The sequence below is a fragment of the Aeromonas sp. s7(2024) genome, from assembly GCF_040907825.1.
Lineage (GTDB): Bacteria > Pseudomonadota > Gammaproteobacteria > Enterobacterales > Aeromonadaceae > Aeromonas > Aeromonas veronii.
Genome location: NZ_JBFOCM010000012.1, coordinates 1 through 57,534, shown reverse-complemented (window position 1 = coordinate 57,534; position 57,534 = coordinate 1). Strand labels below are relative to the sequence as shown.

The window sequence follows — 57,534 nt, the reverse complement described above, 5'->3', positions numbered from 1 at the left end:
ATCTGGTGCTGCTCGACATCAAACAGATCAATGACGAGAAACACATTCCGCTGACCCACGTCAGCAACAGATACACCCTGGAGTTTGCCCGCTATCTGGCAGCCAAAGGCAAGACCATGTGGATCCGCTACGTGGTGGTGCCGACCTGGAGCGATGACGACAAGAGCGCCGAAGGGCTGGGCCAGTTCATCGCCGAGCTGGGCGAGAGCGTGGAGAAGGTGGAGCTGCTCCCCTACCATGAGCTGGGCAAACACAAGTGGGACGTGCTGGGCGACCCGTACGAGCTGAGCGGGATCAAGCCCCCCAGCAAGGAGACCATGGAGCGGGTCAAGGGCATCCTCGGCAAGTACCACAACAACGTCAAATATTGATGGTAAAAGCAGGCTGACTCGTCAGCCTGCTCTGCTATGGGCGGTCGGGAAGGCCACCCGGACTCTACTGCATGAATGGACGACAAGATGAGTGAAGGACAACTCGCCGCCCTCCTGATCTGGCTGGTACTGCTGGCCTTCAGCCTGCGCCGCTCTATGTGGCAAACCCTCCATGACAACCCCCTCTATCAGCACCTGTTGCTGGGCAGTGCCATCGCGCTGGTGCCGCTCTGGTATCTAAGGGCCGGTCTGCATGAGGGGCTGGAGGTCCATTTTCTCGGGCTCACCACCCTCACCCTGCTGCTTGGCTGGCGGCTGGCACTGCTCGCCCCTTGCCTGACCCTGCTGGTGCTCGGTTACTTCGGTGTCACCAATCTGGCCGATTTTGGCTGGCAGGCACTGGTTGGCATCGCCCTGCCGGTAGCCACCAGCTGGCTGCTGTTTCTGGCCAGCTGGGCCTGGCTGCCGCGCCATCTCTTTGTCTATATCTTCGTTGCCGCCTTTCTCGGCGGCGCCATCACCATCTCGGTCAAGGTGGCCGCCAGTGCGTTGCTGATGGGGCTAAGTCACAGCTACCCCTGGCATACCATCACGGCGGATTACCTCTCCATCTGGCCACTGCTGCTGTTTCCCGAAGCTCTGCTCAACGGCATGGCGATGACGGTGCTGGCTATCTACCGCCCTCACTGGGTCAATACCTTCTTCGACCGCACTTATCTGGGCAAGTAGCTCTCTCTTTCCTGATCTGCGCCCATAAAAAAGGAGAGGCCATCGCCTCTCCTTTTGGTATTCAACATGTTGCCAAATCCCGGCTTAGTGCAGCTTCAGGGTCGGGCGAAGTACCCGGTTGATGCGACCCACCAGCATGATGAGGCCGGTCTTGACGTAACCGTGCAGGGCGATCTGGTGCATCCGGTAGAGGGAGATGTAGACCAGACGGGCAATGTAGCCCTCGACCATCATGGAGCCGCGCATCAGGTTGCCCATCAGGCTGCCCACGGTGGAGAAGCGGCTCAGGGACACCAGCGAACCGTGGTCGTGGTAGAGGTAGGGCTTCATCTCGCCGCCGTTCATCTTGGCCAGAATGTTCTTGAACGCCTGGCTGGCCATCTGGTGGGCAGACTGGGCGCGCGGCGGCACAAACTTGCCATCCGGCTGCGGGCAGGCGGCGCAGTCACCGATGACGAAGATGTTCTCGTCACGGGTAGTCTGCAGGGTCTCTTTCACCACCAGCTGGTTGATGCGGTTGGTCTCAAGGCCGGCGATATCCTTCATAAAGTCAGGTGCCTTGATACCGGCCGCCCACACCATCAGGTCAGCTTCAATCAGCTCGCCATCCTTGGTATGCAGACCTTCGGCAGTCGCTTCGGTGATCATGGTGGCGGTACGCACATCCACACCCAGCTTGACCAGCTCCTGATGGGCGGCGCCGCTGATGCGCTCCGGCAGAGCCGGTAGAATGCGCGGGCCCGCTTCCACCAGGGTCACCTTCAGGCTGTCGGTGGTGAGGTTCTTGAAGCCGTAGGCGTAGAGCTGCTCGACCGCATTGTAGAGCTCGGCAGAGAGCTCGACGCCGGTTGCGCCGCCGCCGACGATGGCAATCTTCACCTTGTCGCCCGGCTTATATTCGGTGGCGAACTGCAGGAAGCGGTTCATCATGCTGTTGTGGAAGCGGTGCGCCTGGGAGGGGCTATCGAGGAAAATACAGTGATCCTTGATGCCCTTGGTGTTGAAGTCGTTGGAGACAGAACCGATGGCCATCACCAGATAGTCGTAGGGCAGTTCGCGCTCGTTGACCACGATGTCACCATTGTCGTCGTGGATCGGGGCAAGCACGATGCGTTTATCGTCACGCTTGATGTCGGTCAGGGTGCCGAGCTGGAAGTCGAAACCGTGGTTCTTGGCGTGAGACTGGTAGCTCAGGGCATCGATGCCCGCGTCCATGGAGCCGGTGGCCACTTCGTGCAGCAGGGGTTTCCACAGGTGGGTGCGGTTGCGATCGACCAGAGTGATCTTGGCCTTGTTCTTCTTGCCAAGCTTGCGACCCAGACTGGTGGCCAGCTCCAGGCCACCGGCGCCGCCGCCTACAACGACAATATTCATCATGATGATTTTCCTCGGTTCCTCAAAACGAAAGGGAGCCATTGGCTCCCTAAAACGAAATCGGTCGACGTGATGGATCAGGCTTCTTTGAAGGCCTTCATCCGCTGCAGATGATGCGAGATATTTTTGAACTTATGAGTCTCGCGCTCATCCCACACGATGTCGTAATAGTTCTTCAATTCACGTTCAGTGTCCCGATTATCGCGCACTTCATCCTGAACGGAAAGGATACACAGGCAGTTTCCTGAATTTTTCTTACGAAATTCAGTTACACACTTGGTACCGATATCGTCATATTCTTCCGGACGGTCGATCTTGCCCTGCATGTTCTCTTCCGGATGGAGGTTGGGGTTGAAGATCACCTGGCGAATGCCGCACAGAAAGCCGATCCGCTCGCTCCAGTAGCCACCAAGACCCACGCCGCAGATCAGCGGTTTGGGATCGGTACTCATATCTAGCTGTTTTTTCACTTCCTTGAGCAGATGGCTCATATCATGACGGGGGTGAACCGTGCTGTAGTGCACGAAACGCACATCATCATCAATAAACTGCAACTGCAGCACTTTCTCGTGATTGCCTGGGCTGGTGGCATCAAAGCCATGCAGATAGATGATCATGGATAAGACCTCAGGATCTGTGTCGGTTTTATCGAAACTACCCCAGCGGCGGCCCCGTGCGCCACCAAAACATCCAACTTTCTTGCTTTGGATCACGCCCCCGCCCCCGATTGCGCCCTGCGGCCCGCGAGCGCCGTCACATGCAGAGGGGCGCATTACGAGCAACGCTCTAGTGTCCGGCTATCAAAGTGAGATCGCCAGACCGATAATGATAAACCCCTTACCAATCTGAGATGCCCCCACCTCCTTCCCCTGCCAGCAGCCGGGCACTTATCTGGCCGGTATGTGACTCATCCCGCAAAAACAAGGCGTTATCGCCAAACGTTTTCGCTCGTGAGCGGCGTTGTGCATGTTTTGTGCACTGACCCGTGCTGCACCGGCTCCCTCTCACTACTGCCGAGGGGTCTGGCTCCTCTGTCAATACACGAGATCAATGACCGGGAAAGCTGCGGCTTTCACTATCTTGCCTGTAGCAGTTGCGCGGGCTTCAAGGAGTGATCTGTTCATGAACGAGACCAATCCCCCCTCCCCCCGACCGGGTACGCGCAAGCGCCCGGTGGATGAAGTGGAGCGCATGCTCCCCATGGGCCAACTCTTTACCCTGGGCCTGCAACATGTGCTGGTGATGTACGCCGGCGCCGTGGCGGTGCCACTGGTGATTGGCGGCAGTCTGGGGCTGCCCAAGGATCAAATCTCCTACCTTATCAGTTCGGATCTCTTCTGCTGCGGCATCGTCACCCTGCTGCAATGTGTCGGGATTGGCCGCTTTGCCGGGATCCGGCTGCCGGTCATCATGTCGGTCACCTTTGCCGCCGTGATGCCCATGCTGGCCATCGGAGCCAACCCGGATCTGGGGCTGACGGGCATCTTCGGCGCCACCATCGCCGCCGGTATCATCTCGACCCTGCTGGTGCCGCTGATAGGTCGGCTGATGCCGCTCTTCCCCACCGTCGTCACCGGGGTGGTTATCACCTCCATCGGGATCAGCATCATGCAGGTGGGGATCGACTGGATGGCGGGGGGCAAGGGTAATCCGGAATATGGCAGCCTGCGCTATATCGGCACCAGCTTTCTGGTGCTCGTCTTTATCCTGCTGGTGACCCGCTTCACCAAGGGCTTTTTAAGCAATATCTCGGTGCTGCTCGGGATCATCTTCGGTTTCGTGGTGGCCATCGCCATGGGCGAAGTGAGCCTCGATGGCCTCGGCGAGGCAGCCTGGTTTGCCCCCATAGTGCCCTTCGCCTTCGGCTGGCCCACCTTCGATCCCATCTCCATCGCCACCCTGACGGTGATCATGCTCATCACCTTTATCGAGTCGATGGGGATGTTTCTGGCCCTTGGCGACATCGTCGGCCATCCGGCCAGGCGCGGTGATATCGTTCGCGGGCTGCGTGTGGATGGCATCGGCACCATTATTGGTGGGATATTCAACAGCTTCCCCCACACCTCCTTCTCCCAGAATATCGGTCTGGTGAGCGTGACCGGAGTATCTAGTCGCTGGGTCTGCGTGATGTCGGGGGGGATCCTGCTCGCCTTTGGCCTCATCCCCAAGATGTCGGTGCTGGTCGCCTCCATACCGCCCTTCGTGCTGGGGGGCGCCGGTATCGTCATGTTCGGTATGGTGCTGGCCACCGGTATTCGTATCCTGGCGCGCACCGATTACAACAGCAACCGCCACAACCTCTATATCGTCGCCATCAGTCTCGGAATTGGCATGATCCCGACGGTCTCCGGGAATTTTTTCCAGCAGCTTCCGGCGCAGCTACAACCGCTTTTTCATAGCGGTATCCTGCTGGCAACCATCAGTTCGGTGCTGCTCAACCTCTTCTTCAACGGCTATCAGCCGGATCTGAGTCACCAGACCCGTCCTCTGTTCGTTGGTCCCATCAAACCGCAGCAAGAGCAGGCATAACAAACAAGCCCCCGGACAGAGAGACTGTCCGGGGGCCTGTTGTTCATATCACCGCTGACCCAATCAGGCAGGCAACTGTGCGAAGCGTTCTATCGCCTGCGCTACTTGTGCCAGACTCCCCTGCCAGAAGGCGGCCTCACGGATATCCTGCCCCAGATGCTTGGCTACCAGATCTTCGGCGCTCATCCGGCCGGTATCGCGCAACAAGGCGCGATACGCCTCGGCAATGCCCTCTTCCCCCGCCGCCTTGCGGCTCATCAACTGCTGATAGACCCCGAGGCTGAACAGATAACCGAACAGATAGGGGTAGTTGTAAAAGCCCAGCCCCGCGATGGAGAAGTGCGCCTTGGCCGCCCAGAACATGGGGTGATAGCGGGTCAGGCTCCCCTCATACCAGCGTCCCCACGCCTCGTCGGTCAACGCCTTGAGGCGGGCCGGCGCAACATAACCCTGCGCCCGCTCAGCCACCAAGGCCCGCTCGAAATCGAAGCGAGCCGGGATATTGACCAGGAAGGTGGCCGCGCCGTCGGCCTCGGCCCAAGTGATGGCCAGCTGCTCTTCCGGGCTTTGCGCCAGCTCGAACAGGGCGCTGCGCACCAGGGTTTCGGCGAAGATGGAGGCGGTCTCCGCCAGCGTCATGGGGTAGCTGCGCTGACTCATCGGCAGATCCCGGATCACCCAGTTGTGCCAGGCATGACCCAGTTCATGGGCCAGGGTGATGACGTTATCCATGGTGCCGGCATAGGTAACAAAGACCCGCGGTTCGACCGGTTCGGCAAACTTGGTGCAGTAGGCGCCGGTGCGGCGATTTGGCGTGGGCGCAGCATCAATCCACCCCTTCTCGGCCATCATGCGGGTAAATGCCCCCATCTCGGGATCGAATCGGCTAAAGGCATCGGCAATCAGCGCGATCGCCTCATCAAAAGGAATGTCACGGCTGCTGGAAGCTGGCGGCGGTGCAAAGAGATCCTCCGGCCCCAGATCGTCGAGACCAAGGCGCTCGGCCATCAGCTCCAGCGCCCGCTGACCAAGGGTTCGGGCCTGCCAGGTCTCGCTCATCAGGGCATCGAGGGTGGCGCGCTCGATATGGCTCTGGTGGCAGGAGAGATCCAGCGCATCGAGCAACCGGGTGTTTCCACGCTGACGGGCCAGCTCCAGCCGCCAGCCGTTGAGGGCATTGAGGATAGCGGCAACCGTCTCCTGCTCCCCTTCCCAACCGGCGCTGATGGCATCAAAGGCTTCTAAACGCAGCGCACGCACCGGACTGGAGAGCAGATTGCTCGCCTCGGCCAGCCCCATCTCGCGGCCATCAATGGTCAAGCGGATCTTGCCCACCAGATCGTTGTAGAGGTTGCCCCAGGCGTGCAGGCCATCGGTACCCAGACCGATCACCAGTTGCTCCGCCTCCACCGGCAAGCGCTGATCCTGCAAGCGACGCTCATGGCGCAGGCGGTACGCCTCTTCACCGAGCAGCGGATCACTCATCAGCGCGGCGAATTTCTCTTCCGGCAACGCCAGCATCAGATCTTCCACCGGCGCCAGGGTCTTGAACAGATCGGCGTTAAGGGCGCGGGCACGGGACGCCAGTTGTTTGGCCTGCGGATCCCGCGCATCCTGACTGCCGCAGCACGCGGCCAGAATGGCGACGTTCCAGCCGATATGGCGAATATCGCGGGCGCGCAGCCGCACTTCCCGCAAGAAATCCTGTAGCGCAGCGTCATCGGCGCGCACCCCATCCAGGCCTGCCATATAGCTGGCCAGCTCTTCCAGCGCGTGGCGGGCGGCGCGCATGTCCGCTTCCAGCTCGGTGCTGTCGAGGCCCGGGTAGATATGGTCGTTATTCCACTGTTGTTGATACATAGCTTCTCGCAAAGGCCTTTATCGGGAGGCGCAGCAGACCTGCGGGCAGCAAGTCAGAGACCGAGCGTCCCGCTGGCCAAAAAATGAAGAGATGAAAAAAGAGACAATGGCCCGCAAGCTCGCTTATACCTTGGCCGGGGCAAGACGGCTCACCAGCGTCATCACGGCAACCAGCAGCAGACCCGCCACCACACCGGCCACGGCGTTGAGCAGCGTCGGCGTCACCGCCGCCAGTACGGCCCCTACTGTGGGCAGGGTGGCGACAACAGCGGCTGCGCCTTCAATCAGGTGATGGGCAAAGGGCCAGCCATGCACCAGAATGCCGCCGCCCACCATGAACATGGCGATGGTGCCGACCAGTGCCAGCAGGTGCATCAGACGAGGAGCCGTCACCAACAGTCCCTGCCCCACCGCGCGGCGCAGGGCGCTGCCATCGGGCTTTTGCAGCAGATGCAGACCGATGTCATCGAGCTTGACGATCAGCCCCACCAACCCGTAGACCCCGATGGTCATCAGCAGGGCGATGCCCGCCACTACCGAGAGCTGCAGCGCGAGGCTTGCTCCCTGTACCGTGCCAAGGGCGATGACGATGATCTCGGCCGACAGAATAAAATCGGTGCGGATCGCTCCCTTCACCTTCTGCTGCTCAAACGCCACCAGATCATCAGGAATAGGAGCTGTGTGTGCCTCATCCTCGCTCACTTCATGAGGCAGGAACTTGTGGGCCAGCTTCTCGGCCCCCTCAAAGCAGAGGTAGGCGCCCCCCAGCATCAAGAGCGGGGTGATGAGCCAGGGCACCAGGGCACTGATGGCGATGGCGGCGGGCACCAGAATCAACTTGTTGCGAAATGAGCCCTTGGCCACCGCCCACACCACCGGCAGCTCCCGCTCGGCACGCACTCCGGAGACCTGCTCCGCATTGAGGGCAAGATCGTCCCCCAACACCCCGGCGGTCTTCTTCGCCGCCATCTTGGTCATCAGCGCCACGTCATCGAGCACGCTGGCGATATCGTCGAGCAGGGCCAACAAACTGGTTCCGGCCATATCAGAGATTCCTTATATCAGTGAGAACAACCCCGGGAGAGAGGTGTACGTCCCGATAACCACCAGGGTCAACAGGACCACCTCATGGCGATCGCAGGCCATCATCGGCCGAGCCAAGAATCCGGCGCTCACCATCGGGGGTTACTTCTTTCGGGCAAAAGATGGCACAGTGTAACGAGAAGCTACCATTTCGGCAGCACCCCGGAGCCATTTGTTATTGGCCCTCCTCAACACACCAGCAAGGAGTCCCCATGCAGCCCTGGCAACCTCTGCTCGATTTCTGGTTTGGCGACCCGGCCGACGACGCCCTGCGTGCCAAACGACAAGCCCCGCTCTGGTGGGGCAAAAGTCGCGAGACCGATGCCCTCCTGGCCCGGCGCTTTGGCATGCAGGCAGAGGCGGCCGCCAACGGGGAGCTGGCCGACTGGGCGGATCTGCCCCACGGCAGACTGGCGCTGATCCTGCTACTCGACCAGTTGCCGCGCAATATCCATCGCGGTACCCCCACCGCCTTTGTCCGGGATCCGCTGGCCCGGGATCTCTGCCTGAAAGGGCTATCCATCGGGGCGGACAAATCCCTCTCGCCACTGGAGCGGGTCTTCTTCTATCTGCCGCTGGAGCATGCCGAATCCCGCGAACAACAAGCCCGAAGTGTGGCCCTGTTCGAGGCACTGGCTGCCGAGCAGGCTTGCACACCGGCGCAAGCAACCTTCGCGGGCTTTGCCGACTTTGCCCGTCGTCATCAGGTGATCATCGAACGCTTTGGCCGCTTCCCCCACCGCAACGACATTCTGGGTCGCACCAGCACACCGGAAGAGGCGGCATTTTTGCTGCAACCCGGTTCGGGCTTCTAAGCAAGCCATATAAAAAATCCCCGCCAGCTGGCGGGGATAGCAGATGGATAACAACCGTCGGCGTTACTGAATGCGGTAGCGGGATATCTGCTGGTGGATGCTCTCGGTGGTGACATTGAGCTCCTCGGCGGCGGCTGAGGTCTCTTCCGCTGTGCTGCTGGTTTGCTGCACGACCTGAGCAATCTGCTCCACCTGATGAGCGATCGACTCGGCGGCCGAACTCTGCTCGCGGATGGCATTGGTGATCTCGCCCACCTGCTCCATCACCCGGTGCGACGCACTGCGGATCTCGGCAATAATGGCGCCACTTTCTGTCGCCATGGTGACCCCTTGACTCACCTTCTCCTCCACCAGATGCATGCGGGAGACCGTATTGTTCGACTCCTGCTGGATCGCCTCTACGGTGGCGGAGATCTCCTGGGTGGATTGGGCTGTGCGCTCGGCTAGTTTGCGCACCTCATCCGCCACCACCGCAAAGCCACGGCCGGACTCCCCGGCCCTCGCCGCTTCAATGGCCGCGTTCAAGGCCAGCAAGTTGGTCTGCCCCGCCACATCACGGATCACGTTGACCACACCGCCAATGCGCGAAATGCCCTCACCCAGCGCAATGACCTCGGCCGAGGCCTGCCGGATCGAGTCGGCGATCTCGTTGATGGCATGAACGGTGCGCTCGATGGTCCGGCCCCCTTCGGTCGCCAGTTGCCCCGACTCGTTGGTGATGCGGCTCGTCTCCTGAGTGCGCTGGGAGATATCGGTGATGCTGACCGTCATCTCTTCCACACCGGCGGCAATCAGACTGGTAGCATCATTGGCCTGACTGGCCGAGCTGGCCAGGTGTTGCGCTGCCTGAGAGAGAGATTCGGCAGTGCTCTTGATCTGCAAGCTGCCGACGGAAAATTCGGTAAATGTCTGCTGCAGCGTATCGAGCAGCCGGTTGACCGCATTGAGGGTCAGGCCAATCTCATCCTGCTGTTTCACATCCGCTCTCAGGGTAAAGTTGAGGTCATGCTGGATCCGGGTCAGGGTATCCATGGCGGTGCGAAGGGGATTGGCCACCTGATTGAACAACCAGACAAACAGCCCCATCGTCAGTACGGTGGCACCACCGGCGATAAACAACAGGGTTTGCAGGCTGTTGTCGTAGTTCTCCTGGCCCTGCTTCTTGATCGCCAGTCCCAAATCCATATTGAAGTTGACGTGAAGCTCGATTGCCTTGGCAAACTGCTCAAACAGTCTAGAGGCCTCCGTCGCCAGCTCGTCTCTTGCTTCATCGTTCTTGTTTTGGCTGGAGAGCTGCAGCACCTTGTCTATCTCCTGATAATATTGCGCGATAATGCGTTGATCATCATCGGTCAGGCGCCGATCTTCATCATTGGAGAGCATCTCGGCTTTATATTTTTCCAGCAGCGAACTGATCTGTTTACGCTTATCGGCGATGTCCGTTTCGATCTGCTGCATCTTGCTATTGTCAGTGTTGAGGATATGAGTCTGTACATGCGAATGCAGCTCATAGAAATCGGCCTGTACTTCCTTAATCAGCGAAATACTGGGCACCGTATTATCCGTCACATAGCTCAAATCACGGTTGCCTGCCCCAAGGCGATTGATACTGAACCAACTGAGAAAGATGAGCGTCAGCATCACCAACAGGGCAATCAGTTGAAGTCGACGAGCAATATTCATAACCGTACACTCCAGATGGAAACTATCTAGCAGTGTAGACGAGCCATAAACAACAACGGCCCGCATTGGCGGGCCATTGTTGTTTATTTTTCATGGCGTTGTGATCAGGCCTTGGCTGGCTCACTCTCGCCCAGCGCGACGGTTTCACCCAGACTGTCTTCGGTCTTGGCGACCACACTGGCGGCGATGGCGTTGCCCAGCACGTTGGTGGCAGAGCGGCCCATGTCGAGGAAGTGGTCGATCCCCAGCAGCAGCAGGATGCCCGCTTCCGGAATATGGAACTGGTTCAGGGTGGCGGCAATCACCACCAGAGAGGCGCGCGGTACCCCGGCCATCCCCTTGGAGGTGACCATCAGCAGCAGCAGCATGGTGATCTGCTGGGCCATAGAGAGCTCGATGCCATACGCCTGAGCGATGAACATCACCGCGAAGGTGCAGTACATCATGGAGCCATCGAGGTTGAAGGAGTAACCCATCGGCAGCACGAAGCTGGCGATGCGCTTGTCACAACCGAACTTCTCCAGACGATCCAGGGTCTTCGGATAGGCCGCTTCAGAACTGGCAGTCGAGAAGGCGAGCAGGATAGGCTCGCGGATCATCGCCAACAGCTTGATGACGCGACCACGCAGGAAGACGCTGCCCATGGCGATCAGCAGCAGCCAGAGGCAGGCCAGCGCGATGTAGAACTGGGCCATAAAGCTGCCGTAGGTGACCAGAATACCCAGCCCCTCTTTGGCCACCATGGCGGCGATGGCACCAAACACCGCGAACGGCGCAAAGTTCATCACATAACCGGTCACTTTCAGCATGATCTCGGCAGCGCTGGCCATCAGCACCACTACCGGCTTGGCCAGATCGCCGAGCGCGGCGGCAGCCAGACCGAAGAAGAGGGAGAAGACCACGATCTGCAGGATCTCGTTGGTGGCCATCGCCTCGACCACGCTCTTGGGGATGGCGTGGGTCACAAAATCTTTCAGGGTAATGGCACCGGCAGCAATACCCGAGCTGGCGGTGTCATTGGGCAGGGATAGTGAAAGACCCACACCCGGCTGCATCAGAGTCACCATCACCAGACCCAGGCTCAGGGACATCAGGGAGGCCAGCATGAACCAGCCGAGGGTCTTGGCACCGATACGACCCACGGTGCGGGTGTCGCCCATCTTGGCGATACCGACCACCAGGGTGGTGAAGACCAGGGGAGCGATGATCATCTTGATCAGGCGCAGGAAGATATCGGTCAGGATCGTGATGTTATTGGCGAAATCCGCAGCCTGATCTGCGGCAAACATCCGATAGCCCTGGCCGGTGAGGATGCCAAACATCATGGAGATGAGGATGGCGACCGTCAGTTTATTCATTTTCATGGGGGAGTCCCGGTTTTGATTGGTGCAAGCCGTAAACAGTGGCGTGGGAGCCACTACAGTCCGTTTTTGTGATCCGAGCCGTTGATTCCTGGCGGCTGGTATGCTGGGAGAATGCCTAAAAGCAGGGGGTAAATCTAGAGGCTTTATCCAGAATTTTATCCTGCCATTAGGTGTATGTGATATGGATCTTGCAAACCATCAATATTAATCACTGTTTATTTTGATTTCGGCGAGATATTTCGCATTTAGAGTTCGCTCATCGAGTGCCCGTGGCAACAGGCGAAAAGTGAGCAGCGCCGAGATGGTATGCTGCACCTGCATCTGGGCCATAAAGAGATCCGGTTCATCCTCGTCAAAGCCGAACATCGGCCGTGATGGGGTCACCCTGACGGCATCGCGGTTAATGGTCAGCTCATCGACCTTGAGCCAGGAGTAACCCTCTGCCAGTGCCAGCTCCCCTGCCCGCTTGAGCACATATTTGCGGGCGGTCTCCCTGTCCACCAGATCGTTGCCGACAAACTCCAGCTGCCATTTGTCCGGGCCAAGCCGGGTCTGGGAGAAACCGGTCTGGCCGTTCCAGAATGACTTTTCACTCTCGTAAGGGGTGGCGCAGCCCACCAGCAGCAGGGTGAGCATCAGCAGACTACAGGGTTTAGATACGGATGCAGACACGAGACGCCTCGCCAGGCAAATGAGCAACAGAGTCGTTACTACACCATAAAGCGCGGTGGCAGCACAATCTGCTCACACCAGCAGCGACCAGCGTGCATCACCACTGGCTTCACGCCTGTGCGGCAAATCGCAGGCAAAAGAAAAGGCCTTGTCGTTTGACAAGGCCTTTACCGGGGAATTTGGTCGGTGTGAGAGGATTCGAACCTCCGACCCTCTACACCCCATGCAGATGCGCTACCTGGCTGCGCTACACACCGACGGAGTCAGCTCGGCTGACGGGGGCAGAGTTTATGGAGATGACCCTGCCCTGTCAACAGGGAAACGCCGCCAATTCCTCGGCCACGGTGCGTTCGCCTGCTTTGCGAACAATCAGCGGTTAAAGGTCAGCCGCTTGCCCAGGATCTGGTCAGTCACCTGCCCGTTTTGCCAGGCGATCTGGCCGTTCACCAGCGTCATCTCCACCGTGCTGTGGAAGCGGTAGCCGTTGAAGGGCGACCAGCCACAGTGGTAGAGGATATTGTCATCGTTGACCACATAGGGCTTGCCCAGATCCAGCAGCACCAGATCGGCGAAGTAGCCCTCGCGGATATAACCGCGATCCTGCACCTGGAAGCGCTCGGCCACCGCATGGGAGGTCTTCTTGACGATAGTCTCCAGGGTAAACACGCCGTTGTGGTAGAGCTCCAGCAGCGCCTGCAAAGAATGCTGCACCAGCGGCACGCCAGACGGCGCCTTGAAGTAGCTGTTCTGCTTCTCTTCCCAGGTGTGGGGCGCGTGGTCGGTGGCGATGATGTCGAGCACATCGTTGCGTACCGCATCCAGCAGTGCCTGCTGGTCGGCGGCACTCTTCACCGCAGGGTTGCACTTGATCAGGCTGCCCTGGGTCTCGTAATCGGCATCATTGAAGAAGAGGTGGTGCACACACACCTCGGCGGTGATGTTCTTGTCCTTCAGCTCGCTCAGGTCATGGCTGGCGGTAAAGAGCGACAGCTCCTTGGCCGAGGTCAAATGCAGCACGTGCAGCTTGGCACCGTATTTTTTCGCCAGCGCCACCGCCATGCTGGAGGATTTGTAGCACGCCTCGTCACTGCGAATGCGGCCATGCTCGCCCATCGGCACATTCTCGCCCCACTTGGCCCGTGCCGCCTCTTCCGCCTTGGCAATGGTCGGGGTGTCTTCGCAGTGGGTCACGATCATCACCGGACTTTCGCGGAAGATGGCCGCCAGGGTCTCCTGATTGTCCACCAGCATGTTGCCGGTCGAGGAGCCCATAAACACCTTGACCCCGCAGGACTGCTTGGGGTCGAGACGCTTGATCTCTTCAAGGTTGTCGTTGGTGGCACCGAGATAGAAGCTGTAGTTGGCGACGGAGGAGTTGGCGGCGATCTGGTATTTGGCTTCGAGGGCGTCGAGGGTGGTAGTCTGGGGATTGACGTTGGGCATTTCCATGAAACTGGTGGTGCCACCGGCGACGGCGGCGCGGGATTCGCTGGCGATAGTCCCCTTGTGGGTCAATCCCGGTTCCCGGAAGTGGACCTGATCATCGATCATTCCGGGGATGAGATGGCGACCTGCGGCATCGATAACCAGCGCATCGGGCGCCTCGATATCCGGGGCGATGCGGGCAATCCGTTCCCCCTCGATCAACACATCGGAGGCATAGATGCGGCCTTCGTTGACCAGGGTGGCATTCTTGATAAGCAGTTTGTTCATGGGGGGTTCCAGTTCCTTTGCCGATAATCGCGGGTCATAATAGCGCAAAACTGCCCTTTCTCTGTAGCAAGGCCTGACTGATGAAGTTATTTGTAAGAGATTTGACCGTGATCGACTCCAGCTACCTGTGCGAACGCCGCGGCATGGTGGGCGAGAGCTGGCTGGTAGATATCGAAATGAGCGGTGAGCTCAACGAAATGAGCATGCTGCTGGACTTTGGCCGGGTAAAGAAGCTGATCAAGTCGATCATCGATGAAGAGGTGGACCACAAGCTGCTGGTGCCGACCGAGTGCCCGCTGATCCACGTCGAGACACTGGATGGTGACGAAAGCACAGTGGATCTGCTGCGCCCGGGTCGCTCCATCCATCTGCGCTGCCCATCCCAGGGCTTTGCCTTTATCCCGGCTCCGCAAGTTGATAAAGAGTCGGTGACCCGCTACCTGCTGGCGGTACTGGCCAAACGGCTGCCGGGCAATATCAAGGATCTCTCCCTGACCCTGCGTCAGGAGGCGATCACCGGTGCCTTCTACCACTACAGCCATGGCCTGAAAAAGCACGATGGCAACTGCCAGCGCATCGCCCATGGCCACCGCTCTCCCATCGAGATCCATGTCGATGGTGAGCGCGACCAGGAGCTTGAGCTCAACTGGGCCGAACGCTGGGGCGATATCTACCTTGGCACAGAGGAGGACAAGGTGGCGCTGACCGAGCTCGCTTTGAGCCCCCGCGCCAATGCCCAGCTTGGCGAGCATCACACCGGCTTCAAATATGTGGCGCCGCAAGGGCTGTTCCAGCTGGCCATCCCCAGCGCCGAAGTGGAGATGATCGACACCGACACCACGGTCGAGCTGCTGGCCTGCTACATCGCCCGCGAAGTGAAGAAGATGGTGGGCGACAAGTTCGTCAAGATTGTCGCCTATGAAGGGGTCGGCAAGGGCGCGATTGCCTACGCCTGATCCCCTTGTCGCTGCCGTAATAAAGAGAAGGCCCCGCATCTGCGGGGCCTTGTTGTTTCAACTCTCGACCATCAGGCGCTGAGGCGGAAGCGCTTGACCAGGCTCTCCTGCTGCTCGGCGAGGGAGTCCAGCTGCTGGCTGGTCTCGGCCACCCGCTCGATCCCCTGGTAGTTGAGATCCGAGATATCGGAGATGCGGTTGAGGTTGGTGGCGATATCGGCGCTGGTCGCCTGCTGCTGCTCGGCGGCAGAGGCGATCTGGCTCGACATGTCGCTGATCAGCACCACAATCCCCTGCACCTCCTCCATGGCGTTGTTGGCGTGAGAACTCTGATCCACGCAGCTGTCCATCTCGCGGGAGCACTCCTGCATCACGGTCACCGCCTTGGCAACTCCCTGCTGCAGGTTTTCGATCATGGTCTGGATCTCGCTGGTGGACTGGGCGGTACGGCCCGCCAGACTGCGCACCTCATCCGCCACCACCGCAAATCCGCGCCCCTGCTCGCCGGCCCGTGCCGCTTCGATGGCGGCGTTGAGGGCCAGCAGGTTGGTCTGCTCGGCGATGCCTCGAATGACATCGAGGATATTGCCGATCTGGCTGCTCATGGCGCTCACATCGCCAATCACCTTGCCGGTCTGTTGCAGTTTGCCCGCCAGTTGATGAGTGGTGGTGATATTGCCTGCCATCACCTTGCGCCCCATCTCGGAGGCCTTCTCCACATCCTGCACCCGCTCCAGGGTCTGGTTGGCAGCCTGCGCCACCTCCCGCACCGAGGCCTCCATCTGGGTCATGGCGGCGGCGACCGAGGCGGTCTCCTGCCGCTGTTTTTCCAGATCCGCCCGCACCGATTCGGTGGTGTGGCGGTTGCCGTGGGCGGCATCGTTAAGCTGGGCAGACGCTTGTGAAAGCTGTGCCAGCACCTCCCCCATCTGGGCAATCAGCAGGTTGATCTGGCTGCCCAGCTGGCCGAATTCGTTCTTACTCTGAAAACCGATTCGCTGGGTCATGTCGCCCTGGGTCACTTCGGTCAGCACCCGCAGCAACTCCCTGAGCGGACGGCGAATGGCCTTGCCCAGGGTATAAGCCACCAGCATGGCGATCAGGATGGCGACTACGATGCTGGTTCCCTGGGTCAGGGTGCTCTGGCTCTGTGTGGCTTTGGCGTGCTGAATGCTTTGACTCATCAGCTGCTGACTCTGGCCGGTGATCCGCTCAAGCTGGTTCTGGATCTCGACGATGAGAGCGCTCGCCTGCTTGCTCTTCTCCCGCATCTGTTCCTGCTGCTTCATCAGCGCCAGATACTGGGAGAGCACGCCTTCGGTTGCGGTGGTGTCGCGCACAAAGCCGTGAACATAGTGGCCCATGTCGTTCTCGAAGTTCTTCAGCTCCCCCTGCAGATCCTTGATGGTGCTGTTGAACCCCTCGATCTGCATCTTGTTGCGCTTGAGCGCCCCTTCGATGGGAGCCGGAATAGTCTGGTTGAGGGCATCCATGGTGGAGAGTTCGATGGCGGATAGCTTGGTGGTCAGGGTCTCGGAGAGCATCTTGATGAAGCTGTCGTCGATGGTGACCATCATGTCACCCAGACTCTTCTTGAACTGGGGCAGACTGACCTGAAACTGCCCCTTGGCCAGATTGACCTTGTGCAGCCGGGTGAGCAGCGCCTCGTGTTCACCGGGCAGGGTATCGGTCAGTTGCAGGTAGCTGTCGACCTGCTGGCTGAGGCTGCTCATCTCCCCTTGCAGTTCGGGGTGGTGGGCGACCTGCTGGCGCAAGACATCAAGGCTCTTGCCCACCGCGGCCTTGGCCTGTTTCAGTTCGGCCACTTCGGCCGGCAGCTGTTTGGGATCCTGCTCGGTGAGCACATCCCCCAGCCACTTGTTGGCGCTGAGCAGGGTGATCTGGGTCTGACTGCTGGCAATCACCAGCGGCATAGACTGCTGGGTAACCTGCTCCAGTGCGTTCCCCAGGGTCTCCTGACTACGAAATGTGAGCAGTGAACTGGCCACCATCACGGCCACCAGGATCGCGAAGCCAAGGTAGACTCGCTGCAAGATGGAGAGATCCGACATTGTTTGTTTCATTATTGTCCCGCTGTATATGCAAAAGTCCCTTGCCTGAGTACCCCGTCCTTTTGATACCCTGCAGACCACCCTGAACAGGCGCTGCAGATGACGTCCCTCTGGCTATCGGTATTTTTAACAATAACTGAAGGGAATGGGACATCAGCTGTGTCAAATGTCGGCTTGTGTCACACTTGGCGTGCTGCTCGCCCCCCTTTCGGGAGCCGCTTGGGGTTCTAGTTCAATTTTCTGTTTCATATAAGGGAGTTAGCCATGGCGCAAGAAACCATTTTCAGCAAAATCATCCGTAAAGAGATCCCCGCCGACATCCTTTATCAAGACGATCTGGTCACCGCATTCCGGGATATCCAGCCCAAGGCCAAAACCCATATTCTAATCATCCCCAATGTGCTGATCCCCACCGTCAATGACGTGGAAGCCGAACATGAACTGGCCCTTGGCCGGATGTTCACCGTGGCCCGCAAACTGGCCACCGAGGCGGGCATCGCCGAAGATGGCTACCGCCTCATCATGAACTGCAACCGCCACGGCGGGCAGGAGGTCTACCACATCCACATGCATCTGGTCGGTGGCCAGCCGCTGGGACCGCTGCTCAGCCTCTAATGAATCGCAACGCCTCAACCTGCCGCAGCGCCCTGTTGCTCTGCGGCGCCCTGCTGTTGCTGGGAGGCTGCGCCTCCCGCTGGCAGGATATGTTCGTCTCCTACTCCGATCAGATGGTGCCACTGCGCAACCAGCTGCTGCTGGGCCATGCCGCCGAGGCGCTGCCCGAGGTGCGCGACTCCACCCTGGGGGATGACACCTTTGTGCTGGATCGGCTCGAACAGGGGCGCATTGCCTGGCTCGCCGGTCAGGATGCGGGTAGCAAGCAGGCGTTCACCGCCGCCGACAGCCGCCTTCAGTGGGAAGACAATCAGGCCGAATACCGGCTGAGCCACGGTCTGGATCAGGTGGGCAGTCTGCTCACCAACGATCAGTCGATGGCCTATCTCACCCCCGATTACGAACGCACCATGCTGCATCACTATCTGGCCCTCAACTACCTGCAACGGGGTGATGCCGATGGCGCCCTGGTGGAGGTGCGCCGGGCCAATCAGGTGCAGGAGCAGGCCCTGAAACGGCGAGCCGATGAGGTACGCAAGGCAAAGGATGAGAGCGAAGAGGCCGAAGCAGAAGGCGAGATGCGCCAGCTGATGTCGCGCGGCGCACCGGATCTCGACCGGTTGATCGGCAAGGTCAAGAACGGTTTTCAGAACGCCTACACCTTCTACTTTTCTGCCGTGCTCTATGAGGCGGCCGGGGATCTCAACGACGCCTGGGTCGACTATCAACGCGGCTACCAGATAGCGCCGGACAACCGCAGCCTGCAAGATGCCTTGCTGCGTCTGGCGCGGCTGCGTGGCTCACCGGACGAGATCCGCGAGACAGAGAAAAAGATAGGCCGCAAAGCGCCATTGCCAGCTAAAAATCAGGGCCAATTGGTGGTGCTGTTTGAAGATGGTTTGATCCCGGCACGGCGCGAACTGTTCCTGCCTCTGCCCATCTCCACCTCCCGCGGCGATTTTCGCACCTTTACCGTCGCCATCCCCTATTACGATAATCGGGCCAGCGACACCGGCCCGCTGACGGTGGCAGTCGGCAAACAGGTCGAGCAGACCAGCGAGCTGGTCAGGCTGGAAGCGCTGGCCGCCAAAGATCTGCAGGAGCGGCTGCCCGGCATGCTGACCCGCCAGGCGCTGCGACTGGTGGCCAAGGAGCAGATGCGCCGCACCGCCGCCAAAGAGGGAGGGGATGTGGGCAATATTCTGGTGGGGATCTTCAACACCCTCTCGGAGCGGGCCGATACCCGCAGCTGGCTGACGCTGCCAGCTCAGGCATCGAGCTGGCAAGGAATAGTGCCGGCTGGTGACATCAATCTCACCCTGGGCGCAGGGGCAGCGCAGCGGCAATTGCCGCTCACCATCCACAAGGGACGCACCACCCTGGTCTGGGTACAGCGCCTCGGCGCCGGTCTGACCACCCGGGTGATGCCGCTCTGAGCAGATGGCGAAGAGAGATGAGCAAGACAATTAACCGGGCAGGCTCACACGCGGCCCCACTCACCCCGATTAAGGAGAGCAAGATGAAAGCATACGGGTTGGCCCTCGGGCTCGCGCTGCTGCTGACCGGCTGTGCCACCAACACCTCCGGCGTGGCGCTCTATGGCCCGGCGGGCGGTGCACCCACGCTGGAGCAGCATCAAAACGTCAACGTCACCCTGACCGAGCTGAGCCGCCGCCAGCAAAATGGCCTGCTGCAGGTCAATGTGGCCGCCGCCAGCACCCAGCGCGGCGATAACAAGCTGCAATATATCTTCTATTGGTATGATGAGGCCGGTCAGGAGGTCGCCAGCGATGGCCGCGGCTGGACCCCCATCAAGCTGCATGGCTATCAGACCCGCACCCTCTCGGCCCTGGCGCCCAGCCCGGCGGCGCAGGGTTACCGGATTTACGTACGCGAAGTGATTGAGGAATCCTACTGATGAAAATGAATCATGCCCTGCTGATATTGACCGGCGCCTTGCTCTTGGGCGGCTGCTCCAGCACCACCGTCAGCTATGGCGATCCCACTGAAACCGAAACCGTCACCGTCGATTACGGCTCAAGCGACCTGCAGGCCATCGCCGACAAGATGGCGGACTCCATGCTAGCCACCCCTGCCACCAGCGAGATCACCGCAGGCGGTCGTCCGGTGATGTTTATGGACTCCATCCGCAACAAGACCTCCGAGCACATCGATACCGAAGCCATCACCGATAGCATCCGCACCAAGTTGCTGCGGGCCGGCAAGTTCCGCTTCGTCGACATGAGCAAGGTGGCCGCCGTCAAGCAGCAGCTCGAATACCAGCAGGGCAGCGGCATGGTGGATACTGCCTCCATGGTGCGTCTGGGCAAGCAGACTGGTGCCCGCTACATGGTCTATGGCAACCTCGCTAGCATCGTCAAAGACAATGGGAAGGTGAAGGATGTCTACTACCAGATGACCATGAACCTGATGGATCTGCAAAACGGCGAACTGCTGTGGGCTGACCAGAAAGAGATCCGCAAACAGGCGAAGAAATCCACCTTTGGCTGGTAACAGGCTCCTGGTGACAGGCAACTGTGATCCGCTACTGGCCAGCCTACCCGCCCCCTGGCGGGAGGGGCTGCTGGAACCACTCGGGTTAGGTCTGACCAACTGCAACTATCGACTGCGCCTCCCCTCGGGGCGCAGTTACTTTTTGCGTCAGGGCCACTCCGACCCGGTGCGCCTTGGCATCGACCGTCCCACCGAGTGGCAGCTTTATCAGGGAGCGATGGCAGAAGGGTTGGCGCTACCCTGCCACTATGGCGATCCCGCCAGCGGTCTGATGCTGCTCGAATGGTGCGATGAGCCAAACTGGGTACACGCGGCGCCACCAGCAGTCGATCAGCCCCGTCTGCTGGCTGAGGTGCTGCGCAAGCTCCATCGCCTGCCGCTACCTGCGGTGGTGATGGCGGTGCGAGCCCACGCCGCGGGCTATCGCGCCAGACTGGCCCACATCCCCTCCTGGCTGCCCGCCCTGGAGCGGAGCTTGCTCGTCAGCAGTGAGCCAAATGATTGCTGGCGCCCTTGCCACCATGATCTCAATCCGGCTAACTTGTTGGGAAGCAAACCCTGGGTCATCGACTGGGAGTATGGCGCGGCAGGTCACCCCGGCTTTGAGCTCGCCAGCATCCAGCGCACCCATGAGTGGCCCGCCGAGCGGCGCGACGAGCTGGAAGTGCACTATCTGCAGGCCGTGCCGCGCCACCAGTGGCCCAATTTTCAGAGCGAGGCTTTTTTACCCTGGGTCGACTATATCGGCCTGCTCTGGGCCCTGCTGATGGCAGAGCAACAGCCCTCACTCGACTATGACACCCTGATCGCCATCAACCGGCAACGACTGGAGTAACAGATGATAAACAAGGTGCGCTGGCACAAGCCGAAAACCTGGGGTCTGCTGCTGATCGGCCTGCTGCTGACCGGCTGCTCCACTCGGGTGATCTACTACTGGCTCGATACCGCCATCATCTGGCAGCTGGATGACTACTTTGCCCTCTCCTATTCGCAGAAGGATCTGCTCAGCCGCGAAGTGAAGGGGCTGATGGCCTGGCATCGCCAACACGAGCTGCCGCGCTACGCCAAGGATCTCGACGCGCTGGCTAAGGCAGTGGCCAGCCCCATGACGCCGGAGCAGATCTCGACCAATCTCGATGCGGTGCAGCAGAGCCTGACCCGCACACTGGAAAACACCATCCCCCGTGCGGTCAGGCTGGCGCGCACCCTGACCGACGAGCAGGTGGCCCGCTTTATGACCGATCGGGTCAAGCGGCAACAGGAGCGGCAAAAGGACTTTGCCACTGAGCCCAAAGAGCAGATGCTGGCGGAGTTTCGCGACAAGATGAACAAGCGACTCGAGTTCTGGATTGGCGAGGTGAAACCGGCACAGGCGCCACTGGTGGCCCAGTGGGCCGAATGGCAATACGAGCTGATGCCCCCCTGGCTCGAGTTTCAGGAGTCCTGGACCCAGGAGCTGGACAGGCTGATGAAGCAGCGCCAGAGTCCCGACTTTACCCGCGAGCTGACCGACCTGCTGGCCGAGGGGGATGGGCTGATGGATGGCCGCTTTACCGGCTATACCGAACAGTCGTGCCAGCGTACCGTCAACTGGCTGAGCGCCATGAGCCAGTCACTGGATATCTCCCAGCGGGCCCATCTCTACTCCCTGCTCAAGGGCTATTCCCGCGACTTCAAGCAGATGAGCGGCAGCTGACGAGCGGCATCGAATGGTGCCATGAGCCCGGGGCAACCTTGTTCAAACCGGGCGCTTATGGTAGTTTGCCCTTTCTATTTATCGGGAATTAACTTTTTGCGCCTTATCGACAAAGTAAAACTGGTGCTGGTAACTCTGGTTATCGCCCTCACCCTGCTTTGTTCCATCGCCCGAATGGAAGGCCCGTTGCTACCCGCATCTCCCCAGAGTGAACAGCAGCAGACTCAGGTGTTCAATCAGCTTAGCGACAGCGATGATGGCATCATCAAGTTTGTCGGCAGCCATCAGAATCACCTGCTGCGTCTCGAACAATCCCTGCGCAGTGACAACCAGCCCAAGAGTGTGGTCTACGAGCTGATCCAGAGCTGGTCGGCCCAGGCCATCCTGCTGTTGCTGCTCGGCTGGCTGATGCTGGCCCCCGAGCTCTATCACAAACAGAGTTTTCGCGATCGCTTCGGTGCGATCCACCGGCGCCATCTACAGCGCCAACATCTGCAATATCGCTTCACCCAGAGCTATCTGAGCGCCTGACCCCGGAGGGGCTGGCACATCCACTGTTTGCTCATCTCCTCTTCCTGACGGATCCGGCGGCTGCCTGATCCGCATCTGATGCATCCCATTTTTTGCGCCTTGCCGAGCCTTGTTGCTATCGGCCTAGGCACCATTCTCCTGACAGAGGCTTGTTTGCCATGAGAAAGAGCAATCGCACCGTTCTCAACCGCATGAGCAAGTGGCAGTACGCACTGCTGCTGTTGATGCTGTTGACCTTTACCTTTTACTCCCTGCCCACCTTTTTTGGTGAGCAGCCCTCCCTCGGCCTGCACGGACAGCCGCGCCTGACCACCCAGCAACAGATGCTGCTGAGCGACAAACACCTGACCCCGCTCAAGGTGATCGAGCAACCTGAGCGAGTCGAGCTGGTCTTTGCCAGCCAGGGTGAACAGCAGCGCGCCAAGCAGTTGCTGGAGCTGCAAGGGGTCGACAGTGCCGCCCTGACCCTGGAGTTTCACTCCAACGCGCCGGCCTGGATCACTCGCCTCGGCGCCGACCCCATCAAGCTGGGGCTGGACCTGCGTGGCGGCTCCCAGCTGCTGATCGGGGTGGACGTGGATTTTGTCATCGACAACCAGACCAAGAATCTGGTGGACACCCTGCGCACCCGCTTCCGTGAAGCCAATCTGCGCGGCGCCAGCGTCACGCGCAGCGCACAGGGCGCCGTAGCCGTCACCCTGCCGGAGGTCGCCGAACAGGAGAGCTGGCTCTCTATCATCAAAGAGAGTGCCGGTACCCGTCAGGATCAGTGGAAGCTGACCCGCTCCGGCAATGACCTGAAACTGGTGCTGAGCGAGGCGGAGCGTACCCTGCTGGTCAACAACGCCGTGACCCAGAACCTGTCGATCCTGAAAAAACGGATCAATGAGCTCGGCATCGTCGAGGCCTCGGTGGTTCGTCAGGGGCAGGATGGTATCCGTATCGAACTGCCCGGGGTGCACAACCCCAAGCAGGCGAAAGAGGTGATCGGGGCCACCGCCTCGCTGGCCTTCTACGAGGCCAAAGCCGACAGCCACTTCTATATCGCCGATCGCAACGGTCAGGCCGTCGGCATGGCGCGCAAGCCGGTACTCACCGGCGAGCACATCGTCGATGCCCGCGCCAATATGGGCGAAATGGGTCAACCCCAGGTCAATATCGTGCTCGATACCCTGGGTGGCAGCAAGATGAACCAGTTCAGCCGCCAGCATGTGGGCAAGCCGATGGCGACCGTCTTCACCGAGTACAAAACCAACGCTCAGGGTAAATTGCGTGCCCAGAGCGAGGTGATCAACGTCGCCACCATCCAGACCGCCCTTGGCAACCAGTTCCGCATCACCGGCATTGGCAGTCTGCCGGAAGCGCAAGAGCTGGCCATGCTGCTGCGTGCCGGCGCCCTCACCGCCCCGCTCAAGATCCTGGAAGAACGCAGTATTGGCCCGACGCTGGGGATGCAGAATATCGAGGCGGGCTTCACCGCGCTGGCCTTCGGCATGGCGGGCATGATGCTGTTCATGATGGCCTGGTACCGCAAATTCGGCTGGGTTGCCATCACGGCGCTGGTCGCCAACCTGTTGATGCAGGTCGGCATGCTGGCAGTGCTGCCGGGTGCCGTGCTGACCCTGCCGGGGATCGCCGGTCTGGTGCTGACGGTGGGCATGGCGGTAGATACCCATGTGCTGATCTTCGAGCGGATCAGGGATCGGCTGCGAGAGGGTGGCTCACTGGCCAACGCCATCGACTTTGGCTATCGCTCGGCCTTCCACACCATATTCGATGCCAACATCACTACGCTCATCTGCGCCGTGGTGCTCTACTCCATCGGCTCCGGGCCGCTGCAGGGCTTCTCCATCACCCTCATTCTGGGTCTGCTCTCCAGCATGATCACCGGGATCTGGGGGACGCGCGCCATCATCAACCCCCTGTGGGGACGCAGCAGCGAGCGCACGCTGAAGGTGTAACGGGACAGCAGTCCCTCTGATGAGCGGCTTTGGCTGCGCCATCGGCCATGGATATGACCGGAGCGGCCAAAGCAGAACACTATTTCCCGGCGTGTCGCGACACGTCGTGATGGGCCAACAGCCTGATGCTGGCTGGCCAAGGAGAGAATTATGTTGAGAATGATCGTTGCCATGGGGCTGACCCGTTGGCGTTATATCGGCCTGTGGGCTTCCATCCTGCTGACCGTGGCCAGCGTCGCCATCTTGCTGGTGAACGGCCTGACACTGGGGCTCGATTTTACCGGCGGGATCCTGCTGGAGTTTCATATCCAGACCCTGAAAGAGGCCCATGAGCTCAATGCCATGCTGGTCTCCCCGCTGGCGGGAGCCGTTGAGCTGAGCTCGGCCGGTATTCCCGGCGAGTGGCTGATCAAGCTGCCCCCCCACGAACTGCCCTGGCCCGCGGCAGATCTCGCCACCATGCTGACCCAACAGCTGGGGATGCCGGTCGAGTTGCTGCGCACCACCATCGTCGGCCCTCAGGTGGGTGCCGAACTGTTCCAGCAGGGGATGCTGGCCGTGCTGGTCGCTTCGCTGGCGATGTCGGCCTATCTGGCGTTTCGCTTCGAGTGGCGTCAGGCCATCGGCATTCTGCTCTCGGTAGTGCATGACGCCATCGTAGCGCTGGGGCTGCTGTCACTCTTTCAGATCGAATTCGATCTGAACATCATCGCCGGTTTGATGGCGGTGATCGGCTACTCCCTCAACGACAGCATCGTCATCTCGGACAGGCTGCGGGATCTGCTGAGCTCGCGTACCCAGATGGGCATCCACGAATGCTCCGATGTGGCCATCAAGGCGACCTTCAGTCGCACCATGATCACCTCGGGCACCACCCTGTTTACCGTGGGCGCTCTGTTGCTGTTTGGCGGTGACGCCCTCTACGGCTTCTCCTTCACCCTGTTTGCCGGGATCCTGGTGGGCACCGTCTCCTCCATTACCGTCGCCTCGACCGTGCAGGAGCTGCTTGGGCTCACCCCGCAGGCCTACCAGAAGAAGAGCGAGGAGCCACTGGCCAACGCAGCCTGAACCTTGTTAACCAGGCCCGGCTTACCGGGTCTCAACAAACCGGGCCCCTGCCAACCATTGGCTGGGGCTTTTTCATCCCTCCTCTCGGTCTCTCGCCGTCCCTTTTATTGCTCGACTCGCTTCAATTGACAACTGACCATATTGAAAGCAATGACGGATCAACCCGTCATTTTTAATAACAAAAAGGTCATTTTATTACGTCAGAAACCATAAAATGTGACTGAAAGCACTTTCTTGAGGGCTCAAAGGAGGCAACATTGTAGTGATTTATCTACAAAGGGATATGAGATGTTGTTACAGCCTGCCAATACAGCAAAATCCAGACAGTTGCTGAACGAGACCATGGCTTTGGTACTCGCAGGAGGGCGGGGTAGTCGCCTCAAACAGTTAACCGACAACCGTGCAAAACCTGCCGTTCATTTCGGCGGCAAATTCCGCATCATCGATTTCGTGCTCTCCAACTGCATCAACTCCGGCATTCGTCGGGTCGGTGTCGTGACCCAGTACAAATCCCACAGCCTGTTGCGCCATCTCCAATCGGGCTGGTCTTTCCTGCGCTACCAGATGAACGAGTTTATCGATCTGCTCCCTGCCCAGCAGCGGGTGGATGAGGTGAACTGGTATCGGGGTACCGCCGATGCGGTCTACCAGAATCTGGATATCATCCGCGATCACGCCCCCAAATATGTGGTGGTGCTGGCAGGCGACCACATCTACAAGATGGATTACGCCGCCATGCTGCTCGACCACGTCAATATGGGCGCCAAGGTGACCGTTGCCTGCATCGAGGTGCCACGCAGTGAAGCAAGCGCCTTCGGGGTAATGGCGGTGGATGATGATCGCAAGATCAATGCCTTCGTCGAAAAGCCTGCTAACCCGCCCGCCATGCCGGGCAAGGACGACACCGCGCTGGCCTCCATGGGCGTCTATATCTTCGATGCGGAGTATCTCTATCAGCTGCTGGAAGAGGACATTGCCAACGAGCAGTCCCATCACGATTTCGGCATGGACGTGATCCCCCGCGTGGTGAAAGAGGGCACCGCATTCGCTCACCCGTTTGGCATGTCCTGTGTCGGCTGCTGTCCGGATCGCCGCCCCTACTGGCGCGATGTGGGCACTGTGGACTCCTTCTGGGAGGCCAATATGGATCTCGCTTCCGTCACGCCTGAGCTGGATATCTACGATCAGGACTGGCCCATCTGGACCAGTCAGAACATGACTCCTCCCGCCAAGTTCGTGCAGGACCGAAACGGCCAGCACGGCATGACCATCAACTCCATGTTTGCCGGGGGCACCATCGTCAGTGGCTCTTTCATCCTGAGTTCGGTGCTCTTTACCAATGTGCGGGTCGACTCCTTCTGCACCCTGGATCAGGCCGTTATCTTCCCGGGTGTGGAGATTGGTGCCGGTTGCCGACTGCGCCGGGTGGTGATCGACAAGGGGTGCAAACTGCCGGAAGGCACGGTGATAGGTGAAAACGCCGATGAAGATGCACGTCGCTTCCACCGCTCCGAGCAGGGCATTGTGCTGGTCACCCAGGGGATGCTCACTCGCCTGAACAAAGAGCTGCAGGGAAAACAAAAGCGCTGATCCGCAGCCAGACGGGATCCCCCTTCCTACCGCAAAGGGAGCCATGATGGCTCCCTCTTTCTATGGCTGACCAGATAGCCACCTCACACCATCATTGCCATCGCGTGCAGTCTCCCAGAGATACCATTTACTGTGGGTAAACAGCTGGGCAACGCAGCCTTCACGCCCTCAAACCGTAAACATCAAATTACAACAAACCCCTTAACCCTCCGAAAAACCCTCTGTATTATTCCTGTTCGCGCTATATAGTAGCTCCTTTATCTGACTTTTTAGCGGTAAACCCACTAGTTTCACTTGATTGTTTGTTTTTCCTTGGTAAGGTGATGGCGGTTGCGTAACAAAGTAGGTACCAGTGTAAATATATAGGTACAACCGCTTTTGGCTTAATACAGTAGAGAGAATGAAATCATGCAAAGAGACCCCCTGAACAACATCCATATCCAGTCCGAACAAGTGATGATCACGCCTGCCCAGCTCAAGGAGAAGTTACCCATCTCCGACAAGGCGCTGGCATTCGTGCAAGGGGCCCGCAATACCATCGCCGATATCATTCACCGCCGCGATCACCGGCTGCTGGTGATCTGTGGTCCCTGCTCCATCCACGACATGGACGCTGCCAAAGAGTACGCAACCAGACTCAAAGCGCTGCATGATGCCTATCAGGACTCTCTCTACATTGTCATGCGGGTCTACTTTGAGAAACCGCGCACCACGGTCGGCTGGAAAGGCTTTATCAACGACCCCAATCTGGATGGCACCTTCGATGTAGAGCTGGGGCTGCACCGTGCCCGCGAGCTGCTCTGCTGGCTGGCGGAGCTGGAGTTGCCGCTGGCCACCGAAGCGCTCGACCCCATCAGCCCGCAATACCTGGCCGAGCTCTTCTCCTGGTCAGCCATCGGCGCCCGCACCACCGAATCCCAGACCCACAGGGAGATGGCGTCCGGTCTCTCCATGCCGGTCGGCTTCAAGAACGGCACCGACGGCAACCTGGGGACTGCCATCAATGCGCTGCAGGCGGCCTCCTCCCCTCACGCCTTTATGGGGATCAACCAGCAGGGCCAGGTTGCGCTGCTGCAGACCCAGGGCAACCCGGATGGCCACGTGATCCTGCGCGGCGGCAAACATCCCAACTATGACTCGGTCAACGTGTCGCTGGCGGAAGAGGCGCTGGAGAAAGCGCACCTGCTGCCGAGCCTTGTGGTGGATTGCAGCCACGGCAACTCCAGCAAAGATCACCGTTTGCAACCCAAGGTGGCCGATAACGTCATCCACCAGATCCAGGAGGGCAACCGCTCCATCATCGGGGTTATGCTCGAATCCAACCTGTTTGAGGGCAACCAGTCCAGCGAGCAGCCCAAGCAGCAGATGCGCTACGGGGTCTCCATCACCGATGCCTGCATCGACTGGGACACCACCGCCACCCTGCTGGCCCGCTGCCACAACCAGCTGGCTGACCCCCTCAAAGGCAGAACTGCACGATAAGCCGTGGTATCTTGTCGTAACCTATTGAACAATCTGGGTATCACCGCTGGTGGCATCAAACCGCTCATGCCGTGATACCTTGTTGCATCTTGATTTTCAGGGCGCCGCCGCTCGCGGCGCCAGCAGGGACTGGATATGGCTGAAGAGTTGAATGTACTCAGGGACAAGATAGATGCGGTGGACAAGCAGCTGATCGATCTGCTGGCCGCCCGTCTGGCCCTGGTGGGAGAAGTGGGTGAGGTAAAGAGCCGCCACGGCCTGCCCATCTATGCACCGGATCGGGAAGCGAGCATGCTGGCCCGCCGCCGCGCCGAGGCCGAGCAGTTGGGGGTACCCGGCGATCTCATCGAAGACGTGCTGCGCCGGGTGATGCGCGAATCTTACGCCAGTGAAAAAGATACTGGCTTCAAGTGTATGAAGCCGGACCTTGGCAAGGTGGTCATCATCGGCGGTCAGGGCCAGCTTGGCCGGCTGTTCGGTCATATGTTCAGCCTCTCCGGCTACCGGGTCGAGACGCTGGAACAAGCAGACTGGCCGCGCGCTGACGAGATCCTCGCCGGAGCCGGTCTGGTGATGGTGGCGGTGCCCATCGATATCACCTGCCAAATCATCGACCGCCTCGGCAACCTGCCCGCCCACTGCCTGCTGGTTGATGTCACCAGCGTGAAAGCGGCGCCGATCGAGCACATGCAGGCTGTGCACCGGGGTCCTGTGCTGGGGCTGCACCCCATGTTCGGGCCGGATGTGGCGAGCCTTGCCAAGCAGGTGATCGTCTGCTGTCAGGGGCGCGACGGCGCCGCCAGCCAGTGGCTGCTGGATCAGATGACTATCTGGGGCGCCCGCTTGCAACAGGTAGAAGCCAAGGCCCACGATGAGGCGATGACCCTCATTCAGGCACTGCGTCACTTCGCCACCTTTGCCTATGGCTGGCACCTCTCCCGGGAGCAGGCCAATCTGGATCGCCTGCTGAGTTTGAGCTCCCCCATCTACCGGCTGGAGCTCGCCATGGTGGGGCGGCTGTTCGCTCAGGATCCCCACCTCTATGCCGACATCATTTTGTCGTCACCGCAGAATCTGGCGATGATCCGTCGCTACTACCAAAACTTCGGCGACGCGCTGGGGCTCTTGGAGCGAGGGGACAGGGACGGTTTCATCGAGGCCTTCTCGCAAGTCTCCGGTTTCTTCGGCGAGCATGCCGACCAGTTCCTGCGTGAAAGCCGCATGCTGCTGGCCCAGGCCAACGACCGCCGCCAACACGGCTAATCCTGCAAAAGCCGCTAACTCATATCGCCAGAATGGGAAGATGCCTGGGCATCTTCCCATTTTATTTGTTACCGATTTAAACACTGACGTCAGTCACGCTCGGCCTTACGTCGCCCCCCCCTGACTGGCTTCAATATCCTACTCTAGCGCGGCCTCACATCCAGCAAGTATGCCTCCTCAATATCCACGCAATCCGCGCAAATAGCACCGCCCCTTGCAAGGGCAGCCAGATACTCACGGTCAAACCAAGCTGCTACGAGCAATTGCTGTATGACGCAAAGGAGAGCAGTGCCTCCCATCAAAGAGATAAGCAGGAAGCAGGAAGCAGGAAGCAGGAAGCAGGAAGCAGGAAGCAGGAAGCAGGAAGCAGGAAGCAGGAAGCAGGAAGCAGGAAGCAGGAAGCAGGAGAGATTAATCGAGACAGATGGTTTGCCAAACATCACGTAACACAGCAATCCGGCGATTTATCATGGCGCCAATCCGCTGTCGCCAAAAAAGAAAATGGCCGAGAAATTATCTCGGCCATTCGTAGCTTGGTCAAAGACTCAAGCCTGGATATTACTCATGTGCAACTTATTAGAAGTTGTACTGCAGAGCAACAGTCCACTCGTCGTCTTGCTTGTCGATGCCCTGGATCTTGTACTCGGTGTAAGCTTTCAGCTTCGGAGTGAAGGCATACTGAACACCCAGCAGGGTCTCGTCAACCAAGTCCTTGTAAGTAGAACCGGCAGCTTGAGCGTTAGCCTTGCCTTCTTTGAAGTTGTAGCCAGCCAGGAAGGTCCAAGCGTCTACGTTGTAAGAAGCAGCCAGCTCGTAACCACGGCCGTCATCTTTCATGCCCAGGCTCTTGTTCTTCACTTCGCCTTCAGTGTAAACACCAGCGAAGTAGAAACCATTGATAGCGTAGTGCGCGCCGACAGCCCACTCGTCTTTCTTACCAGTGTGGCCATTAACTTTGTTTTGCAGGTCAGAGTAGGCATAACCGGCATTGAAGCCCAGACCGAAGTCAAAGTCATAACCAGCAGCTACGCCGTAAGCTTTCTTACGCTTAACGTCTTTACCCCAAATAGCGTCTTCTTTGATCTTCTGACCAACGTCAGTGATTTTGACCGCTACGTCATCGTTGGTTTGGTAGGAAACTTTACCTTTGAAACCACCGAAGGTGTTGGAGTAGATGATTTGACCTTCTTGACGACCGTCATAGAAGTTACCGGCATCGCCCCACTCGTTGAAAATATCGGTCGGCTCGAGTACGTCGTAGAAAGCAGTATCGGTCTGACCGAAGATGATTTTACCGTACTGGGAACCATCAAAACCGGCATAGATGTGACGCGGATCGATGTCGCTGGTATTGCTACCAGAGTTTTCAGCAGCTACTTGCCACTCGGTTTTAGCAATGGCAGACCAAGTGTTGTTCAGAGCTACTTTACCAGACCAGCCCAGACGGGTTGCACCAACCAGTTCTGCTGATTTGTCGTTAGCTTCGCCGTAGTAGTTAGCCTGTACACGGCCGTATACGTCGAAAGTGGTACCGTCTTTGTCATAGATCACTGCGGCGTTAGCAGCGGATGCAAACAGAGCCGGAATAGCAATAGCCAGAATTGTCTTTTTCATAGTTTCCAATGCCTACTGTAATTAAACACTAAGTTGTTGTTATTCCCTGTGTTAGCGATGTTCTTTGCATCACTATGCCGCCGAGACTAGCACCGGATTTTTTGAACCGCAATGAAAAAACTTGGAACTTTTTACGGAAACCATAGTCATGGAGGCAAAAATGTGAGCCAAGTCTCACCTGACGGCAAGGCAAAAGGAAAACGTTTACAACTAATTCTGCTGATTATTTGGACTCAAATAGTCTGATTTGCATGCAAATAACGCTAACTACCTGATAAACAACCAAAGTGGTCTGATCAGCGTAAAACTGCCGTGATAATGGCTGCTGCCTCGACCTCACCGAGGGGTTGCGGGTATCCTTGTTCTTCGATTAACCCCTAACTGGCCTTCTCTTCATGCTCTCTACTCGCCTTAAAGCCACCATTCGTCAAACCTATCGCCAGATTGCGGATGGATTACCCGGTTTTGTGCCGCGCAAAGAGCAGAACTTTCTGGTGGCAGAGATAGCCAAAACCCTGACCGGCGAGTACGACAAACAGCGCCGTATTCTGGTTGCCGAAGCGGGAACCGGTATCGGCAAATCTCTCTCCTATGCGCAAGGTGCCATTCCGGTGGCACGACTCACCCAGAAGAGGCTGGTGATCTCCACCGCCACCGTGGCCCTGCAAGAGCAGCTGATCCTCAAAGACCTTCCTTTTTACCACCGCCACAGCGAGCTGCCGTTTCGCTTTATGCTGGTCAAGGGGCGTCAGCGCTACTGCTGCGAGCATCTGCTGGAGCAGGCAGCCAGTGGCGCCGAGATGGCCAACTTCGAGCTCGACTTTGGCAGTCTGAGCAAATCCAAACCATCTGACAGCGACAAAGATCGCTACCAAGCTCTGTGGCAGGCCTACACCAATGGCAAGTGGGACGGGGATCGGGACAACTGGCCGGAGCCCATTCCCGACACTTGCTGGGATCGCATCGCCGCCGACCGCCACACCTGCAACAAGGCGCTGAGCCATCACCAGCACTGCCCCTTTCATCGCGCCCGCAACGACATGGAGAGCGCCGATGTGCTGGTCGTCAACCATGCGCTGCTGCTCTCCGATCTGACCATGGGCGGAGGCATCATTCTGCCGCCCCCTGATGAGTGCATCTATGTGCTGGATGAGGCCCATCACCTGCCCACCATCGCCCGGGATCACGGCGCGGCGTCGGCCAGCGTCAAAGGCTCGCGTCGTTGGCTGGAGAAGCTGGTACAAAGTGCAGGCAAGCTGGCGCGGACGCTTAATAAGGAGAGCCTGCTCGACCCCCAACTCAAACTGCAGGATGCACTGGCCTCCATCCAGCCTGATCTGAAGGCGGTCGAGCAGTGGCTCAGCGCCAACGATCGGCTGTTTGGCAGTGAACCCCACTACCGCTTCGCCGAAGGGGTATTGCCTGATCCCCTGCCCATGCTGGCAGAGAATCTCAAGGAGTCGAGCAAGAAGGCACTACGGGCGCTGGATCGGATGCAGGGGGCCATAGGTGAAGCGCTGAAAGATGGCGAGATCCGCCGCAAGGAGGCCGAACCCCTGCTGGCAGAGAGCGGTTTTCATCTGCAGCGGCTGGAGAGTTTCTGCGCCCTCTGGGAAATGCTGGGGCGCCATGTGCCGACCGGCAAAACCCCGCTCGCCCGCTGGATGGCCAAGAGCGATGACGGCGATATCTGGCTGCACGCCTCACCGATTGAAGTGGGGTATCTGCTGGAGGAGTGGCTCTGGTCGAAATGTCTGGGAGCCGTGCTGGTCTCCGCGACCCTCACAGCACTATCTTCCTTTAGTTATTTTCGCCATCAGGTGGGGCTCAAGGAGCACGACGGTACCCGCTATCTGCGCCTGCGCTCACCCTTCGACTATCAGAAAGCCGAGCTCTATCTGCCCAAGATGGAGCACGAACCCAACTCGCCAGCCTTTACCAACGAACTCATCAGCGTACTGCCACGCATTTTGGCGGGCAAGGAGGCGAGTCTGGTGCTCTTCTCCTCCTACCGCCAGATGAATGAGGTGGCCATTGGCTTGCGAGCCAAGGGACTGTCACTGCTGGTGCAGGGGGAAGCCTCCCGCAATGCCCTGCTCACCCTGCACAAACAAAAGTGCGATGGCGGTCAGGCCAGCATCCTGTTTGGTACCGGCAGCTTCTCGGAGGGGCTGGATCTGCCGGGTCACTATCTTACCAATCTGGTGATCACCAAACTCCCCTTTGCGGTGCCCAACTCGCCGGTCGAGGAGGCCACCGCCGAGTGGGTGGAGCAGCGAGGCGGCAACCCTTTCCTGCAACTGACAGTGCCGGAGGCATCGCGCAAACTGATCCAGGCCTGTGGCCGCCTCATCCGTAAAGAGGCCGATCGGGGACGAGTCACCATTCTTGACCGGCGTCTGCTGACCAAGCGTTATGGCAAGGGGTTACTTGATGCCCTCCCCCCGTTTACACGGCGGATCGAATAAATAAGTCGGCCGCTATTGATAAGCAAACTGACAGCTGCGCAAACATCGAGCACCAGAAAGAGCCATTGCCGCAGTAGGCCAAACCTGTAAAAATGAGCCCCTGTTTTCAGTGGGCAATCGCCTGACTGTTCAAGGAGATGAAATGAAACTGACTGTTCTGGTACCGGCCCTGGCTGGTCTGTTGTGGGCCGGTAGTGCCCTTGCTGATGCCCAATTGGAAGTGTCCACCCCTTATGTCGTCCAGCTGATCGATGGTCAATCCATCAACCCCAAGCTGCTCGACAAAACCAGCACCTTCCCCCTCTCTGCCGGCAAACACCAGTTGGTCGTCGCCTTTGAAGGCAACTACTCCAGCCGCAGCGATATCAAGCTGGTCACCGCCGAGCCGCTGGTGCTGAACTTCACTGCCGCCGACAACCAACAGCTGGTGCTGGACTATAAAAAACCCCGCAACGAAGCCGAAGCCAAGCAGTTTGTCAAAGATCAGAAAGTGGCGCTGAAAGACAAGGTCAGCGGCCAGCAGGTAAGCAGCGAACAGTTCGTGATGCCGAAAGTAGAAGGCTTCCAGCTGACCCGTGACTATCAGCAAGAGCTGATCAACATGGGTAAAGCCTTCAACCAGCCTAAAGCAGTGGCCGTCTCTTCTGCTGCCGTGATGGCTGCCGCCAGCGCACCGGTTCAGGTTGCCCCCAGCAAGGCTCAAAGCAATCCGGAAGCCCTGACCCAGTTGCAAAACTGGTACAATAAGGCAGATGCGGAAACCCGCAAAGCCTTCCAGATCTGGGTTATCCAGCAGCAATAAGCCGGGCTGAGAGATTGACTGAAAGGGGAGCCAAGCTCCCCTTTTCCATATCCTGCGGTCTCACTCACGACGCGTCTTGATTTATGCGCAGCCACTTCCCCTTTATATAGGGAGTACATATATGGATTCATCTGCTGATTTCATATATAGAAAGCACCACCTTGCCAGGGAGAATGGCACCATGTCGTTGCGCATTTTCTATCACCCTCTCTACTCCTCCCTGACGCTACCCGAGCGCCATCGCTTCCCGCTGGCCAAGTATCAGGGGTTGTTTGAGCGCCTGCAGGTGCAGGGTTACCCCCTTGGCGAAGCGCCGTCGGACACCCGGGAGCAAATCTGTCGCATTCACGATGCCGATTATGTCGCAGCGGCCCTGAACGGCCAGCTTGAAGAGCGCGCCATCCGCAAGATCGGTTTTCCCTGGTCACCCATGCTGATGGAGCGCACCTTGCGCTCGGTGGGTGCCACCGTTGCCGCCAGCCGCTATGCGCTTGAGCAGGGCTGCGGCTTGCAGATCTCCGGTGGCTACCACCACGCCCATCGGGATCACGGCAACGGTTTTTGTCTGTTCAACGATCTGGTGATTGCCGCCCAGGCTTGCCTCGACGAGGGGCGCTGTGAACAGGTGCTGATCGTCGATCTCGATGTACATCAGGGAGATGGCAGTGCGACCCTGTGCGCCGGAAGGCGCGATATCATCACCCTCTCCCTCCATGGGGAGCACAACTTTCCCCATCACAAAGCCGCCTCTCACCTCGACTTTCCGCTGCCAAGCGGCATGACGGACGATGCCTATCTCACCACACTGCAACAGGCACTCTCGCTGGCACTGCGCCTCTATTCGCCGGATCTCATCCTCTATCAGGCGGGCGTCGATGTGCATCATGCCGACGAGCTTGGTTATCTCTCCTTGAGCGATGAAGGGGTTCGCCTGCGCGATGCCATGGTATTTGACTGTGCAATCAAGCATGGGTTGCCCATCGCGGCGGTGCCCGGTGGCGGCTATCGCCGCGACTGGCAGCAGCTGATCCCGCTTCATATGTCACTGTTTGAAACAGCGCGCCACCGTTTTGGCTGATGGCATGGCTTTATAGCGCGGACACGCCATGAGAAGTGGGCGGCACTTCACCAGATAAAACACTAAGAGGCGACCCCTGGGGTCGCCTCTTAGTGTTTCGTCATCTGGGTCACACAAGCTCGCTCGCAGTCAGGCAAGCTCGGGACGCCTGAGGATAACTATTTCTGACGCTTGCGGGCGTACTTGCGACGGGCGCGGGCCTGACGCTCCTCTTCCCGCTCGGCCTTCTCTTTGGCTTTTTGCTCGGCTTCTGCGGCGGCTTCGACAATCTCGACGCTCACCATCTCCGGCGTCTCCAGCGAGATGCGGCCAAGCAAACCGGAGCGGAACTCGTTGATCAGGATCTCGGACGCCTTGTGCAAGTCGGCCAGCCCCCCTTTGCGCATAAACGCTCGCTGGCGGGCGATCATCTCCAGCAGCTCGATCTCGGTCTCGGGCAGCTCGTCAATCTGGTAGCGCGCCTTGATCCGCTCCGGATAGGCCTTGATGAAGTAGTCAGCGGCAAACATGGCGATATCGGCATAGTCGAACACTGTGTCCTTGATGGCCGCTGTGATGGCCAGACGATAACCGCAGGAGGGCGGATTGAGCTTGGGCCAGAGGAAACCCGGGGTATCGGTCAGGATAACGTTGTTATCCAGCTTGATCCGCTGCTGGGACTTGGTCACCCCCGCCTCATTGCCGGTGCGAGCGATGATGCGCCCCGCCAGGGTATTGATCAGAGTGGACTTGCCCACGTTGGGGATCCCCATGATCATCGCCCGCACGCCGCGTAGCTCAAAATTGCGCTCCGGCAGCATCTCGTGGCAGAGAGTCAGCAGTTGCTTGATCTTCTCCGGCTCTTGTTGCGTCAGCGGCAGCGCCTTGATCCCCTTCTCTTTTTCCATGTGTGCCACCCACAGATCGGTGATCGCCGGATCGGCCAGGTCCGCCTTGTTCAGCACCTTGATCACCGGGGTATCACCACGCAGCTCGGGCACCAGCGGGTTTTCGCTGGAGAAGGGGATGCGGGCATCGAGCATCTCGATGATCACATCGACCTGGGGCATGACCTCGGCAATCTCTTTGCGGGCCTTGTGCATGTGACCGGGGAACCAGTTGATGGACATATCCGTTACTCTCTGTGGGGGCTGCGGGCGCGCGCATGGAACAACAGGCGCTCTGCCGCGGGCATCGAACGAAGGGGGCGCATTTTACCTGCTGCGGGCCTCTTTTGACAGGTCATTCTAACCATCACCTCATCAAATCAGCAAACCGCCGAGGCGGAGCAACCTTGCCGGAAGCGACCGGACCAACTGGCTCAATTGATAGATAACACATTGATATAGTGTAACATTTTCATCACTTTTTCACACAACCGTCACCGATAGTCAGTAAAAGTGTCATCTGCCCCCTCTAGGCTGCGCTCAGGTTTTACAAGGAGCGAACCCCAATGAGAAAAATGGCAGGACTTGCAGTGATGATCGGCGCCGCCCTGGCTGCCGGCTGCAAATCAGACAATGACACGGTGGCGACCAAGCCCGTAGCCCAACCCACCAACGTCATCTTCTTCCTCGGTGACGGCATGGGCCTCAACACCCTGACGGCGGCCCGCATCTACGGTGTCGGCGAAGAGGGTGATCTCACCATCGATACCCTGCCAGAGACGGCCTTTATCAAGACCTTCTCCCACGATGCCCAGGTCACTGACTCGGCCCCCTCCATGGCGGCCTACATGACCGGGGTCAAGAGCAACAACGGCGTCATCAGCATGGACGGCGACGCCACCTATGAGAGCGACTGCAGCAAGAGCGCCGGCAAGCCGGTGACCACCCTGCTGGAGCTGGCCAAAGCCGATGGCCGCGGTACCGGTGTGGTAACCAGTACCCGGGTGACCCACGCCACCCCGGCGGCTACCTATGCCCATATCTGCAACCGGGATCTGGAGGCAGATATCGCCGTCCAGCTGGTGCCGGGCGGCAAAGGCTACAACAGCGCCCTCAAGGAGGGGCTGGATGTGGTGCTCGGTGGCGGCAGCAGCTTCTTCCTGCCCAAAGCTGACAAGGGCAAGCGGGAGGATGGCCGCAACCTCATCAGCGAAATGCAGGCCAAGGGCTACCAGTTTGCCAGCAATCTGGATGAGCTGAACAAGGCCGATGCGGGCAAACCGCTGCTGGGTCTGTTTGGTTCCAGCCACATGAAATATGACCTGGACCGCCCCGCCAGCGAGCCGTCACTGGCCCAGATGACCCTGGCCGCCATCAAGCAGCTCAAGGGCAAGGAGAAGGGTTACTTCCTGATGGTGGAAGGGGGCCGCATCGACCACGCCCTGCACGACACCAACGCCAAGCGGGCGCTGCAGGACACCATCGCCTTCGACAACGCCATCAAGGCCGCCATCGACGAGGTGAAAAAGAGCGACCCCGAGCTGAAAAACACCCTGATCGTGGTCACCGCCGACCACGACCATACGCTCGTGCTCAACGGCTATGCCAAGCGCACCGGCAAGACCACCGCCGACAATCCCGGCGTACTCGGGCTAGTGAAGAACTACGAGACTGGCGAGCCAAGCAAGGATAGCGAGGGCATGCCCTACACCATCATAGGTTTTGGCAACGGCTACAACCGGGTAGATGGCCCGCGCAGCAGCGTCGCCCCGCTCGACGATGCCACCGTCTCCGCCAATGACTACCACCAGGAAGTGGTGGTCAAGGTGGGCGAGATCGGCAACGAGACCCACGGCGGCACAGATGTCTTCCTCGGCGCCATCGGCAAGGGGGCTGACAGCTTCCATGGCTCACTCGATAACACCGCCGTGTTCGGCAAGATCAAGGCTGCGGCCAAGCTGTAAGGAGCACTTTCATGAGCAAACAGATGAACACATCCATCAAGCACACGCTGGTCTGCGCCGCCCTGTTCAGTGCGCTGGGCGCAACCTCCCAGGCACAGGCCGGTGATGCCAAAAACGTCATTCTCTTTATCGGTGATGGCATGGGCCCCACCGTGCTCACCGCCACCCGCCTGTTCAAGGTGGGGGAAGAGGGCAATCTGGAGATGATGAAACTGCCGCGCAGTGCCCGCATCAAGACCTTCTCCAACGATGCCCAGACCACCGACTCGGCCCCCTCCATGGCGGCCTACACCACCGGGGTCAAGATGAACAACGAGGTGATCGCCATGAGCAGCGACACCAAAGCCGTCGCCCCCGGCAAAGACGTCAATGGCAACAAAACCGTCAACAATTGCAGCAGCGATAACGGCAAGCCGGTGCCCACCATCCTGGAGCTAGCCAAGGCGGCAGGCAAATCGGTCGGAGCCGTCACCACCACCGAGCTGACCCACGCGACCCCGGCGGCTACCTACGCCCACATCTGCCATCGGGATGCAGCTTATGACATCGCTGCACAAGCTGTTCCGGGAGGAACTGGTTTCAACCAGGCGCTTGGGGATGGGGTCGATGTGCTGATGGGCGGTGGTGCCAACCACTGGACCCCCTACAGCGCCAGCAACAAGGGCGGTCGCAATGACAACCGCGACCTGACCGCCGAGATGAAGGCGCAGGGATACAGCTATGTCACCACCCAAAGTGAACTGGCCAAGGTCACCAGTGGCAAGGTGCTCGGTCTGTTCAGCAGCAAATCCCACCTCGACTATGAGCTGGATCGGGTCGCCAAAGGGGCTGCCAATACCCAGCCGTCTCTCTCCGAAATGACCGCCAAGGCGATCGACCTGCTGAGCAAGAACAGTCAGGGTTATTTCCTGATGGTAGAAGGCGGCCGGATCGATCACGCCCTGCACGGCACCAATGCCAAGCGCTCGCTCACCGACGCGGTGGCACTGGATGAGGCGGTCAAGACGGCGCTGGGTAAAGTGGATCTCAACAATACCCTGATCGTGGTCACCGCCGACCATGACCACACCATGACCATTAACGGCTACTCCGCCAAGGGCAATCCGGTGCTGGATCTGGTGAAAAATGGCGACGGCTCGACCCAGAACGACGTGGATGGCAAGCCCTTCACCACCTTGGTGTTCGGTAACGGCCCCAACCGCCCCGATGTGCGTCCCGTCCTCACCAGCGATCAGGTGATGGCTAATGACTATCTGCAGGAGACCGGCGTCAAACTGACATCGGAAACCCACGGCGGCGGCGATGTGATGCTGTTTGCCGATGGCGCCGGCAGCAACCGCTTCAAAGGCACACTGGATAACACCAAGGTGTTTGGCAAACTGCGGGAGGCGCTCGGCCTGTAAGCAGCAGGGGCCCAGGTGCATCTGAGCAATTGACTCAGCGGCCCGGGCCCCGGCTCTTTCGAGCGACAGATGATGATGCGACTTTTGCTTTCGTTATGGCTGCTTGGCAGCACCCTCGCCTTTCCCCTGCATGCTGACGACACGCCCCCGGATCTCGCCGCCCGGATCAGCTATCACGACCGGAACACCGGCAGCGATGGCATCGCCAGAGAGAGTGTCTGGCAAGAGAAGTGGCTGCGGGTGGGCAATCAGGTGTGGAGCCAGCGGCTCATTCCCCTCCCCCTTGCCCGTGCCTATCACGCCACTCACGATGCCACGCCCGGCCACAAGCACTTTACCCACCAGATGGCAGCCCGCTGGGTCAGTCGCAATGATGAAGGTGAGTTGCAACTGCGTTATGCCGACAGCTGGCACAACCAGCTGGTTGAGGTGCCGGTGGAAGAGTATGGCCAGGTGGCCTTCAAACCCGACTGGCCACGGATCCGCCATCTCGTCAACCCGGCGCTGATCGAGGGGATGACCCCGCTGGATGAGGCCGCCCCCGAGCAGGCCCGCTGGTATGAGAAGCGCGAAGGGCAGCAACGAACCCGCATTCTCTGGTCGAGTCAGTGGCAGCTCCCGCTTGTGGTCGAATCGGCCAGTCTCGACGGCTATCGCAGCTACCGGATGGAGGTGACCTTGCGCAAGCTGCCTGCTCAGCTTCCCTGGCAGCAACTCGCTGATTACGAAGTGCGCGATCTGCGCGATTTCTTCGACTGAGATCCCAACCCCTCAGCGAGCCCAACGACAACGCAGGCAGGAATGTTACACTCTGCTCATTCGACTCTGACTCACGACCTTGATGCGCACTCTCTGCCTGCCTTTTTTGACCCTGCTGTTGTTGCTGGTGAACACCGGTGCCCAGGCTATAATGCTGGTGGCGGCCGAGCTGCCCCCCTATGTCATACGTTCCCAGCAGGGGGCTCCAAGCGGCATGGCCATCGAGGTCATGGAAGAGGCCGCCCGGCGCTTAAAAGAACCGCTCACTATCGAGTTGATGCCGCTGGCCCGAGCCCTCATCGAAGTGACCCACCGCAAGGATGTACTGCTGATCCCGCCAGTGCGGAGCTCTCGACGAGAGCACCTCTTTTATTGGGTAGCACCAATAATCGACGAGGAATTTGTTATCGTCAGCGATCGCCGCTTTCATCCTGTTCCAATCAAAGCCGGTGAGCTGTCCACCCTCAAGGTCGGTACTCTGCGCCACTCTTTCGGCCAACATTTACTCAAACAAAGACTCAATCTGACCAGTCAAACTGTCGCCACCGAAGAACTCAATGCGCACAAACTACAACGAGGGCGTATCGATGCATGGGTAGCAGCCTGGAACGCTATTCTCTACAACCAACAGCAAGAAGGATTTTCTACTGGGCAACTTGTTCGTGGTGAAACCCTGATGCGCACCCAGTTATTTATTGCCGCTCACAAAGAGTTCCCCTTCACCGAAGGGCGTCGCTGGCAAGCCGTGATAGACGAGATGCGCCGTGATGGCTCGCTCACGCGGATCATCCGTCAGTACAACTATCAGGCTCCTGAGTAGTCACTCAATCGCGGTTGCCAAGGCCAGCCAGAATGGTTATGGTAGCCTCATGAAAATACTCGCTATTTCCTCGCATTTGCTCACACCCTGCTGAGCCCCCGCCTCGCTCCTTCGGCCGCGAGTCGCTTGGGGGCATGGCATTTTCAATCGATTGAACCTGTTGAATCCATTTTTGTAACACTTTGCGTGATGGCCAACCTGCACCCGCCGGTATGGGCCTATCCGCTATTGATAAGGAATATCTTATGAAACAACCTCATCTGGTTATCTCCAGCCTTGACCTGGACCGTATCGAACAACTGCTCGGCAACCACCCGCAGCATCTGGCCCTGCAAGAGGAGCTGGACCGCGCCGAGATCCGCGAACCGGCCGACATGCCGCCGGACGTGGTCACCATGAACAGCAAGGTGCGCTTCAAGATGCAGAGCAGCGGCAACGAGTTCTGCCTCACCCTGGTCTACCCGCGCGATGCCAAGGGCGACGAGAGCAACATCTCGGTACTGGCGCCGGTGGGTAGCGCCCTGCTCGGCCTGAAAGTGGGCGACAGCATCGCCTGGCCGGGCCCGGCCGGTCGCACCATCGAGGTAGAAATTCTGGAAGTGGTCTATCAGCCCGAACGCGCCGGCGAGCTGCACCGCTGAGTCCCCCGGGCTGGTCATCCCCCTGTTGATCAGCCCGCTTGCTCGCCCTTGCCAGCTGATCCCGATCAAGCTTTGCGCACCTTGCCCCCCGGTTTTTAGCCCCTTTTCCTGCTGCTGCTTGAGCCTGACTCGGGGGGCAGGTATCTTGTTGGCCGCGTCATGGTCATGACGCACCGAATTTCAGGCTGACATCATGATAAAAATTGCCCTCATCGACGATCACCAGATCGTCCGATCCGGTTTTGCCCAACTGCTCAATCTGGAGCCCGATCTGCAGGTGGTCGCCGAATTCGGCTCCGCCAGCGACGCCCTTGCCGGTCTGCCCGGCAGCGGGGCGCGGGTCTGTGTCTGCGACATCTCGATGCCCGACCAGTCGGGACTGGATCTGCTCAAGCAGCTCCCCTCCGGCCTCGCGGTGGTGATGCTCTCGGTGCACGACAGCCCCGCCCTCATCGAGCAGGCCTTGCAAACCGGCGCCAAGGGGTTTCTCTCCAAGCGCTGCAGTCCGGACGAGCTGATCGCCGCCGTGCGTACCGCCGCCCAGGGGGGGTGTTATCTTACGCCGGACATCGCCCAGAAACTGGCCAGCAGCAGCCGGGATCCCCTTACCAATCGGGAGCGGGAGATTGCCCAGTTACTGGCACAGGGGCTGGAGGTGAAGGCCATCGCCGAGCAGCTTGGCCTCTCCCCCAAAACCGTCCACGTCCATCGCGCCAACCTGATGGACAAGCTCAAGGTCAGCAACAACGTCGAGCTGGCCCACCGCATGCTGGATAGCTGGTGATCTCCCGTTTTGCCAGCTATGTCGCCATCGCGCTGGCGGCCTGCTTCATCTTTGCCGCTGGCTGGTTTTGCCTCTGGAGCATCAGCCTGCATCTGGCGGGCGGCCCGGCGCTGGCGGTGCTGCTGTTCCCCTTCGGCCTGCGCCTCGGCCTGCTGCTGCAAAGTCCCGGCCACTACTGGCCACCGCTGTTGCTGTGCGAAGGGTTGCTGCTCTACTGGCTCAATCTGGAGGTGGGGCTGCCCCACTGGCCTTGGCTGGTCGCGGGCAGTCTGCTGACCCTGCTACCGCTGCTGATTGCCCGTCGCCAACAGGTGCGCAACGACTGGCAGCAACTGTTGCTGCTGCTCGCCACCGTCACGGCGGCGGCGCTGCTGCAAGCCCTGCTCTGGCATCTGGCCGGGGAAGATGGCCTCTCGGCCCTGCTGCTCAGCCTGACCGGCGGTCTGACCCTGACCTCCACCTGCATGCTGATCTGGCACTACCTCACCCGCGCCACCTGGGTGCCGCTGGGGCCTGCGCTGGTGGATCAACCGGTGGAGTGGCGCTTTCGCCATCTGGTCTGGTATCTGTTGCTGTTCGTATTGAGCCTCTGGCTGCAACTGGGATTGCCCAACTCGCTGGTGCGCTTTACCCCGTTTTGTCTGGCCATCCCCATCATCGCCATGGCGTGGCGCTACGGCTGGCAAGGGGCGCTGCTCGCCACCCTGATGAACACCATCGCCCTGCTGGCCAGTCAGGCCTGGCACGATCACCCGCTGGATCTGCTGCTCTCCCTGCTGGCCCAGAGCCTCACCGGCCTGCTGCTCGGCGCCGGGATCCAGCGCCAGCGCGAACTCAATCAGGCGCTGACCCGCCAGCTCGCCCATAATCGCCAACTCACCGAGCGGCTGCTGGAGACCGAGGAGAGCATCCGCAAGGAGGTGGCGCGCGAGCTGCACGACGATATCGGCCAGACCATCACAGCCATTCGAACCCAGGCAGGGATCGTGCGCCGCCTCGCCCCCGACAACGCTGGGGTAGGCCAGAGCAGCGCCCTCATCGACACACTGTCGCTCGGGATCTACGACGCGGTGCGCGGCCTGCTCGGGCGGCTGCGCCCGCGCCAGCTCGACGACATGACTCTTGAACAGGCGGTACGGGCACTGCTCAGAGAGCTGGAGCTGGAGCGTCACGGCATCGTCACCCGTCTGGAGTGGCAGCTGGCGGATGGGGATCTCTCCGATGCCCAGCGGGTCACCCTGTTTCGGGTCTGTCAGGAGGGGCTCAACAATGTGGTCAAACATGCCAACGCCCACTCGGTCACCATTCGCGCCCGGGCCAGCGGCGATCAGTTGCAACTGGTGCTGGAAGATGATGGCCGCGGTTTGCCGGAAAGCCGCCCGCAACAGGGCTATGGCCTGCTCGGCATTCGCGAACGGGTACAGGCGCTCGGGGGCAGTCTGCAACTCTCCTGCATCCACGGCACCCAGCTGACGGTCAACCTGCCCAGTCGCAGACGGGAGGAGAGTCATGGCTAATCACCACCAGAGGGCCTGCCTGTGCTGAGTTTTATGAGAAGTGCGCCGCCCCGGCCCCTTATCCGGGATCAGGCCGAGATCGACACCACCTATCGCCACTGGCGGCTGCACCTGCTGCTGACCATGTATCTGGGCTACGCGGTCTTCTACTTCACTCGCAAGAGCTTCAACTTCGCCATGCCGGACATGCTGGCGAGCGGCATGCTGGACAAGTCCGATATCGGCATGCTGTGGACCCTGTTCTACATCACCTACGGCTGCTCCAAGTTCTTCTCCGGCATCATCAGTGACCGCGCCAACCCGCGCTACTTCATGGGTGTCGGACTGATGGCCACCGGCGTTATCAATATCCTGTTCGGCCTCTCGTCGGCACTCTGGATGTTTGCCGCCCTCTGGGTCGCCAACGCCTTCTTCCAGGGCTGGGGCTGGCCCCCCTGCTCCAAGCTGCTTACCAGCTGGTATTCGCGCACCGAGCGCGGCGTCTGGTGGTCGGCCTGGAACACCGCCCACAACGTCGGCGGCGCGCTCATCCCTCTTATCGTCAGCACCATCGCCCTGCAGCATGGCTGGCGCTACGGCATGATAGTGCCCGGCCTTATCGCCATCATCGCGGGATTGTTCCTTTGCTGGCGGCTGCGGGATACCCCGAGTGCCATGGGATTGCCGACAGTGGGCGAGTGGCGCAAGGATGCCATGGAGCTGGCCCAGCAGACCCAGGATGCGGGGCTCTCCCATCGCCAGATCCTGCGCAAATATGTGCTGGGCAACCCCTATATCTGGCTGCTCGCCTGCTGCTACGTGTTGGTCTATGTGGTACGCACCGCCATCAATGACTGGGGCAATCTCTACATGACCGAGCAGCGCGGCTTCAATCTGATGAGCGCCAACTCGGCCATCTCCATGTTCGAGGTGGGGGGCTTTATCGGTGCGCTGGTGGCGGGCTGGGGATCGGACAAGCTGTTCAACGGCAACCGTGGCCCAATGAACCTCATCTTTGCGGTTGGGATCCTGCTGGCGGTAGGATCGCTCTGGCTGATGCCCTTCTTCAGCTATGTGATGCAGGCGGCCTGCTTCTTTACCATCGGCTTTTTCGTGTTCGGCCCCCAGATGCTGATCGGCATGGCGGCAGCGGAGTGCTCTCACAAAAACTCGGCGGGAGCGGCCACCGGCTTTGTCGGCCTGTTTGCCTACATGGGGGCGGCGCTGTCAGGCTATCCGCTGGCCAAGGTGATGGAGATCTGGCACTGGAACGGCTTCTTCGTGGTGATCTCGGTGGCGGCAGGCGTCTCGGCCCTGCTGCTGCTCCCCTTCCTCAAGGCGCAGGCACCGCGCCCCCAGCCTGCCGAGATAACGTAATACCGGACTGAACGGGAGTTACACCTCCCGACCAGCCTGACAGACCCGGTTCTTGCCTTGCCGCTTGGCGCTGTAGAGCGCATGGTCGGCCTGAGTGAACAGAGGGTCAAAGTGCCACTCCCCTTGCCAGTGGGAGAGTCCCATGCTGACCGTGATGGAGAGGCCGCCCATGTTGCGGTTCGCGACCTCCTCCAGCAATCCCTCGCAGCGCTGCAGGGCCAGCACGCCGGGCTGCGAGAAGAGCAGCACAAACTCCTCGCCACCGAAACGACTGCACACCAGATCGGGCTGACTACCCAGATAGGCACCGAGCTCGGCCAGCACCCGATCACCCACCTCATGGCCATGCTGGTCATTGATCTGCTTGAAATCATCGATGTCGAGCACCGCCAGCGCGCCACTGTCACCCCACTTTTGCTGCTTCAGCTGCTCCATAAAGCCACGCCGGTTGAGCAGACCGGTAAGAGGGTCGTGGCTAGCCTGCTGGCGCAGCGCCAGCGCACGGTACTGGGTACAGAGCAGCAGCACCCCGAAGGTGGAAAGATAGCTCCCCATCAGCATGGAGAGGAAGGGCAGCACATTGACCCCGCTCTTATCCATCAGCATCTGTACGTTGTCCCGCCAGAGGAACCAGAGCCGCATCAAGTAGAAGGCGTAGAGCAGCACGTTGACCAGGGTAAAGACCATCACCGCCGGCAGATAGTGGGGGTAACCGTGGCGCCAGACCAGATAGACGATCACAGCACCCAGCACCATGTAACTCAGGCAAGCCAGCAACACCCGGGATGCCATCCCCCCCTCCACAATGCACCAGCTCAGAAGCAGCAGATAGACCAGCATGAAGAGCCCCCCGGCACGCCAGTTCGGGGGCTGTCCGAAAAAGCGCTGCAGCGCCGGCGGCATCAACACAATGCAGAGCGTGATCAGGGTATTGGCCAGCCAGATGCCGGAGGGGCTGGGGAAAAATGCCTGTAACGAGAAAAGTATCTGGGCCACCAGCGCACAGAGACTGGACCACCACCATAACCCGATGCCCGGGATCTCCCGGTGGGTCGACCAGATAATGGAGAGCGTGATAAACCCGAGGCTATATCCCCCCAATGCCATCACCATCAGGGTAAATACATCCAGCTTCAGCAACAACGAGACATCCATATCAAAACCAGGCAGAGGGAGGTAAGTGAGTATATGAGAACCGTTTGCCAAGACCCAGAGACCCTGACTGTTTTCACAATAAAAACATATTGTTCGTCTGTTTTTCACACCACCAGATAACTCACACCATTCCGCTATAGCAGGTTTGAGATATGCAAAAAAGATAAGCCCAACCAGACTCAAGCCACATACGAGCCCCTCTCTATGTAACAAAATGTCTTGGGGATAATTTGGGCTTGAACCCACTCAATTAGATAGATATGTTGTTTTCGTGTGATTTTATGAATGAAGCCATGAGCAATAAATGTCTCTAACCTGTTGAGTCTTCTGACACAATCTGTTTTTGGTACATTTTTCACTCAACCACTATTCATAGCATCTCATATGGGGCTTTTGTCCCGCTCAAGACATTCATCCTGTCTTGCCTGTTGCCGGATGCAGCAGTCTCTTGTGCCACGGAGTCGCACGGGATCAGGTTCAAGGCCGAACACACCACCGACAGAGACGTCACTTATGATCAAAAAACTGATTCTTTCTACCCTGCTGTTTTGCGGGATCGCCACGGCGGCCCCGACCCCAGCCCCTACCTCCACCCTGGATGCCGTGCTCGAACGCGGCGTGCTGCGAGTCGGTTTCGATGCCGGCTATCAACCCTTCGAGATGACCAACAAGCAGGGCCAATACATCGGCTTTGACGTGGATCTCGCCAAGATGGTCGCCAAAGAGATGGGCGTGAAGGTCGAGTTCGTCAACACCGCCTGGGATGGCATCATTCCGGCGCTGCTGACCAACAAGTTCGACGTCATCATGGGCGGCATGACCGTCACTCCCCAGCGCAACCTGCGGGTCAACTTCGCCGATCCCTACATCGTGGTCGGCCAGACCATAGTCCTGCGCAAAGAGAAGGCGGGCGAAATCAAATCCTTCACCGACCTCAACGACCCGAAATACAAGATCGCGGTCAAGCTCGGTACCACCGGCGAGCAGGCAGTCAAGCGCCTGATCCCCAAAGCTACCCTGCTGCAGTTTGAAACCCAGGATGACGCCAAGCTGGAAGTGATCAACGGCAAGGTCGATGCGTTCGTCTATGACCTGCCCTACAACGCTATTTTTGCCTCCCAGAATCAGGGCGCCGTAGTACACCTCGACAAGCCGTTCACCTTCGAGCCGCTGGCCTGGGCCATCCGCAAAGGGGATCAGGACACCCTCAACTGGTTCAACAACTACCTGCGCCAGATCAAGGGCGATGGCAGCTACGACCGTCTCTACAAGAAGTGGTTCGAATCCAACGCCTGGCTGAATCAGCTCAAATAACCTCCGGGGGGCGGCACATGCCGCCCCTGCACCACGCAGCTCCCCACACAATAACGAGAAGAGGTTGTGACTGTGCACACACCCAAACCGACAAGACAGATGGAAAAACAGCCCAATCAGCTGCTCTGGCATGGGGTTTTCCTGCTGATGCTGCTGGTTGCCGTATTCGGCATCTACAAGGCTGTCCAGTCAGTGGATTACACCTGGCGCTGGGAACGCATTCCCCAATACATCGCCTATCAGGCGGAGCAGAAGAATGTCGCCGAATTTGACGGCACCGTGATGGCGGGCACCAGCGAGGCCGAGAAGGGCAAGCTGTTCCTGCAAGACGATCTCGACCCCAATGTGCGGCAAGCCATCGCCAGCACCGGCGTACAAGTCGCCGAAGGGGATACCGTTTTTCGTGGCGATACCCTCGACACCCAACTGAGCTGGACCGCAGGCCCCATCGTCTGGGGCGTCTGGGTCACCGTCAAGCTCTCGCTGGTAGCAGGCATCTTCGCCATCCTGCTCGGCACCCTGGCCGGGCTGGCGCGTCTCTCCCCCAATCCGGCCCTGCGCAATCTGGCGGTCACCTACGTTGAGCTCATCCGCGGCACGCCGCTGCTGGTGCAGATCTTTATCGTCTACTTCTTTATCGGCACCGTGCTGAACCTCGATCGCTTCACTGCCGGGGTCGCGGCACTGGCCGTCTTTACCGGTGCCTATGTGGCGGAGATCGTCCGCGCCGGTATCAGCTCCATCCACAAGGGGCAGATGGAGGCGGGCCGCAGCCTGGGTATGACCTCGGCCCAGACCATGCGCTATGTCATTCTGCCGCAGGCTTTCAAGCGGGTACTGCCACCGCTGGCGGGCCAGTTCATCAACCTGATCAAGGACTCCTCGCTGGTCTCGGTCATCTCCATCACCGATCTGACCAAGGCGGGGCGCGAGGTGGTGAGCTCCACCTTCAGCCCGTTCGAAGTGTGGTTTACCGTGGCCCTGCTCTATCTGGTGCTGACCGGCACCCTCTCTTTCCTGGTACGCCGTCTCGAGGTGAAATATGCACGCAGCAACTGATCCCATCATCAAGGTGCTACAGGCATCGAGAAGTGCAGCCATCACCGGCACCCCCTTCGCCTTCCCGGTTCGTTTTCTGGAGGTGAAATATGCGCGCAGCAACTGATCCCATCATCAAAGCGACCGGCGTAGAGAAGTTCTACGGCAGCGAAGTGCACGCCTTGAAAAATGTCAGCACCCAGGTCGCCGAAGGGGAAGTGGTGGTGATCGTCGGCCCCAGCGGCTCGGGCAAGTCCACCTTCCTGCGCACCCTCAACCAGCTGGAGACCATCAACGACGGCAACATCGTGGTCGACGGCATCTGCCTGACCGAGCCGGGCGATGTCAACAAGCTGCGGGAAGAGGTGGGTATGGTGTTCCAGTCCTTCAACCTCTTTCCCCACCTGACTGTGCTGGACAACATCTGCCTCGCCCCGCAGAAGGTGCGTGGCCTGTCGCGCCGTGAGGCCGAAGACAGAGCCAAGGCGCTGCTGCTGAAAGTGGGGCTGTCGGTGAAAGCCGCCAGCTACCCGTCCCAACTCTCCGGCGGTCAGCAACAGCGGGTGGCCATCGCCCGGGCACTCGCCATGCAGCCACGCATCATGCTGTTTGACGAGCCCACCAGTGCGCTCGATCCTGAGATGGTGGGGGAAGTGCTCGATGTGATGAAGGGGCTGGCCCGCGAAGGAATGACCATGGTGGTGGTGACCCACGAGATGGGCTTTGCCCGCGAGGTGGCGGATCGGGTGCTCTTTATGGAGAGTGGCGAACTGCTGGTGGATGAAAAACCTGCAGACTTCTTCGACAATCCCCCCTCCCCACGTCTGCGCCAGTTCCTGAGTCAGGTGCTGTAGCCAAAATGCTCTGCTGGATAAACGAAGAGGGACCGCAAGGTCCCTCTTCTTGTGTGTCACGCTGAGCAGACTCAACCCAGCTGAACCCGAGTGCCCATCTCATCGGCTCAGCGCGGGGACTTTCCCAGATAGCGCTCCACGATCACTTTCACTCCGTCACGTTTTTTGAGCTGATAGAGCTCCTTGTCAAACTGGTCGATAAAGGCCTGTTTGTAGGGGTACTCCCCCTTGCGGCTATAGCCGAGAAACCCCTGCTCCTTGCTGAGCACCGGCCCCTGTTTGAGCAGGGACATATCGGCCACCGCCAGCTGATCGGCCTTTATCATGTTGAGCAACTCATAGAGCAGGGAGAGGCGATCATTGATGGTGCAATCGACCCGGCCGCGGACAATCTTGAGCAGGTTCTCCCGATTGCTTTTCACCTCCTCCACGTCGATCTGCTTCTCCTTCACCGCCTGCCAGAAGGCATCGCCGCCAACGGCAAAGCCGGCGTTCATGCCAAAGCGCAAACCGTGATAGTCGAGCGGAAACCTGGACTGCGGGGTATTGGCTGCCACACTGGCGCCGCACATCACCACCAGCTCCTCATCCAGCATCGGCTGGGAGTAGGGCCACATATAAGGGCGGGTATCGGGCATGTAGTAGGGTGGAAAAATGGCGAAGGCGGTCCCCTGTTCCACCATGCTCAGACCGCGCCGCCACGGCATCGGCTTGAGCACCACCTCATAGTCAGGCATGGCAGAGGTTACCTCTCGGATGATGTCGGCATAGATCCCCCTGACCTCCTCCCCCTCCTGCCAGGAGTAGGGGGGATAAGCGGCATCCGCCAGGATCTCGACTCGGGTCTTGGCGTGCGCCATCATGCACAACCCCAGTAACAAGCAACACCAGACGCGCATAAGCCAGCACCTCCTGAAAAAGCCTGCATCAAGCATAGCCATCCGCCGCGCCTTCCTCTGCTGCCGAGCCATATTTCATGCCATCTCTTCGTTGGCTGAAAAATGTTAATGAAATATTAAAACCATCCTTTATGCTGGAGAGCAATTGCTCTGAATGGATGGCCGCATATGGATGTGCAACTGCTTCTGCTCTACCTCTCCCCGGTTTTTCTGGCCTTTATCGGCTGGGAGATGCTCTACCTGCGCAAACATGGCGCGGCCTTTCCCACTGCCACCTACCAGTGGCGGGATCTGTTCGCCAACGCCGCCCTGGCCCTGATGCACCAAGGGGGCGATGCGCTGGCGGCCATTGCCATTGCTTATCTGTATGACACCCTCTGGGGCTGGCGACTGTTCGATATCGAGCTTAATCTCTGGAGTGTGCTACTGCTGTTCCTGCTGCAGGATCTCTGCTATTGGCTGTTCCACTTCACCAGCCACCATGCGCGCTGGCTGTGGGCCTCCCACGTGGTGCACCACAGCTCGGAGCGACTCAATCTCTCCACCGCCTTTCGCCAGAGCCTGATGTATCCCATCTCCGGCATGTGGCTGTTCTGGATCCCGATGATTGTCATCGGCTTCCCGCCCGAGGCGGTGGTCGCCACCGTGCTGCTGAGCCTGGGTTTTCAGTTTTTCGTCCACACCCAGGTGGTGGGCAAGCTCGGCTGGCTGGAGTGGATCTTCAACACCCCCTCCCACCACAGGGTGCACCACGCCAGCAACGCCAAGTACATAGACCGCAACTTCGCCGGGGTGCTGATCATCTGGGATCGGCTGTTCGGCACCTTTGTCGAAGAAGATCCGGCCGAGCCATGCCGCTTCGGCATCACCAAGCCGATCCACAGCTTCAACCCCCTCACCCTCACCTTCCACGAGTGGCGCGACATGCTGCATGACGCCCGTGGCCTACCCTGGCGACAAAAACTCGCGGTGCTGTTTGGCAAACCGGCCGGACCTGCCAGCCGCTGAGCCTTCGCCCCGAATAGCAACTCCCGGATAGCAAGCCCCTGATAACCAGTCCCTGATAACAAGAGAGCGCCACGGCGGCGCTCTCTTTTATGCTCAGTCACATCTTCGATGTCAGAGATGGGCGAACGACCAGACGGCGGGGATCAGGCTCAGCAAGGTCACACCGGCCAACAGCCGCTCGCGACCACTCAGGCAAAGATCTGCGCCTAGCTGACGACGGCTGTAGAGAAACAGCAGCAGACCCGGCCCGTAGAGCAACAACGACAGCAGCAGATACTCCACCCCGGCGGCATAGAGCAGCCAGAAGCCGTAACCGCTCGACACCAGTGCCACCGCCCGCATCAGGCCTCGGCCCTGCCCGCGATCCCCCTTCTTGCTGAACGAAAGCTTGAGCAAGAACAGGCCGATCAGCAGGTAGGGCACCAAAATCATCGAGGTAGAGATAAGCAGCAGGCTGGTGTAGCCCTTGCCGAGCAGCCACACCAGCAGCAGGCAAGTCTGCACCGTCAAGCTGGTGAGCCAGAGCGATGCGATAGGCGTCCCGTTGCGGTTCTGGCGCCGGAAGATAGCAGGAAACGCGCCGTGGCGGGCCGCGCTGAACGGTACCTCGGCCGAAAAGAGGGTCCAGCTCACGTAGGAGGCGAGCACTGAGACGATAAGGCCGACGCTGATGAGCAGCTTGCCCCAGGAGCCGGTCATCTGGGCCATCAACCCTGCCATGGAGGGGTTGGGCAGGGCCGCTAGCTCGGGCCGACTCAATATCCCCAGCGCCAGCACCGAGATAAGCACATAGAGCAGCAACGCCAATACCACGCCAAGCACAGTGGCCATGCCCACATCCCGCCGGTTTCTGGCGCGGGCCGACAGCACCGCTGCCCCCTCGATACCGGTGAAGACCCAGAGAGTGATGAGCATGGTATTGCGCACCTGCTCGGAGACCGGTACCGCCAGGGTGCTGCCCTGCTGATCCGCCGCGAAAGTGACCGGATCGAACCAGTAGCAGGCAAACAGGATAAACAGCAGCAGCGGCAGGCTCTTGGCCAGGGTCGCCACCAGATTGAACAGCGCCGCCTGCTGCACGCCGCGGGCCACCAGCAGATGCACCGCCCAGAGGATGCAGGACTCACCGACAAACGCAGCCAGAGTGTTGCCGTCACCAAACCAGACCAGTTCCGGGGTATCGACAAAACTGCCCAGCGCCGCAAAGGCGATCACCAGATAACCCACCACGCCGATGGTGGCACAGAGCCAGTATCCCCAGGCGGAGAAGAAGCCCACCAGATCGCCAAAACCGGCGCGGGCGTAGCTGTAGATACCGCCGTCGAGATCCGGCCTTAACCGCGACAGATAGAGAAAACTCATGGCGAGCGCCAGGATGCCCACACCCGTCACGCCCCAGCCGATCAGCACGGCGCGGGCGCCTGCCACCTCGGCCATGTTCTGGGGCAGGCTGAAAATCCCCGCCCCCACCATGGAGCTGAACACCAGCGCGGTGAGTGACCAGAGCCCAATCTTGCTCTCTTTCATGGATGCTCCTTAGCGCAACCGGCTGCTCAGCGCCTGAATATGCTCGGGACCGATACCGCAGCAACCGCCGATCAAATTCGCCCCGGCCGCGCGCCAGCGCTCGGCCCAGCCGAGATAATCCAGCGGCCCCAGATCGGCGCGGATCTCGTCCAGCCCATCGTTGGCGGTGGCCTCTTTGGGTTGCGGCGGGAAGGCGTTGGCGTAAGCACCGAGGCGAATGTCTGCGCGGCCCAGCGCCTGCAATCGGGTGCGGGCAACCTCGAGGGCCCCCTCGATCACCTCGGGCTGACAGCAGTTGAACAGGATGGCATCGACCCCGGCCGCCACTAACGTGGTCACCGCAACAGCCACCTGCTCACCGGAACGTAGTCGCGGCTCGTTGCCCGGCGCCTCATCTTCCAGCGTGAAGGAGACCCAGAACGGCTTGCCGTCATCAGGCAATAGCGCTTTCAGGGCCAGTGGTTCGGCAATCAGGCTCATGGTCTCGGCCAGCCAGATATCCACATGGGGAGATAGCGCCCGGATAAGCGGCATCGCCAGCTCGCTCACCCGGTTCGCCTTGAACAGGTCGGCACGGTAGGAGCCAAACAGCGGTGGCAGAGAACCCGCCACCTGCACGGCGCCCTTCTGCTCGTCAGCCACCTCACGGGCCAGCTGACCAGCCAGCGCCGCCAACCCCTCCCCGTCGGCAAAGAAACGCTCATCGCCGATATGAAACGGCACCAGTGCATAGCTGTTGGTAGTAATGACCCTGGCCCCGCTCGCCACATAGGCCTGATGCACATCACGCACCGTCTCTGGCGCCTCCATCAAGGCCAGCGCTGACCATTCTGGCTGACGAAACGGTGCCCCCCGCCTTGCCAACTCGCGCCCCATGCCCCCATCCAGCACCCACAATTCCCTGGTTTCCATCTGTCGTGTCTCTTTGTTTTATGCGTTGTTTATTTGCGTATTTATCTGTTTGTTTTGTTGATCTGCGGTTTCACATCGAATCGCTGCAGATAGTCCCGCTTCATCCTGGGAAGCCATTTAACCTTGCAGCCATAAAAACATATGGATGTTTGGATGGCCAAAACAAGATAAAACAAAGTGCCACAGGCGGCAATCAGTATCAGCAGAAATCAGCGTGCAAACGGCGAGGCAAACGCAGAAATGCAAGAGGCCACCCGAAGGTGGCCTCATCACTATTTTGATCCGCTGGTAACTTAACGCCCGGCCAGCACTCGCTTGATCTGCTTGACCCAGTCGGAGACCCGACCCTGCTGCGGCAAACCGCGCCAGATCTGCTCCCACTGGGCAGGGCTGAGCGGACGCCCGAGGCGACGCTGCACACCCGCATAGAGGTAGTCATGGGCCGTGGTGGCCGCATGCTCGGAGGTGAGGAATTTGGAGACCGGATCGGTCAACCGCACATCCCGCATGCCGAGCAGCGGATAGTCGTTGTGCACCGCCGCCAGCATGGTCTCGCGCATGGCGGACTCGATGTAGCCACGGGCAAACAGAGCGGTCACCGACTCCAGCGACCCCTGATCCGGGCCGTGATACTGCTCGTCAAAGACCGGGCTCGGCTCGGCCATGCCACTTTGTACCACCGCATCGGGATCCGGCTGCGGCACGACCACGGCAGGCTTGGGGGTTACCGGCTTGGCAGCCACTGTGGCTTTGCGCGGCGCACTCTGGCTACAGGCACCCAGTGCCAGGGCAAGCGCGACACAGGCCAGCGCACGGGAATGAGACTGCATCTTCATGACTCTTATGTCGCTCCTTTTACGATTCCTGAGCTGGCTTCTCGGCCACAGCCGGTTCGACCCGGGTAACCAGCAGCTGATCAATCTTGTAACTGTCGATATCGACCACTTCGAACTTGTAACCGGCGTATTTGACCGAGTCAGTGCGCTTGGGGATCTTGCGCAGCATATACATGATAAAGCCGGCGATGGTCTCGTAGTTCTGGTTCTCGGGGAACTCTTCGATATCGAAGGCGCGCATCACGTCGGAGATGGGGGTGACCCCGTCCACCAGCCAGGAGTTCTCGTCGCGCTGGACGATCTGCTCTTCCACCACGTGGGTCGCCCACTCGCCCATGACGGTGCTCATCAAGTCGTTCATGGTGACGATCCCCACCACCAGCGCGTACTCGTTCATCACCACGGCAAAGTCGCCACGATGATTCTTGAAGTACTCCATCGCCTCATAGAGGTTCAGGGTATCGGGGATGATGATGACGTTCTGCACCAGATTGCCACCGATAAGGTCGATGCTCTGGCCGCCGATAACGCGGATCAGCAGCTCTTTGGCATCGACAAAGCCCTTGATGCTGTCGAGGTTGTGGTCACAGACCAGAAACTTGTTGTGGGGATGTTCGGCGATCTTTGCCTTGATGCTCTCTTCACTCTCTTGCAGGGTGAAATAGATCAGGCTCTCGCGGGCCGTCATGGCGGAGGTGACACCAAGGGACTGCAACTCGAACACGTTCTCGATGAGCTGATGCTCCTCACGCTGGATAACCCCCGCCTCGGCACCGGCATCCATCACCGCATAGATATCATCGGAGGTGATCTCGTCGTTGCGCACGGTGGAGACGCGCATCAGACGGAACAGGGAGTTCGCCAATCCGTTGAAGACCCACACCAGCGGCATCAACACGGTGACGAAGAAGAGCATGGGGCGCACCACCACCACGGCAATCTGCTCGGGCATGGTCATGGCCAGACGCTTGGGCATCAGATCGGCGATCAGGATAAACATGCCGGTGACGAACACGAAGGAGGCACCGGAGCTGATCTCGCCAAGCCAGGGGCCCTGGTAGAACTGGGAGACAATTCCCTTGATGGCGGGGTTGAGGGCAGACTCACCCAGGATACCGCCCAGAATGGCGACGGTATTGAGGCCAATCTGCACCACGGTGAAAAAGTTGCCCGGCTGGGCCTGCAGGGCCAGCACCTTTTCGGCCTGGCGATTACCTTCATCCGCCATCACCTGCAATTTGATTTTGCGAGACGCGGCGAGAGAGATCTCGGAGAGGGAGAAGAACACACTGCCGCCAACCAGCAGCATTAAAAAGAACAAACTATCGGCAAAACTCATGATTAACCTATTGCTACACCCGCCTTAGCACAAGACGGCAAACTGGGCCCGGGAGACCGGACCGTGAGCCCATCCGAGACTCACACAGGGGGAGTATTCTATCAGAAAACAGCCAGTTGGGGGCTTTATCTTACTCCGACCAGTTATGCAACAAAAAAGGCGCTTCACGCGCCTTTTTATTCACTTCCTGTCCCGTCCTGAATATGGTTTACACCTTTCCTCCCAATAAATGGAGAACCCGATGGGACAAGGTGTGAAACGGACACAGCGCGATTACTCGCTGACTTTTAAACTGGCACTGGTCGAGCAGATTGAAAAAGGCGAGCTCACCTACAAACAGGCTCAGGTGCGTTATGGCATTCAAGGCCGCTCCACCGTTCTGGTATGGTTGCGTAAACATGGTCGGCAAGATTGGAGCCAGGGGGCTTCTGTGCGTGCCGCCAGGAGCATCACCATGCCTGACCCCGACAACCAGACGCCCGAGCAGCGCATCAAGGAACTCGAGCAACAGCTGGCGCTGATGAGTCAGAAGGCTCAGTTCTTTGAGGCCGTCGTCGATGTACTGAAGAATGACTACGGCGTCTCCATCGTAAAAAAGCGACCCGGCAAGTCCTCTCGCAGCGGCAAGTCGAGAGGCTG

The 57,534-nt window shown here is 59.4% G+C and carries 50 protein-coding genes, 1 tRNA gene and 1 pseudogene (1 of these 52 only partly in view); 34 read left to right on the top strand and 18 right to left on the bottom strand.

Going from position 1 to position 57,534, the window contains the following annotated elements:
• Both pflA and AB5Y73_RS03655 read left to right on the top strand, forming a co-directional pair.
• A protein-coding gene (gene pflA, locus AB5Y73_RS03660) for a pyruvate formate lyase 1-activating protein (protein WP_181497208.1) crosses the window boundary here: on the top strand, positions 1-371 show its end. Its footprint begins 427 nt before the window's first position; only the last 371 of its 798 coding nucleotides appear in the window; its start codon lies beyond the left edge, outside the window; it ends in the stop codon at positions 369-371.
• Positions 372-458: 87 nt separating this feature from the next.
• Entirely contained in the window at positions 459-1,100 is a 642-nt protein-coding gene (locus tag AB5Y73_RS03655; RefSeq protein WP_181497207.1) for an energy-coupling factor ABC transporter permease, read from the top strand.
• 84 nt (positions 1,101-1,184) lie between these two features.
• Here AB5Y73_RS03655 and AB5Y73_RS03650 read toward each other — a convergent pair whose 3' ends face one another.
• Positions 1,185-2,477, bottom strand: coding sequence for an NAD(P)/FAD-dependent oxidoreductase (locus AB5Y73_RS03650; protein ID WP_076492161.1), 1,293 nt, complete (start codon positions 2,475-2,477; stop codon positions 1,185-1,187).
• 74 nt (positions 2,478-2,551) lie between these two features.
• Entirely contained in the window at positions 2,552-3,091 is a 540-nt protein-coding gene (gene ycfP / locus AB5Y73_RS03645; RefSeq protein ID WP_005334000.1) for an alpha/beta hydrolase YcfP, read from the bottom strand.
• A 505-nt stretch (positions 3,092-3,596) separates the two neighbouring features.
• Here ycfP and AB5Y73_RS03640 point away from each other — a divergent pair.
• Positions 3,597-5,003 carry a nucleobase:cation symporter-2 family protein gene (locus AB5Y73_RS03640; protein ID WP_181497206.1) on the top strand — a complete coding sequence of 469 codons (1,407 nt, stop codon included), beginning with the start codon at positions 3,597-3,599 and terminating at the stop codon, positions 5,001-5,003.
• A gap of 63 nt (positions 5,004-5,066) precedes the next feature.
• Here the strand turns inward: AB5Y73_RS03640 and AB5Y73_RS03635 are convergent, their stop codons facing one another.
• Together AB5Y73_RS03635 and AB5Y73_RS03630 are read right to left on the bottom strand one after the other, a co-directional pair.
• Complete coding sequence (locus tag AB5Y73_RS03635; RefSeq protein ID WP_181497205.1) at positions 5,067-6,863, bottom strand: M3 family oligoendopeptidase; 1,797 nt, start codon at positions 6,861-6,863, stop codon at positions 5,067-5,069.
• A 123-nt stretch (positions 6,864-6,986) separates the two neighbouring features.
• Positions 6,987-7,907 (bottom strand): DUF808 domain-containing protein, encoded by a 921-nt coding sequence (locus tag AB5Y73_RS03630; RefSeq protein WP_181497204.1) that lies wholly within the window; start codon positions 7,905-7,907, stop codon positions 6,987-6,989.
• Between the two features lie 251 nt (positions 7,908-8,158).
• Here AB5Y73_RS03630 and AB5Y73_RS03625 point away from each other — a divergent pair, with 251 nt between their 5' ends.
• Positions 8,159-8,761: a DUF924 family protein gene (locus tag AB5Y73_RS03625; protein ID WP_181497203.1), complete on the top strand. Its 603-nt coding sequence runs from the start codon at positions 8,159-8,161 to the stop codon at positions 8,759-8,761.
• Between the two features lie 63 nt (positions 8,762-8,824).
• Here AB5Y73_RS03625 and AB5Y73_RS03620 read toward each other — a convergent pair whose 3' ends face one another.
• From AB5Y73_RS03620 to AB5Y73_RS03600, 5 genes are all read right to left on the bottom strand, one after another.
• Positions 8,825-10,444 carry a methyl-accepting chemotaxis protein gene (locus AB5Y73_RS03620; protein ID WP_181497202.1) on the bottom strand — a complete coding sequence of 540 codons (1,620 nt, stop codon included), beginning with the start codon at positions 10,442-10,444 and terminating at the stop codon, positions 8,825-8,827.
• Between the two features lie 104 nt (positions 10,445-10,548).
• The gene (locus AB5Y73_RS03615; protein ID WP_005334018.1) at positions 10,549-11,808 is read right to left on the bottom strand and encodes a dicarboxylate/amino acid:cation symporter; all 1,260 of its coding nucleotides are present in this window, start codon (positions 11,806-11,808) and stop codon (positions 10,549-10,551) included.
• A 204-nt stretch (positions 11,809-12,012) separates the two neighbouring features.
• Complete coding sequence (locus AB5Y73_RS03610) at positions 12,013-12,444, bottom strand: hypothetical protein (RefSeq protein WP_181497729.1); 432 nt, start codon at positions 12,442-12,444, stop codon at positions 12,013-12,015.
• Between the two features lie 216 nt (positions 12,445-12,660).
• A tRNA-Pro gene (locus AB5Y73_RS03605) sits at positions 12,661-12,737 on the bottom strand.
• Positions 12,738-12,849: 112 nt separating this feature from the next.
• A complete protein-coding gene (locus AB5Y73_RS03600) occupies positions 12,850-14,193 on the bottom strand; it encodes a dihydroorotase (protein WP_042053202.1) in 1,344 nt (447 codons plus the stop codon).
• Between the two features lie 80 nt (positions 14,194-14,273).
• Here AB5Y73_RS03600 and AB5Y73_RS03595 point away from each other — a divergent pair, with 80 nt between their 5' ends.
• Positions 14,274-15,149, top strand: a complete 876-nt coding sequence (locus AB5Y73_RS03595) for a 6-carboxytetrahydropterin synthase (protein WP_181363521.1) — start codon at positions 14,274-14,276, stop codon at positions 15,147-15,149.
• Positions 15,150-15,220: 71 nt separating this feature from the next.
• On the opposite strand, the gene AB5Y73_RS03590 is transcribed toward AB5Y73_RS03595, so the two are convergent.
• Entirely contained in the window at positions 15,221-17,233 is a 2,013-nt protein-coding gene (locus AB5Y73_RS03590) for a methyl-accepting chemotaxis protein (RefSeq protein ID WP_058060065.1), read from the bottom strand.
• Between the two features lie 252 nt (positions 17,234-17,485).
• On the opposite strand from AB5Y73_RS03590, the gene hinT reads away from it, so the two are divergent.
• The 12 genes from hinT (at position 17,486) to tyrA (ending at position 29,941) form a co-directional block, all read left to right on the top strand.
• Positions 17,486-17,836: a purine nucleoside phosphoramidase gene (gene hinT / locus AB5Y73_RS03585; protein ID WP_181497201.1), complete on the top strand. Its 351-nt coding sequence runs from the start codon at positions 17,486-17,488 to the stop codon at positions 17,834-17,836.
• Positions 17,836-19,272 carry a COG3014 family protein gene (locus tag AB5Y73_RS03580; protein WP_181497200.1) on the top strand — a complete coding sequence of 479 codons (1,437 nt, stop codon included), beginning with the start codon at positions 17,836-17,838 and terminating at the stop codon, positions 19,270-19,272. The genes hinT and AB5Y73_RS03580 overlap by 1 nt, the downstream gene beginning before the upstream one ends.
• Before the next feature lie 83 nt (positions 19,273-19,355).
• On the top strand, positions 19,356-19,754 hold the full coding sequence (locus AB5Y73_RS03575; RefSeq protein WP_005334038.1) for a YcfL family protein: 399 nt from the start codon (positions 19,356-19,358) through the stop codon (positions 19,752-19,754).
• Positions 19,754-20,350, top strand: a complete 597-nt coding sequence (gene lpoB, locus AB5Y73_RS03570; protein WP_181497199.1) for a penicillin-binding protein activator LpoB — start codon at positions 19,754-19,756, stop codon at positions 20,348-20,350. Before AB5Y73_RS03575 ends, lpoB begins: the two co-directional genes overlap by 1 nt.
• A gap of 10 nt (positions 20,351-20,360) precedes the next feature.
• A complete protein-coding gene (locus AB5Y73_RS03565) occupies positions 20,361-21,185 on the top strand; it encodes a choline/ethanolamine kinase family protein (protein ID WP_236095697.1) in 825 nt (274 codons plus the stop codon).
• Between the two features lie 3 nt (positions 21,186-21,188).
• The gene (locus AB5Y73_RS03560; RefSeq protein ID WP_181497197.1) at positions 21,189-22,046 is read left to right on the top strand and encodes a DUF6279 family lipoprotein; all 858 of its coding nucleotides are present in this window, start codon (positions 21,189-21,191) and stop codon (positions 22,044-22,046) included.
• Between the two features lie 96 nt (positions 22,047-22,142).
• On the top strand, positions 22,143-22,577 hold the full coding sequence (locus AB5Y73_RS03555) for a hypothetical protein (RefSeq protein WP_005334044.1): 435 nt from the start codon (positions 22,143-22,145) through the stop codon (positions 22,575-22,577).
• Between the two features lie 158 nt (positions 22,578-22,735).
• Positions 22,736-24,538, top strand: a complete 1,803-nt coding sequence (gene secD, locus AB5Y73_RS03550; RefSeq protein ID WP_181497196.1) for a protein translocase subunit SecD — start codon at positions 22,736-22,738, stop codon at positions 24,536-24,538.
• Positions 24,539-24,688: 150 nt separating this feature from the next.
• Positions 24,689-25,606, top strand: a complete 918-nt coding sequence (gene secF / locus AB5Y73_RS03545) for a protein translocase subunit SecF (RefSeq protein ID WP_005334046.1) — start codon at positions 24,689-24,691, stop codon at positions 25,604-25,606.
• A gap of 288 nt (positions 25,607-25,894) precedes the next feature.
• Positions 25,895-27,196, top strand: a complete 1,302-nt coding sequence (gene glgC, locus AB5Y73_RS03540) for a glucose-1-phosphate adenylyltransferase (protein WP_107685183.1) — start codon at positions 25,895-25,897, stop codon at positions 27,194-27,196.
• Positions 27,197-27,604: 408 nt separating this feature from the next.
• Positions 27,605-28,678, top strand: coding sequence for a 3-deoxy-7-phosphoheptulonate synthase (locus tag AB5Y73_RS03535; protein WP_118853629.1), 1,074 nt, complete (start codon positions 27,605-27,607; stop codon positions 28,676-28,678).
• 135 nt (positions 28,679-28,813) lie between these two features.
• Entirely contained in the window at positions 28,814-29,941 is a 1,128-nt protein-coding gene (tyrA, locus tag AB5Y73_RS03530) for a bifunctional chorismate mutase/prephenate dehydrogenase (RefSeq protein WP_118853628.1), read from the top strand.
• A gap of 576 nt (positions 29,942-30,517) precedes the next feature.
• Here the strand turns inward: tyrA and AB5Y73_RS03525 are convergent.
• Entirely contained in the window at positions 30,518-31,555 is a 1,038-nt protein-coding gene (locus AB5Y73_RS03525; RefSeq protein WP_021231018.1) for a porin, read from the bottom strand.
• A gap of 395 nt (positions 31,556-31,950) precedes the next feature.
• On the opposite strand from AB5Y73_RS03525, the gene dinG reads away from it, so the two are divergent.
• From dinG to AB5Y73_RS03510, 3 genes are all read left to right on the top strand, one after another.
• Positions 31,951-34,023 (top strand): ATP-dependent DNA helicase DinG, encoded by a 2,073-nt coding sequence (gene dinG, locus AB5Y73_RS03520; RefSeq protein WP_118853627.1) that lies wholly within the window; start codon positions 31,951-31,953, stop codon positions 34,021-34,023.
• A 142-nt stretch (positions 34,024-34,165) separates the two neighbouring features.
• Complete coding sequence (locus tag AB5Y73_RS03515) at positions 34,166-34,825, top strand: DUF2057 domain-containing protein (RefSeq protein WP_118853626.1); 660 nt, start codon at positions 34,166-34,168, stop codon at positions 34,823-34,825.
• 181 nt (positions 34,826-35,006) lie between these two features.
• Entirely contained in the window at positions 35,007-35,903 is an 897-nt protein-coding gene (locus AB5Y73_RS03510; protein WP_118853625.1) for a histone deacetylase, read from the top strand.
• A gap of 158 nt (positions 35,904-36,061) precedes the next feature.
• Here the strand turns inward: AB5Y73_RS03510 and ylqF are convergent, their stop codons facing one another.
• Complete coding sequence (ylqF, locus tag AB5Y73_RS03505; protein WP_005334061.1) at positions 36,062-37,012, bottom strand: ribosome biogenesis GTPase YlqF; 951 nt, start codon at positions 37,010-37,012, stop codon at positions 36,062-36,064.
• 323 nt (positions 37,013-37,335) lie between these two features.
• On the opposite strand from ylqF, the gene AB5Y73_RS03500 reads away from it, so the two are divergent.
• The 8 genes from AB5Y73_RS03500 to AB5Y73_RS03465 all read left to right on the top strand — a co-directional run bounded on the left by AB5Y73_RS03500 (position 37,336) and on the right by AB5Y73_RS03465 (position 46,013).
• Positions 37,336-38,733, top strand: a complete 1,398-nt coding sequence (locus tag AB5Y73_RS03500; protein ID WP_118853624.1) for an alkaline phosphatase — start codon at positions 37,336-37,338, stop codon at positions 38,731-38,733.
• 11 nt (positions 38,734-38,744) lie between these two features.
• Positions 38,745-40,136, top strand: a complete 1,392-nt coding sequence (locus tag AB5Y73_RS03495; RefSeq protein ID WP_103250647.1) for an alkaline phosphatase — start codon at positions 38,745-38,747, stop codon at positions 40,134-40,136.
• A 72-nt stretch (positions 40,137-40,208) separates the two neighbouring features.
• On the top strand, positions 40,209-40,895 hold the full coding sequence (locus AB5Y73_RS03490; RefSeq protein WP_279499648.1) for a hypothetical protein: 687 nt from the start codon (positions 40,209-40,211) through the stop codon (positions 40,893-40,895).
• Between the two features lie 82 nt (positions 40,896-40,977).
• Positions 40,978-41,715, top strand: coding sequence for an ABC transporter substrate-binding protein (locus AB5Y73_RS03485; RefSeq protein WP_107685191.1), 738 nt, complete (start codon positions 40,978-40,980; stop codon positions 41,713-41,715).
• 245 nt (positions 41,716-41,960) lie between these two features.
• Complete coding sequence (rnk, locus tag AB5Y73_RS03480; protein WP_005334070.1) at positions 41,961-42,356, top strand: nucleoside diphosphate kinase regulator; 396 nt, start codon at positions 41,961-41,963, stop codon at positions 42,354-42,356.
• Positions 42,357-42,549: 193 nt separating this feature from the next.
• A complete protein-coding gene (gene uhpA, locus AB5Y73_RS03475; RefSeq protein WP_005334071.1) occupies positions 42,550-43,140 on the top strand; it encodes a transcriptional regulator UhpA in 591 nt (196 codons plus the stop codon).
• Complete coding sequence (gene uhpB, locus AB5Y73_RS03470; RefSeq protein ID WP_107685192.1) at positions 43,137-44,657, top strand: signal transduction histidine-protein kinase/phosphatase UhpB; 1,521 nt, start codon at positions 43,137-43,139, stop codon at positions 44,655-44,657. Before uhpA ends, uhpB begins: the two co-directional genes overlap by 4 nt.
• Positions 44,658-44,678: 21 nt before the next feature.
• On the top strand, positions 44,679-46,013 hold the full coding sequence (locus AB5Y73_RS03465) for an MFS transporter (protein WP_107685193.1): 1,335 nt from the start codon (positions 44,679-44,681) through the stop codon (positions 46,011-46,013).
• Positions 46,014-46,031: 18 nt separating this feature from the next.
• On the opposite strand, the gene AB5Y73_RS03460 is transcribed toward AB5Y73_RS03465, so the two are convergent.
• Complete coding sequence (locus AB5Y73_RS03460; RefSeq protein WP_107685194.1) at positions 46,032-47,168, bottom strand: GGDEF domain-containing protein; 1,137 nt, start codon at positions 47,166-47,168, stop codon at positions 46,032-46,034.
• Positions 47,169-47,681: 513 nt separating this feature from the next.
• Between AB5Y73_RS03460 and AB5Y73_RS03455 the strand changes: the two genes are divergently transcribed.
• The 4 genes from AB5Y73_RS03455 (at position 47,682) to AB5Y73_RS03440 (ending at position 50,374) form a co-directional block, all read left to right on the top strand.
• The gene (locus tag AB5Y73_RS03455; protein ID WP_005334079.1) at positions 47,682-48,482 is read left to right on the top strand and encodes a transporter substrate-binding domain-containing protein; all 801 of its coding nucleotides are present in this window, start codon (positions 47,682-47,684) and stop codon (positions 48,480-48,482) included.
• A 99-nt stretch (positions 48,483-48,581) separates the two neighbouring features.
• Positions 48,582-49,541, top strand: coding sequence for an amino acid ABC transporter permease (locus AB5Y73_RS03450; RefSeq protein WP_107685195.1), 960 nt, complete (start codon positions 48,582-48,584; stop codon positions 49,539-49,541).
• A complete protein-coding gene (locus tag AB5Y73_RS03445) occupies positions 49,525-49,647 on the top strand; it encodes a hypothetical protein (protein WP_265781723.1) in 123 nt (40 codons plus the stop codon). The genes AB5Y73_RS03450 and AB5Y73_RS03445 overlap by 17 nt, the downstream gene beginning before the upstream one ends.
• Entirely contained in the window at positions 49,631-50,374 is a 744-nt protein-coding gene (locus AB5Y73_RS03440) for an amino acid ABC transporter ATP-binding protein (protein WP_005350722.1), read from the top strand. Before AB5Y73_RS03445 ends, AB5Y73_RS03440 begins: the two co-directional genes overlap by 17 nt.
• Before the next feature lie 107 nt (positions 50,375-50,481).
• Here AB5Y73_RS03440 and AB5Y73_RS03435 read toward each other — a convergent pair whose 3' ends face one another.
• Positions 50,482-51,273, bottom strand: a complete 792-nt coding sequence (locus AB5Y73_RS03435) for an ABC transporter substrate-binding protein (RefSeq protein WP_064336772.1) — start codon at positions 51,271-51,273, stop codon at positions 50,482-50,484.
• Between the two features lie 168 nt (positions 51,274-51,441).
• On the opposite strand from AB5Y73_RS03435, the gene AB5Y73_RS03430 reads away from it, so the two are divergent.
• Positions 51,442-52,281 (top strand): sterol desaturase family protein, encoded by an 840-nt coding sequence (locus AB5Y73_RS03430; RefSeq protein WP_181497194.1) that lies wholly within the window; start codon positions 51,442-51,444, stop codon positions 52,279-52,281.
• Between the two features lie 111 nt (positions 52,282-52,392).
• Here AB5Y73_RS03430 and AB5Y73_RS03425 read toward each other — a convergent pair whose 3' ends face one another.
• The 4 genes from AB5Y73_RS03425 to AB5Y73_RS03410 form a co-directional block, all read right to left on the bottom strand.
• The gene (locus AB5Y73_RS03425) at positions 52,393-53,808 is read right to left on the bottom strand and encodes a basic amino acid/polyamine antiporter (RefSeq protein WP_107685197.1); all 1,416 of its coding nucleotides are present in this window, start codon (positions 53,806-53,808) and stop codon (positions 52,393-52,395) included.
• 9 nt (positions 53,809-53,817) lie between these two features.
• The gene (locus AB5Y73_RS03420) at positions 53,818-54,720 is read right to left on the bottom strand and encodes a homocysteine S-methyltransferase family protein (protein WP_107685198.1); all 903 of its coding nucleotides are present in this window, start codon (positions 54,718-54,720) and stop codon (positions 53,818-53,820) included.
• Positions 54,721-55,013: 293 nt separating this feature from the next.
• Positions 55,014-55,556: a hypothetical protein gene (locus AB5Y73_RS03415; protein WP_041202118.1), complete on the bottom strand. Its 543-nt coding sequence runs from the start codon at positions 55,554-55,556 to the stop codon at positions 55,014-55,016.
• A 19-nt stretch (positions 55,557-55,575) separates the two neighbouring features.
• Entirely contained in the window at positions 55,576-56,895 is a 1,320-nt protein-coding gene (locus AB5Y73_RS03410) for a hemolysin family protein (RefSeq protein ID WP_005334094.1), read from the bottom strand.
• Between the two features lie 241 nt (positions 56,896-57,136).
• Between AB5Y73_RS03410 and AB5Y73_RS03405 the strand changes: the two are divergent.
• Positions 57,137-57,534 (top strand): annotated as a pseudogene (locus AB5Y73_RS03405) (IS3 family transposase); the annotation flags it as partial.

Excerpts from the sequence above, each read along its gene's own strand:
- AB5Y73_RS03620 (WP_181497202.1), bottom strand. The coding sequence starts at position 10,444 with ATGAATATTGCTCGTCGACTTCAACTGATTGCCCTGTTGGTGATGCTG.
- AB5Y73_RS03455 (WP_005334079.1), top strand. The coding sequence starts at position 47,682 with ATGATCAAAAAACTGATTCTTTCTACCCTGCTGTTTTGCGGGATCGCC.
- AB5Y73_RS03630 (WP_181497204.1), bottom strand. The coding sequence starts at position 7,907 with ATGGCCGGAACCAGTTTGTTGGCCCTGCTCGACGATATCGCCAGCGTG.
- AB5Y73_RS03560 (WP_181497197.1), top strand. The coding sequence starts at position 21,189 with ATGATAAACAAGGTGCGCTGGCACAAGCCGAAAACCTGGGGTCTGCTG.
- rnk (WP_005334070.1), top strand. The coding sequence starts at position 41,961 with ATGAAACAACCTCATCTGGTTATCTCCAGCCTTGACCTGGACCGTATC.
- AB5Y73_RS03415 (WP_041202118.1), bottom strand. The coding sequence starts at position 55,556 with ATGAAGATGCAGTCTCATTCCCGTGCGCTGGCCTGTGTCGCGCTTGCC.
- lpoB (WP_181497199.1), top strand. The coding sequence starts at position 19,754 with ATGAAAATGAATCATGCCCTGCTGATATTGACCGGCGCCTTGCTCTTG.
- AB5Y73_RS03655 (WP_181497207.1), top strand. The coding sequence starts at position 459 with ATGAGTGAAGGACAACTCGCCGCCCTCCTGATCTGGCTGGTACTGCTG.
- AB5Y73_RS03535 (WP_118853629.1), top strand. The coding sequence starts at position 27,605 with ATGCAAAGAGACCCCCTGAACAACATCCATATCCAGTCCGAACAAGTG.
- AB5Y73_RS03600 (WP_042053202.1), bottom strand. The coding sequence starts at position 14,193 with ATGAACAAACTGCTTATCAAGAATGCCACCCTGGTCAACGAAGGCCGC.
- AB5Y73_RS03500 (WP_118853624.1), top strand. The coding sequence starts at position 37,336 with ATGAGAAAAATGGCAGGACTTGCAGTGATGATCGGCGCCGCCCTGGCT.
- uhpA (WP_005334071.1), top strand. The coding sequence starts at position 42,550 with ATGATAAAAATTGCCCTCATCGACGATCACCAGATCGTCCGATCCGGT.
- AB5Y73_RS03485 (WP_107685191.1), top strand. The coding sequence starts at position 40,978 with ATGCGCACTCTCTGCCTGCCTTTTTTGACCCTGCTGTTGTTGCTGGTG.
- AB5Y73_RS03640 (WP_181497206.1), top strand. The coding sequence starts at position 3,597 with ATGAACGAGACCAATCCCCCCTCCCCCCGACCGGGTACGCGCAAGCGC.
- AB5Y73_RS03590 (WP_058060065.1), bottom strand. The coding sequence starts at position 17,233 with ATGAAACAAACAATGTCGGATCTCTCCATCTTGCAGCGAGTCTACCTT.
- AB5Y73_RS03420 (WP_107685198.1), bottom strand. The coding sequence starts at position 54,720 with ATGGAAACCAGGGAATTGTGGGTGCTGGATGGGGGCATGGGGCGCGAG.
- AB5Y73_RS03440 (WP_005350722.1), top strand. The coding sequence starts at position 49,631 with ATGCGCGCAGCAACTGATCCCATCATCAAAGCGACCGGCGTAGAGAAG.
- AB5Y73_RS03450 (WP_107685195.1), top strand. The coding sequence starts at position 48,582 with ATGGAAAAACAGCCCAATCAGCTGCTCTGGCATGGGGTTTTCCTGCTG.
- AB5Y73_RS03515 (WP_118853626.1), top strand. The coding sequence starts at position 34,166 with ATGAAACTGACTGTTCTGGTACCGGCCCTGGCTGGTCTGTTGTGGGCC.
- AB5Y73_RS03410 (WP_005334094.1), bottom strand. The coding sequence starts at position 56,895 with ATGAGTTTTGCCGATAGTTTGTTCTTTTTAATGCTGCTGGTTGGCGGC.
- ycfP (WP_005334000.1), bottom strand. The coding sequence starts at position 3,091 with ATGATCATCTATCTGCATGGCTTTGATGCCACCAGCCCAGGCAATCAC.
- AB5Y73_RS03635 (WP_181497205.1), bottom strand. The coding sequence starts at position 6,863 with ATGTATCAACAACAGTGGAATAACGACCATATCTACCCGGGCCTCGAC.
- AB5Y73_RS03525 (WP_021231018.1), bottom strand. The coding sequence starts at position 31,555 with ATGAAAAAGACAATTCTGGCTATTGCTATTCCGGCTCTGTTTGCATCC.
- AB5Y73_RS03580 (WP_181497200.1), top strand. The coding sequence starts at position 17,836 with ATGAATCGCAACGCCTCAACCTGCCGCAGCGCCCTGTTGCTCTGCGGC.
- AB5Y73_RS03460 (WP_107685194.1), bottom strand. The coding sequence starts at position 47,168 with ATGGATGTCTCGTTGTTGCTGAAGCTGGATGTATTTACCCTGATGGTG.
- AB5Y73_RS03650 (WP_076492161.1), bottom strand. The coding sequence starts at position 2,477 with ATGATGAATATTGTCGTTGTAGGCGGCGGCGCCGGTGGCCTGGAGCTG.
- AB5Y73_RS03610 (WP_181497729.1), bottom strand. The coding sequence starts at position 12,444 with ATGCTCACCCTGCTGCTGGTGGGCTGCGCCACCCCTTACGAGAGTGAA.
- AB5Y73_RS03615 (WP_005334018.1), bottom strand. The coding sequence starts at position 11,808 with ATGAAAATGAATAAACTGACGGTCGCCATCCTCATCTCCATGATGTTT.
- AB5Y73_RS03595 (WP_181363521.1), top strand. The coding sequence starts at position 14,274 with ATGAAGTTATTTGTAAGAGATTTGACCGTGATCGACTCCAGCTACCTG.
- secF (WP_005334046.1), top strand. The coding sequence starts at position 24,689 with ATGTTGAGAATGATCGTTGCCATGGGGCTGACCCGTTGGCGTTATATC.
- ylqF (WP_005334061.1), bottom strand. The coding sequence starts at position 37,012 with ATGTCCATCAACTGGTTCCCCGGTCACATGCACAAGGCCCGCAAAGAG.
- secD (WP_181497196.1), top strand. The coding sequence starts at position 22,736 with ATGAGAAAGAGCAATCGCACCGTTCTCAACCGCATGAGCAAGTGGCAG.
- AB5Y73_RS03625 (WP_181497203.1), top strand. The coding sequence starts at position 8,159 with ATGCAGCCCTGGCAACCTCTGCTCGATTTCTGGTTTGGCGACCCGGCC.
- hinT (WP_181497201.1), top strand. The coding sequence starts at position 17,486 with ATGGCGCAAGAAACCATTTTCAGCAAAATCATCCGTAAAGAGATCCCC.
- AB5Y73_RS03445 (WP_265781723.1), top strand. The coding sequence starts at position 49,525 with ATGCACGCAGCAACTGATCCCATCATCAAGGTGCTACAGGCATCGAGA.
- tyrA (WP_118853628.1), top strand. The coding sequence starts at position 28,814 with ATGGCTGAAGAGTTGAATGTACTCAGGGACAAGATAGATGCGGTGGAC.
- AB5Y73_RS03575 (WP_005334038.1), top strand. The coding sequence starts at position 19,356 with ATGAAAGCATACGGGTTGGCCCTCGGGCTCGCGCTGCTGCTGACCGGC.
- glgC (WP_107685183.1), top strand. The coding sequence starts at position 25,895 with ATGTTGTTACAGCCTGCCAATACAGCAAAATCCAGACAGTTGCTGAAC.
- AB5Y73_RS03430 (WP_181497194.1), top strand. The coding sequence starts at position 51,442 with ATGGATGTGCAACTGCTTCTGCTCTACCTCTCCCCGGTTTTTCTGGCC.
- dinG (WP_118853627.1), top strand. The coding sequence starts at position 31,951 with ATGCTCTCTACTCGCCTTAAAGCCACCATTCGTCAAACCTATCGCCAG.
- AB5Y73_RS03435 (WP_064336772.1), bottom strand. The coding sequence starts at position 51,273 with ATGCGCGTCTGGTGTTGCTTGTTACTGGGGTTGTGCATGATGGCGCAC.
- AB5Y73_RS03495 (WP_103250647.1), top strand. The coding sequence starts at position 38,745 with ATGAGCAAACAGATGAACACATCCATCAAGCACACGCTGGTCTGCGCC.
- AB5Y73_RS03425 (WP_107685197.1), bottom strand. The coding sequence starts at position 53,808 with ATGAAAGAGAGCAAGATTGGGCTCTGGTCACTCACCGCGCTGGTGTTC.
- AB5Y73_RS03490 (WP_279499648.1), top strand. The coding sequence starts at position 40,209 with ATGATGCGACTTTTGCTTTCGTTATGGCTGCTTGGCAGCACCCTCGCC.
- AB5Y73_RS03510 (WP_118853625.1), top strand. The coding sequence starts at position 35,007 with ATGTCGTTGCGCATTTTCTATCACCCTCTCTACTCCTCCCTGACGCTA.